Source organism: Acidovorax sp., from assembly GCF_027492855.1.
Taxonomy (GTDB): Bacteria; Pseudomonadota; Gammaproteobacteria; order Burkholderiales; family Burkholderiaceae_C; genus Acidovorax.
Map to the genome: position 1 here is coordinate 1 of NZ_JAPUDY010000072.1, position 57,671 is coordinate 57,671.

General features: G+C 62.3%; 49 protein-coding genes and 3 pseudogenes (1 of these 52 running past the window's edge). 22 read left to right on the forward strand and 30 right to left on the reverse strand.

Going from position 1 to position 57,671, the window contains the following annotated elements:
- Both Q0105_RS13535 and pth read left to right on the forward strand, forming a co-directional pair.
- Positions 1 to 384, forward strand: a pseudogene (locus Q0105_RS13535) (50S ribosomal protein L25); the annotation flags it as partial.
- A 174-nt stretch (positions 385 to 558) separates the two neighbouring features.
- Positions 559 to 1,167, forward strand: coding sequence for an aminoacyl-tRNA hydrolase (pth, locus tag Q0105_RS13540; RefSeq protein ID WP_298212648.1), 609 nt, complete (start codon positions 559 to 561; stop codon positions 1,165 to 1,167).
- A gap of 100 nt (positions 1,168 to 1,267) precedes the next feature.
- On the opposite strand, the gene Q0105_RS13545 is transcribed toward pth, so the two are convergent.
- Positions 1,268 to 1,525: a YfhL family 4Fe-4S dicluster ferredoxin gene (locus tag Q0105_RS13545; RefSeq protein WP_298212650.1), complete on the reverse strand. Its 258-nt coding sequence runs from the start codon at positions 1,523 to 1,525 to the stop codon at positions 1,268 to 1,270.
- Positions 1,526 to 1,731: 206 nt separating this feature from the next.
- Between Q0105_RS13545 and Q0105_RS13550 the strand changes: the two genes are divergently transcribed.
- The 12 genes and pseudogenes from Q0105_RS13550 (at position 1,732) to Q0105_RS13605 (ending at position 15,839) form a co-directional block, all read left to right on the forward strand.
- Entirely contained in the window at positions 1,732 to 2,694 is a 963-nt protein-coding gene (locus Q0105_RS13550; RefSeq protein ID WP_298212652.1) for an ABC transporter permease, read from the forward strand.
- Positions 2,695 to 2,700: 6 nt separating this feature from the next.
- Entirely contained in the window at positions 2,701 to 3,579 is an 879-nt protein-coding gene (locus Q0105_RS13555; protein WP_298212654.1) for an ABC transporter permease, read from the forward strand.
- Positions 3,580 to 3,613: 34 nt separating this feature from the next.
- Positions 3,614 to 4,645 carry an ABC transporter ATP-binding protein gene (locus Q0105_RS13560; RefSeq protein WP_298212656.1) on the forward strand — a complete coding sequence of 344 codons (1,032 nt, stop codon included), beginning with the start codon at positions 3,614 to 3,616 and terminating at the stop codon, positions 4,643 to 4,645.
- Positions 4,642 to 5,523, forward strand: coding sequence for an ATP-binding cassette domain-containing protein (locus Q0105_RS13565; protein WP_298212658.1), 882 nt, complete (start codon positions 4,642 to 4,644; stop codon positions 5,521 to 5,523). The genes Q0105_RS13560 and Q0105_RS13565 overlap by 4 nt, the downstream gene beginning before the upstream one ends.
- 83 nt (positions 5,524 to 5,606) lie before the next feature.
- Positions 5,607 to 7,097 carry an ABC transporter substrate-binding protein gene (locus Q0105_RS13570; protein ID WP_298212660.1) on the forward strand — a complete coding sequence of 497 codons (1,491 nt, stop codon included), beginning with the start codon at positions 5,607 to 5,609 and terminating at the stop codon, positions 7,095 to 7,097.
- Positions 7,098 to 7,358: 261 nt separating this feature from the next.
- Entirely contained in the window at positions 7,359 to 8,762 is a 1,404-nt protein-coding gene (locus Q0105_RS13575) for an amidase (RefSeq protein WP_298212662.1), read from the forward strand.
- Between the two features lie 119 nt (positions 8,763 to 8,881).
- Positions 8,882 to 9,490 carry a hypothetical protein gene (locus Q0105_RS13580; protein ID WP_298212664.1) on the forward strand — a complete coding sequence of 203 codons (609 nt, stop codon included), beginning with the start codon at positions 8,882 to 8,884 and terminating at the stop codon, positions 9,488 to 9,490.
- Positions 9,491 to 9,511: 21 nt separating this feature from the next.
- Positions 9,512 to 10,858, forward strand: coding sequence for a tetratricopeptide repeat protein (locus Q0105_RS13585; protein WP_298212666.1), 1,347 nt, complete (start codon positions 9,512 to 9,514; stop codon positions 10,856 to 10,858).
- A 139-nt stretch (positions 10,859 to 10,997) separates the two neighbouring features.
- Positions 10,998 to 11,246, forward strand: a pseudogene (locus Q0105_RS13590) (GFA family protein); the annotation flags it as partial.
- Between the two features lie 90 nt (positions 11,247 to 11,336).
- Positions 11,337 to 12,008: a heme-binding beta-barrel domain-containing protein gene (locus Q0105_RS13595; protein ID WP_298212829.1), complete on the forward strand. Its 672-nt coding sequence runs from the start codon at positions 11,337 to 11,339 to the stop codon at positions 12,006 to 12,008.
- Positions 12,009 to 12,335: 327 nt separating this feature from the next.
- Positions 12,336 to 14,054, forward strand: coding sequence for a molecular chaperone HscC (locus tag Q0105_RS13600; protein ID WP_298212668.1), 1,719 nt, complete (start codon positions 12,336 to 12,338; stop codon positions 14,052 to 14,054).
- Positions 14,055 to 14,063: 9 nt separating this feature from the next.
- A complete protein-coding gene (locus Q0105_RS13605; protein WP_298212670.1) occupies positions 14,064 to 15,839 on the forward strand; it encodes a TonB family protein in 1,776 nt (591 codons plus the stop codon).
- A 40-nt stretch (positions 15,840 to 15,879) separates the two neighbouring features.
- Here the strand turns inward: Q0105_RS13605 and Q0105_RS13610 are convergent, their stop codons facing one another.
- The 9 genes from Q0105_RS13610 to Q0105_RS13650 all read right to left on the reverse strand — a co-directional run bounded on the left by Q0105_RS13610 (position 15,880) and on the right by Q0105_RS13650 (position 24,062).
- Complete coding sequence (locus Q0105_RS13610) at positions 15,880 to 16,551, reverse strand: histidine phosphatase family protein (RefSeq protein WP_298212671.1); 672 nt, start codon at positions 16,549 to 16,551, stop codon at positions 15,880 to 15,882.
- Positions 16,552 to 16,793: 242 nt separating this feature from the next.
- Complete coding sequence (locus Q0105_RS13615) at positions 16,794 to 17,060, reverse strand: hypothetical protein (protein WP_298212672.1); 267 nt, start codon at positions 17,058 to 17,060, stop codon at positions 16,794 to 16,796.
- A 28-nt stretch (positions 17,061 to 17,088) separates the two neighbouring features.
- Complete coding sequence (locus Q0105_RS13620) at positions 17,089 to 18,552, reverse strand: DUF945 family protein (RefSeq protein ID WP_298212673.1); 1,464 nt, start codon at positions 18,550 to 18,552, stop codon at positions 17,089 to 17,091.
- A gap of 227 nt (positions 18,553 to 18,779) precedes the next feature.
- Positions 18,780 to 19,616, reverse strand: coding sequence for a DUF429 domain-containing protein (locus Q0105_RS13625; protein ID WP_298212674.1), 837 nt, complete (start codon positions 19,614 to 19,616; stop codon positions 18,780 to 18,782).
- Positions 19,613 to 20,494, reverse strand: coding sequence for a DMT family transporter (locus tag Q0105_RS13630; RefSeq protein ID WP_298212676.1), 882 nt, complete (start codon positions 20,492 to 20,494; stop codon positions 19,613 to 19,615). The genes Q0105_RS13625 and Q0105_RS13630 overlap by 4 nt, the downstream gene beginning before the upstream one ends.
- Positions 20,495 to 20,785: 291 nt before the next feature.
- Complete coding sequence (locus Q0105_RS13635) at positions 20,786 to 21,208, reverse strand: BLUF domain-containing protein (protein WP_298212678.1); 423 nt, start codon at positions 21,206 to 21,208, stop codon at positions 20,786 to 20,788.
- Positions 21,209 to 21,211: 3 nt separating this feature from the next.
- Positions 21,212 to 21,946 carry a GTP cyclohydrolase I gene (gene folE / locus Q0105_RS13640; protein ID WP_298212680.1) on the reverse strand — a complete coding sequence of 245 codons (735 nt, stop codon included), beginning with the start codon at positions 21,944 to 21,946 and terminating at the stop codon, positions 21,212 to 21,214.
- 132 nt (positions 21,947 to 22,078) lie between these two features.
- A complete protein-coding gene (gene clsB / locus Q0105_RS13645) occupies positions 22,079 to 23,320 on the reverse strand; it encodes a cardiolipin synthase ClsB (protein ID WP_298212681.1) in 1,242 nt (413 codons plus the stop codon).
- A gap of 4 nt (positions 23,321 to 23,324) precedes the next feature.
- A complete protein-coding gene (locus Q0105_RS13650) occupies positions 23,325 to 24,062 on the reverse strand; it encodes an endonuclease/exonuclease/phosphatase family protein (RefSeq protein WP_298212682.1) in 738 nt (245 codons plus the stop codon).
- 354 nt (positions 24,063 to 24,416) lie between these two features.
- On the opposite strand from Q0105_RS13650, the gene Q0105_RS13655 reads away from it, so the two are divergent.
- Positions 24,417 to 26,114 carry a tetratricopeptide repeat protein gene (locus tag Q0105_RS13655; protein ID WP_298212683.1) on the forward strand — a complete coding sequence of 566 codons (1,698 nt, stop codon included), beginning with the start codon at positions 24,417 to 24,419 and terminating at the stop codon, positions 26,112 to 26,114.
- A 49-nt stretch (positions 26,115 to 26,163) separates the two neighbouring features.
- Here Q0105_RS13655 and Q0105_RS13660 read toward each other — a convergent pair whose 3' ends face one another.
- From Q0105_RS13660 to Q0105_RS13680, 5 genes are all read right to left on the reverse strand, one after another.
- Positions 26,164 to 27,351, reverse strand: coding sequence for a porin (locus tag Q0105_RS13660; protein WP_298212684.1), 1,188 nt, complete (start codon positions 27,349 to 27,351; stop codon positions 26,164 to 26,166).
- Positions 27,352 to 27,784: 433 nt separating this feature from the next.
- On the reverse strand, positions 27,785 to 28,855 hold the full coding sequence (locus tag Q0105_RS13665; RefSeq protein ID WP_298212685.1) for a GTP-binding protein: 1,071 nt from the start codon (positions 28,853 to 28,855) through the stop codon (positions 27,785 to 27,787).
- A 62-nt stretch (positions 28,856 to 28,917) separates the two neighbouring features.
- Entirely contained in the window at positions 28,918 to 30,024 is a 1,107-nt protein-coding gene (locus Q0105_RS13670) for a zinc-binding dehydrogenase (protein ID WP_298212686.1), read from the reverse strand.
- 11 nt (positions 30,025 to 30,035) lie between these two features.
- A complete protein-coding gene (locus Q0105_RS13675; RefSeq protein ID WP_298212687.1) occupies positions 30,036 to 31,313 on the reverse strand; it encodes a Rieske 2Fe-2S domain-containing protein in 1,278 nt (425 codons plus the stop codon).
- A 109-nt stretch (positions 31,314 to 31,422) separates the two neighbouring features.
- The gene (locus Q0105_RS13680; RefSeq protein ID WP_298212688.1) at positions 31,423 to 32,400 is read right to left on the reverse strand and encodes a tripartite tricarboxylate transporter substrate binding protein; all 978 of its coding nucleotides are present in this window, start codon (positions 32,398 to 32,400) and stop codon (positions 31,423 to 31,425) included.
- Positions 32,401 to 32,695: 295 nt separating this feature from the next.
- Between Q0105_RS13680 and Q0105_RS13685 the strand changes: the two genes are divergently transcribed.
- From Q0105_RS13685 to Q0105_RS13700, 4 genes are all read left to right on the forward strand, one after another.
- Complete coding sequence (locus tag Q0105_RS13685) at positions 32,696 to 33,628, forward strand: LysR family transcriptional regulator (protein ID WP_298212689.1); 933 nt, start codon at positions 32,696 to 32,698, stop codon at positions 33,626 to 33,628.
- 358 nt (positions 33,629 to 33,986) lie between these two features.
- The gene (locus Q0105_RS13690; RefSeq protein WP_298212690.1) at positions 33,987 to 35,063 is read left to right on the forward strand and encodes an amidohydrolase family protein; all 1,077 of its coding nucleotides are present in this window, start codon (positions 33,987 to 33,989) and stop codon (positions 35,061 to 35,063) included.
- A 245-nt stretch (positions 35,064 to 35,308) separates the two neighbouring features.
- Complete coding sequence (locus Q0105_RS13695; RefSeq protein ID WP_298212691.1) at positions 35,309 to 36,277, forward strand: PDR/VanB family oxidoreductase; 969 nt, start codon at positions 35,309 to 35,311, stop codon at positions 36,275 to 36,277.
- A gap of 28 nt (positions 36,278 to 36,305) precedes the next feature.
- Complete coding sequence (locus tag Q0105_RS13700) at positions 36,306 to 37,223, forward strand: amidohydrolase family protein (RefSeq protein WP_298212692.1); 918 nt, start codon at positions 36,306 to 36,308, stop codon at positions 37,221 to 37,223.
- A gap of 400 nt (positions 37,224 to 37,623) precedes the next feature.
- On the opposite strand, the pseudogene Q0105_RS13705 reads toward Q0105_RS13700, so the two are convergent.
- The 15 genes and pseudogenes from Q0105_RS13705 to serA all read right to left on the reverse strand — a co-directional run.
- Positions 37,624 to 37,719, reverse strand: a pseudogene (locus Q0105_RS13705) (IS5/IS1182 family transposase); the annotation flags it as partial.
- Positions 37,720 to 37,757: 38 nt separating this feature from the next.
- Positions 37,758 to 38,231, reverse strand: a complete 474-nt coding sequence (gene nudB, locus Q0105_RS13710; protein ID WP_298212693.1) for a dihydroneopterin triphosphate diphosphatase — start codon at positions 38,229 to 38,231, stop codon at positions 37,758 to 37,760.
- Positions 38,232 to 38,242: 11 nt separating this feature from the next.
- A complete protein-coding gene (locus Q0105_RS13715; protein ID WP_298212694.1) occupies positions 38,243 to 39,079 on the reverse strand; it encodes a CsgG/HfaB family protein in 837 nt (278 codons plus the stop codon).
- Positions 39,080 to 39,201: 122 nt separating this feature from the next.
- The gene (aspS, locus tag Q0105_RS13720; RefSeq protein WP_298212695.1) at positions 39,202 to 41,019 is read right to left on the reverse strand and encodes an aspartate--tRNA ligase; all 1,818 of its coding nucleotides are present in this window, start codon (positions 41,017 to 41,019) and stop codon (positions 39,202 to 39,204) included.
- A 48-nt stretch (positions 41,020 to 41,067) separates the two neighbouring features.
- Positions 41,068 to 41,691: a DUF502 domain-containing protein gene (locus Q0105_RS13725; protein WP_298212696.1), complete on the reverse strand. Its 624-nt coding sequence runs from the start codon at positions 41,689 to 41,691 to the stop codon at positions 41,068 to 41,070.
- Between the two features lie 8 nt (positions 41,692 to 41,699).
- A complete protein-coding gene (locus tag Q0105_RS13730) occupies positions 41,700 to 42,041 on the reverse strand; it encodes an FmdB family zinc ribbon protein (protein ID WP_298212697.1) in 342 nt (113 codons plus the stop codon).
- Positions 42,042 to 42,121: 80 nt separating this feature from the next.
- Positions 42,122 to 43,573, reverse strand: coding sequence for a sodium:solute symporter family protein (locus tag Q0105_RS13735; RefSeq protein WP_298212698.1), 1,452 nt, complete (start codon positions 43,571 to 43,573; stop codon positions 42,122 to 42,124).
- 161 nt (positions 43,574 to 43,734) lie between these two features.
- Positions 43,735 to 45,300, reverse strand: a complete 1,566-nt coding sequence (gene ubiB, locus Q0105_RS13740; protein ID WP_298212699.1) for a ubiquinone biosynthesis regulatory protein kinase UbiB — start codon at positions 45,298 to 45,300, stop codon at positions 43,735 to 43,737.
- Complete coding sequence (locus Q0105_RS13745) at positions 45,297 to 45,908, reverse strand: hypothetical protein (protein ID WP_298212700.1); 612 nt, start codon at positions 45,906 to 45,908, stop codon at positions 45,297 to 45,299. The genes ubiB and Q0105_RS13745 overlap by 4 nt, the downstream gene beginning before the upstream one ends.
- A 63-nt stretch (positions 45,909 to 45,971) precedes the next feature.
- Entirely contained in the window at positions 45,972 to 46,997 is a 1,026-nt protein-coding gene (locus Q0105_RS13750; RefSeq protein ID WP_298212701.1) for a TIM44-like domain-containing protein, read from the reverse strand.
- Between the two features lie 36 nt (positions 46,998 to 47,033).
- Positions 47,034 to 47,765: a bifunctional demethylmenaquinone methyltransferase/2-methoxy-6-polyprenyl-1,4-benzoquinol methylase UbiE gene (gene ubiE / locus Q0105_RS13755; RefSeq protein WP_298212702.1), complete on the reverse strand. Its 732-nt coding sequence runs from the start codon at positions 47,763 to 47,765 to the stop codon at positions 47,034 to 47,036.
- A 299-nt stretch (positions 47,766 to 48,064) separates the two neighbouring features.
- Positions 48,065 to 48,487 (reverse strand): DUF971 domain-containing protein, encoded by a 423-nt coding sequence (locus Q0105_RS13760; protein ID WP_298212703.1) that lies wholly within the window; start codon positions 48,485 to 48,487, stop codon positions 48,065 to 48,067.
- Between the two features lie 37 nt (positions 48,488 to 48,524).
- Entirely contained in the window at positions 48,525 to 48,965 is a 441-nt protein-coding gene (locus Q0105_RS13765) for an HIT family protein (protein ID WP_298212704.1), read from the reverse strand.
- Entirely contained in the window at positions 48,965 to 52,879 is a 3,915-nt protein-coding gene (locus tag Q0105_RS13770) for an FAD/FMN-binding oxidoreductase (protein WP_298212705.1), read from the reverse strand. The genes Q0105_RS13765 and Q0105_RS13770 overlap by 1 nt, the downstream gene beginning before the upstream one ends.
- Positions 52,880 to 52,999: 120 nt before the next feature.
- Positions 53,000 to 54,229 carry a phosphoglycerate dehydrogenase gene (serA, locus tag Q0105_RS13775; RefSeq protein ID WP_298212706.1) on the reverse strand — a complete coding sequence of 410 codons (1,230 nt, stop codon included), beginning with the start codon at positions 54,227 to 54,229 and terminating at the stop codon, positions 53,000 to 53,002.
- A gap of 288 nt (positions 54,230 to 54,517) precedes the next feature.
- On the opposite strand from serA, the gene ugpB reads away from it, so the two are divergent.
- The 3 genes from ugpB to ugpE all read left to right on the forward strand — a co-directional run.
- Complete coding sequence (ugpB, locus tag Q0105_RS13780) at positions 54,518 to 55,828, forward strand: sn-glycerol-3-phosphate ABC transporter substrate-binding protein UgpB (RefSeq protein WP_298212707.1); 1,311 nt, start codon at positions 54,518 to 54,520, stop codon at positions 55,826 to 55,828.
- A gap of 122 nt (positions 55,829 to 55,950) precedes the next feature.
- Complete coding sequence (ugpA, locus tag Q0105_RS13785) at positions 55,951 to 56,832, forward strand: sn-glycerol-3-phosphate ABC transporter permease UgpA (protein ID WP_298212708.1); 882 nt, start codon at positions 55,951 to 55,953, stop codon at positions 56,830 to 56,832.
- A gap of 149 nt (positions 56,833 to 56,981) precedes the next feature.
- Positions 56,982 to 57,671 carry the 5' portion of a sn-glycerol-3-phosphate ABC transporter permease UgpE gene (ugpE, locus tag Q0105_RS13790; protein WP_298212709.1) on the forward strand. 162 nt of this gene lie beyond the right edge of the window, so the window shows 690 of its 852 coding nt (coding positions 1-690); it begins with the start codon at positions 56,982 to 56,984; its stop codon lies off the right edge, out of view.

Genomic DNA, 57,671 nt, shown 5'->3' on the forward strand with positions numbered 1-57,671 from the left:
GTGCTGCACATCGACTTCCAGCGCGTGGACGACAAGACCAAGCTGCACCTGAAGGTGCCACTGCACTTCAGCGGCGCTGAAGAGTCCAACGCCGTCAAGGTGGACAAGTGCATGGTCAACCCCATCGTGAACGAACTGGACGTGACCTGCATGCCTTCGGATCTGCCCGAATTCATCGCAGTGGACCTGTCCAAGCTGGAAAAGGGTGCATCCCTGCACCTGAAGGACGTCAAGCTGCCCAAGGGCGTGACTGCCAAGATCCGTGGCGGCCAGAACAACAACCCCGTCCTGGTGTCCGTGGTGCCGCCCGTCGTGGTCGTCGAGACCCCTGCCGACGCAGCTCCTGCCGCCGACGCCAAGGGCAAGGGCAAGGGCAAGAAGTAATCCCTGATTACTGTACTGCTGCTGTACCCAGCCTGGTCAGCCCGCCCTGCGGTGCTGACCACCCGACGGCCCACCTTGTGTGGGCCGTTTTGCTTTTACCGCAGGAACAGCAGACCATGGGCATGAAGCGCTCCGTCACCTTGCTCCCCTCTTCCTCCCACGGATAATCCGCAGATGATCAAGCTGTTTGTAGGCCTTGGAAACCCAGGGCCGGACTACGAGGCCACCCGGCACAACGCCGGCTTCTGGTGGATTGATGCCCTGGCGCGCGAACTCAAGGTGACCCTGGTGCCCGAGCGCAGCTACCACGGGCTGGTTGCCCGCGCCACCGTGCATGGCCAAAGCGTGTGGCTGCTGCAGCCGCAAACCTTCATGAACCTCTCGGGCAAGTCGGTCGCCGCACTGGCGCGGTTCTTCAAAATCCTGCCCGAAGAGATTCTGGTGGTGCACGATGAGCTCGACATCATCCCCGGCCAGGTCAAGCTCAAGCGCGGCGGCAGCCATGCCGGGCACAACGGCCTGCGCGACATCCATGGCCAACTGGGTTCACCCGACTACTGGCGCCTGCGCATCGGCATCGGTCATCCGGGTGTGAAAAGCGAAGTCGCCAACTGGGTGCTCAAAAAACCCTCGCCCGACCAGCGCACCCTGATCGAGGACTGCATCGCCCATTCGCTCAAGGCCTACCCGGCCCTGCTGGCGGGCGAGATGGACAAGGCCACCTTGCTCATCCACACCACCAAGCCGCCGCGCCCCAAGCCGCCCCGCCCGGTAGAGGATTGACGCGCGCAGGCCGTGTGGCTCTCTATTTTGCTATTATTTTTATAGCTGTTAGCGCTTGATACATAAGCGCTAGCGGCAAAAAACACTCAAATACTTGAGTTCACACCGACGTTGCCGCCTGCAGCCGTTGGAACTTCTGCCACAGGGTTTCGCGGTTTTCCACATGCTGCGGATTCACCGGGATACATGCCACAGGGCAGACCTGCACACACTGGGGCTCATCGAAATGCCCTACGCACTCGGTGCACTTGTGGGGGTCGATCTCGTAGATCTCCTGCCCGAGATAGATCGCCTGGTTGGGGCATTCGGGCTCGCACACATCGCAGTTGATGCACTCGTCGGTAATCATCAACGCCATGTAGCCTCCCTGGGCGCGGGGCCTGAAACAAGTGCAAGGGGGTACGCGGCGCAGTTCATGCTCCGTATTATCCAACCCCCGTGGCCTGTGCCCGGCATGCCACACTGCATCGCACCACCGCCGACGCGGATGTTTTCCCGCTATGCTGTGTATGCACATCAATTTAGATGCGCCTGCTAGCCACTCTTACCCCACGCCAGCTACCCATGGGCCTGTTTTTTCTCAAGCGGTTTGTCACCCTTTTGGCCACGCTGATCGGCGCGTCCATCGTCGTGTTTCTGGTGCTGGAGATTTTGCCGGGCAATGCCGCCCAGATCCTGATGGGGCCCGATGCCGCACCCGACGCCGTGGCCGCGCTGGCCACCAAGCTGGGGCTGGACCAACCCGCCAGCCTGCGCTACTGGCAGTGGGTCAGCGGACTGGTGGTGGGCAACATGGGCGACAGCTATGCCTACAGCTCGCCCGTGCTCGACCTGGTGCTGGAGCGCCTGGCCCTCACCGTGCCCCTGGCCCTCATGGCCATGGTGATCACCACGGTGCTGGCGCTGGCGGCGGGCGTGTATGCCGCATCGCGCCACAACAAATTGGGCGATGTGGGCGTGATGGGTCTGGCGCAGATCGGCATTGCGATTCCCAATTTCTGGTTCGCCATCCTGCTGATCCTGCTGTTTTCGGTGAAGCTGCAGTGGTTCTCTGCGGGCGGCTTCCCCGGCTGGACGGAAGACGCCGGGGGCAGTCCGCTCGAAGCCATCAAGGCCCTGCTGCTGCCCGCGATCGCGCTGGCCGTGGTGCAGGCCGCTATCCTGGCGCGCATCACGCGCTCGGCCGTGCTGGAGGTGCTGCGTGAAGACTTTGTGCGCACGGCGCGTGCCAAAGGCCTGTCGCAGCGCGCAGCGCTTTGGGGCCATGTGCTGCGCAACGCGATGATCCCGGTGATCACCGTGATGGGGCTGCAGTTTGCGTCGCTGCTGGCGGGCACCATCGTGGTCGAAAACGTCTTCTACCTGCCGGGCCTGGGGCGTCTGATCTTCCAGTCGATTTCCAACCGCGACCTGATCGTGGTGCGCAACTGCGTGATGTTGCTCGCTGCAATGGTCATCGTAGTGAACTTCGTGGTGGACGTGCTGTACGCAGTGATCGACCCGCGCGTGAAGGCCTCCGACATTTGATCCCCCATGAGCACCGCAATCTCCCCACCCTCCTCTTCTGCCCTCTCCGCCCCCGGCTGGTGGCACCGTGCTCTGCGCCACCGCAGCTTTGTCATCGGTGCCGTACTCTCGCTGCTGCTGGTACTGGCCGCACTGCTCTCGTTCGTCTGGACGCCCGGGTCGCCCTACGAGATGGACCTGGCCAACAAGCTGGCGCGCCCATCTGGCACGCACTGGCTGGGCACCGACGCTTTCGGTAGGGACGTGGCCTCGCTGGTCATGGTGGGCGCGCGCAACTCCATCCTGGTCGGTGTCATCGCCGTAGGCATTGGCCTGTCTATCGGCACGGCGCTGGGGCTGCTGGCGGCTGCCAAGCGCGGCTGGGTGGAGGAAATGATCATGCGGTTGGCGGATTTCACCTTCGCCTTTCCTGCGCTGCTACTGGCCATCATGATGACCGCAGTGTTTGGCGCGGGCATCGTCAACTCCATCATCGCCATCGGCATCTTCTACATACCCACGTTTGCGCGGGTGACCCGGGCCTCGGCCAACGCCGTGTGGTCGCGTGAATACATCATGGCCGCACGGGCCTGCGGCAAAGAAACCTGGCGTATCACGCTGGAGCATGTGCTGCCCAACATCCTGTCGGTGCTGATTGTGCAGACCACCATCCAGTTCGCTCTGGCCATCCTGGCCGAGGCCGCCCTGTCCTACCTGGGCCTGGGCACGCAGCCGCCCCAGCCCTCCTGGGGCCGCATGCTCAGCGAGGCGCAGACGCTGATGTTCCAGGCCCCGCTGCTGGCTGTGTGGCCGGGCGTGGCGATTGCGCTGGCCGTGCTCGGACTGAACCTGCTGGGCGATGGTCTGCGCGACCTGCTCGACCCCCGCCTTTCTCGCAAGCGTTGACAGACCCCGCCTCGAAGACCACCAGAACCCCACGATGTCTCTGTTAGAAGTCTCCAACCTCCGCATCCGCCTGCAGACCCACCGGGGCCCGGCCGATGCCGTGCGCGGCGTCAGCTTTTCGCTGGCGCGCGGCGAAACCCTGGGCCTGATCGGCGAGTCGGGCTGCGGCAAGTCCATCACCGCCATGTCGCTCATGGGCCTGCTGCCCGACAGCGCACAGGTCACGGGCAGCATCCGCTTCGACGGCGAACAGCTGGTGGGCCGCACCGATGCGCAGATGTGCAAGATGCGCGGCAACCGCATCGGCATGGTGTTTCAGGAGCCGATGACCGCGCTGAACCCGGTGCACACCATTGGCCGCCAGGTGGCCGAGCCCCTGCGCCTGCACCGGGGCATGGGCGCCGCCGCAGCGCGTGCGGAGGCCCTGGCCCTGCTCGACCGCGTGGGCATCCCCAACGCCGCGCAGCGTTTTGACGCCTACCCGCACCAATTCTCCGGTGGCCAGCGCCAGCGCATCACCATCGCCATGGCCCTGGCCTGCGGGCCCGACCTGCTGATCGCCGACGAGCCCACCACGGCCCTTGACGTGACCATCCAGCAGCAGATCCTGGACCTCATCAGCGACCTGGTGGCCGAGCGCAACATGGCGCTGATCCTCATCTCGCACGACCTCGGGGTGATCTCGCAAAACGTGGACCGCATGATGGTGATGTATGGCGGCAGCGTGGTCGAGAGCGGCTCCACCGCCTCGGTGTTCTCGGCCATGGCGCACCCCTACACACGCGGCCTGTTCGCGGCCAGGCCTCACCTGGGTGCCGTGCACGCGCCCGGCCAGCGGCCACGCCTGTCCACCATCCCTGGCACGGTGCCTGAGCTTGTAGACCTGCCTGCAGGCTGCCCGTTTGCCGGGCGCTGCAGCTACACCGTCGATACCTGCTATCACGAGCAACCCGAAGCCACGCTGGTTGCCACCGATGCCGATGGCGACCACGTGGTGCGCTGCCTGCGCCGCGAGGCCATCGCCGAAGCCCACGGCGCGACGCACGCGACGGAGGTGGCCGCATGAGCACCCACGCCGCACTGCTGCAAGTCAAAGACCTGGTGCGCGAATACACGCTGCCGCGCGAGCACCTGTTCCGCCCCCCCGGCAAGGTGCAGGCGCTCAACGGTGTGAGCTTCTCGATTGCCGCCGGGCGCAGCCTGGGCGTGGTGGGCGAATCGGGTTCGGGCAAGTCCACGCTCGCACGCCTGGTGATGGCTTTGGATACACCCACCTCGGGCACGGTCGAACTGCAGGGCCGCAACCTGCACCAGTTGCCGCCAACCGATCTGCGCGCGGCGCGGCGCGATTTTCAGATGGTTTTCCAGGACCCGTATGGCTCGCTCGATCCGCGCCAGACGGTAGAGCGCATCGTGACCGAGCCGCTGCAGGCCCAAGGCCAGACCACCCGCGCCGAGCAGCGCAAGCAGGCGGACCAGGTGCTGTCGCAGGTGGGCCTGCGCACCAACGACCTGGGTAAATATCCGCACGAATTCTCCGGCGGCCAGCGCCAGCGCATTGCGATTGCGCGCGCCCTCATCACCCGCCCGCGCCTCATTGTGGCCGACGAGCCCGTGAGCGCGCTCGACGTGTCCGTGCAGGCCCAGGTGCTCAACCTGATGCAGGATTTGCAGCAGGAGTTCGGCATCACCTACATGCTGATCAGCCACGACCTGGCGGTGGTCAACCACCTGTGCGATGAGGTGGTGGTGCTGTACCAGGGCCGCATCGTCGAGCGCGGATCGCCCGCCGAACTGTTCCACCATGCGCAGCACCCCTACACCCAGGCACTGGTCGCCGCCGTGCCCCAGGTGCAACCGGGCCGCGCGCGGGCGCGCAGGGCGGCGACCGCTGCAGCGGCGGCTGAAAAAAACGCATCACTCAATGCGCACTTGATGGTGTAAAAAGCGCAGGTGTGCCCCGGTAACAAATTGCACCGGGGTTTTCTCTGGTTTTTTGTCTGGTTTTTTGTCTGGAGAGTCCGAACATGCTGAACCGCCGTACCGTCCTTGCCACTGGCGCCATTGCCGCCGTGCCCTTGTCCACCCCGCTCAGCGCCCTGGCCCAAGGCCGCAAAGATGCGGTGACGCTGGCCATGACGCTGGAGCCCCCAGGCCTGGACCCAACAGCGGGTGCCGCCTCGGCCATTGCCGAAATCGTGCTGTACAACATTTTCGAGACGCTCACCAAGATCAACGCCGACGGCAGCGTATCGCCCCTGCTGGCCGAAAGCTGGGAGGTTTCGCCCGACCTCAAGACCTACACCTTCAAGCTGCGCCGGGGCGTGAAGTTCCAGAACGGCGAGCCCTTCAACGCCGCCGCCGTCAAGTTCTCGTACGACCGCGCAGGCGGCGAAAAGAGCACCAACAAAGACAAACGCACTTTTGCGGGCATCACCACGCAGGTGGTGGACGACTACACCGTGGTGCTGCTCAATAAAGACATCGACCCCGACCTGCTCTTCGTGCTCGGCCAGGCCACCTCCATCATCGTCGAGCCCAAGAGCGCCGACACCAACGCCAACAAGCCCACCGGCACCGGCCCCTACCAGCTCAGCGCCTGGAACAAGGGCTCGTCCGTCGTGCTGGCGGCCTGGAGCGGTTTCCGTGACGCCAAGGCGATCAAGATCAAACGCGCCACGTTCCGCTTCATCTCCGACCCGGCCGCCCAGGTGGCCGCACTGCTTGCGGGTGACGTGGACGCCTTCCCCCGCGTCACACCCCGCAGCGTGGCGCAGTTCAAGGCCAACCCCAAGTTCCAGGTGGTGGTGAGCGGCTCGCGCGCCAAGACCATTTTGGCCATCAACAACGGCAAGAAGCCGCTCGACGACGTGCGTGTGCGCCGCGCCATCGCTGCCGCCGTGGACCGCAAGGCCGTGATCGAAGGCGCGGGCGACGGCTACGGGGCCCCCATCGGCAGCCACTATGTGCCCGGCGCGTTTGGCTACGTGGACACCACGGGCGTGAACCCTTACGACCCCGAAAAAGCCAAGAAACTGCTGGCCGAAGCCGGTATCAAGACACCGCTGGAGCTGACCATGACGCTGCCGCCCACGCCCTACGCGCGCCAGGGCGGCGAGGTGATCGCAGCCCAGCTCGCCAAGGTCGGCATCATCGCCAAGATCCAGAACGTGGAATGGGCGCAGTGGCTCAGCGGCACCTACGGCAGCAAGAACTATGACCTCACCGTCATCTCGCACGTGGAGCCGTTCGACCTGGGCAACTTCACCAAGCCCGAGTACTACTGGGGTTACAAATCGGCCAAGTTCAACGAACTGTTTGACCAGATCAAGAACGCCGCCCGCCCCGCCGACCGCTCACGCCTGCTGGGCGACGCCCAGCGCTTGCTGGCCGACGACGCGGTGCACGCCTTCCTGTACTCCAACCAATGGATCACGGTGGCCAACAAGAACCTCAAGGGCCTGTGGAAAGACATGCCCGTGTTCGTGAACGACCTCTCGGCGCTGTCCTGGGGTTGATGAGACACCCCCCTGAGGCCCTGCGGGCCTTCCCCCCGCTCTCACATCGCTGCGCGATGTGGGCAGGGGAACGCAGCCCTCGCTGCGGGGCGGCCCTTGCTCGGCTGCCCGCGCCTGGGTCGCGCCAGTTTCCAAGGCTGCGGGTAGCGCGCCGCGCAATGAATAGCTGAAACGCGCGGGAGCAGATAGCTCCTGAAACAATAGCTGCTAGCGCTTTACCAATGGGCGGTAGCAGCCTTTTTTACTTGTAAAACTCTCGACATGACCGCCTTGCACGACCTGCCTGCCCACGAACTCCTGGCCGCCTACCGCCAGCGCACGCTGTCTCCCGTGGAGGTCACGCAGGCCGTGCTGGCGCACATCGCGCGCTGGGAGCCCCACATCAAGGCCACTTACCTGCTGCGCCCGGAGGCTGCGCTCACGCAGGCCCGCGCATCCGAAGCGCGCTGGCTGCGTGGCGAGCCCCAGGGCCTGCTGGACGGCGTGCCCAGCACCATCAAGGAGAACATCGCCACCGCAGGCGACCCCACGCCGCTGGGCACCGCCGCCGTCGAACTGGTGCCCGCCGCTGCCGATGCGCCGCCCGCTGCCCGCATGCGCGAGGCCGGTGCCGTCATCGTGGCCAAGACCACCATGCCCGACTACGGCATGTTGTCCTCGGGCCTGTCCACCTTCCACCCGCTCTCGCGCAACCCCTGGGACGTGAGCAAAGGCCCCGGCGGCTCCAGCGCGGGCGGTGGCGCAGCAGCAGCAGCAGGCTATGGGCCGCTGCATATCGGCACCGACATCGGCGGATCGCTGCGCCTGCCCGCCAGCTGGTGTGGCATCTTCAGCCTGAAGCCCAGCCTGGGCCGCATCCCCATCGACCCGCCCTACACCGGCCGCGCCGCAGGCCCCATGACACGCACCGTGGCCGACGCCGCGCTGATGATGCAGGTGCTCAGCCAGCCCGACGCGCGCGACAGCATGAGCCTGCCTGCACAGGACATCGCCTGGAGCCAGTTCAACCAAGGGGCCGAGCACCTGCGTGGCCTCAAGATCGGCCTGCTGCTCGACGCAGGCTGCGGCCTGCCTGTGGAGCCCGAGGTGAAGGCCGCCATCGAGCGCGCCGCACGCCTGATGGAGGGCGCAGGCGCCACCATCGTGCCCATGTCGCCCTTTATGACGCAGGCCATGCTCGACGGCATGGACCATTTCTGGCGCATGCGCTCTTACACCGACCTGCAGGCCCTGCCCGCCGCACGGCGTGACAAGGTGCTGCCCTACATCCGCACCTGGGCCGACAGCGCCGCCGGCATGAGCGGCACCGAGGTCTTCAACGCCAGCCACCAGTTCCACCTGACCCGCGTGGCCGCCGTCAAGGCCTGCAGCGCGTTCGACTACGTGATCTCGCCCGTGGCCCCCATGCCCGCCTTCCAGGCCGAGCTGCCCTCGCCCACCAACGACCCGCTGCGCCCGCTGGAACACATCGGCTTCACCGTGCCGTTCAACATGTCCGAGCAGCCCGCCGCCTCGGTCAACTGCGGCTACACCACGGGTGGTTTGCCCATTGGCCTGCAGATAGCCGGTGCACGCTTTGACGATCTGGGCGTGCTGCAGGTGGCGCATGCGTTCGAGCAGATCCGCGAGCCCCAAAGGGCCTGGCCAGAGCCGCCTGCGAAATAGCCCTTGGCAGTTGGCGCGCAGTTGGTAACCTTAGAACCTCCTGTTCAATGTCTTTTTGGCGTCCATGGCGCTGGTCAATGCACCGGCCCACCACACAACCCTTCTCACCCAACCACCGCATGGACATCCTCATTCTGGCGATCCTGATCGCCACCGGCACCTACTTGCTCAACGCCAAGGAGCAGCGCAAACGCATTGCGCTGCTGGGCAAGCACCTGGCCAACTACCAGATCGAAAAGCTGATGGAGGCCCTGACCGACGGCTACCTGCGCGCCCTGGGTGAAAGCACCGACGAGCGCCGCAGCCAGATCTGGAGCCTGCTGAGCACCACCGAATCGCAGCTCACCGAACAATTCAGCCGGTTTGCCGCCGACTTTGCCAAGGTGGACGAAGCCCACACGCGCGTCAGCCGCTTGTCGCTGCCGATTCCGTTCGCTGAAAAGCTGCTGCCCGGCTTTACCTTCGACGTGCGCCGTGCGCTCGCCATCCATGCACGCGGCATTGCCCACGTGGTGCAGAACACCAGCCACCTCTCCCCCAAAGACCGCGCCTTCATGATGACGGCCGAGCTGTTCCTCATGCAGCACACCTGCCACTGGTTCTGCAAATCCAAGGCCGTGGCCACCGCCCGCATGCTGGCGCGCCACCAGACGCCACACGAACAACTGATCGCCTCGGTCTCGGCCGAAACGCGCAACGCCTACCTGGCACTGATCCAGGGCAGCTGAGCCCCGCCCCCACAAAGCCCCATGCCATCCTCCACGCACACCCGCACAACCGATAGCCTGGGCAACCCCGCCACACTGCACAACGCTGGCAGCCTCGCCGCGCTGAACGACTTTGTCGAAGGCTTCATATCCTGCGAAGCGCGCGCGGTGAATGTGCTGAACGCGGCACAAGACCCTAGCCCCATCGTGCAGGCCTGCTGCGCGGCACTGCACATGTTTGCCGAGTCGGCCGATGCGCCGAGCAACGCCCGGCCCTTCATCGAGCAGGCCCTGGCCCATGCGCCAGAGGCCAGCGAGCGCGAGCAGCGCTTCGTGGCCGCCGTTGCCGCCTGGGTCGGTGGCGACCTGCCACGCGCCATTGCGCTGCACGAAGAACAGGCCCGCCAACACCCGCGCGACCTCGCATCGCTCAAGCTCGGCCAGTACCACCTGTTCAACCGGGGCGACTCACCCAGCATGCTGCGCCTGGCATTGCAGGCCGTACCAGCCGCTGCAGACGTGCCCTACCTGCACGGCATGCTCGCCTTTGGCTGGGAGCAGTGCCATTTGCTCGACCACGCCGAGGCATCGGCGCGGCATGCGATGGACCTGTGCCACAAAGAGCCCTGGGCACACCACGCCCTTGCCCACGTGATGTTGACCCAGGGCCGCATCAACGAAGGCGCCCAATTTATGGCCAGCGTGAGCGGCACCTGGAAGGGCCTGAACTCCTTCATGGTCACGCACAACTGGTGGCACCAGGCGCTGTTTTTGCTGGAGCAAGACCGGCACGCCGAAGTGCTGGCGCTGTACGACCAACAGGTGTGGGGCGTGGTCAAGGAATACACACAAGACCAAATCAACGCCGTCTCGCTGCTCGCGCGGCTGGAGCTGGCGGGTGTGGATGTGGGTACCCGCTGGGCCGACGTGGCCGACCACCTCGCCCTGCGCCTGGCCGACCATGTGCTGCCTTTTTTGGACCTGCAATACCTGTACGGCCTGGCCCGCGCGGGCCGCACTGGCGCAGCGCTCACCCTGCTGCACAACATCGAAACCCATGCCGCCACCCGCACCGAAACCCGCGAGCGCACCGTGTGGCAACGGGTGTGCGTGCCCGCCGCCCACGGCCTGCTGGCCCATGCCCAGGGCGACTGGGCCACATCAGCCCAGCAACTGGGCCTGGCACTGCCACGCCTGATCGAGATTGGCGGCAGCCACGCGCAGCGCGACCTGTTCCATCAGGTCTGGCTGGACGCGCTGCAGCGCAACGGGCAATGGGCGACCGTGCAAAACCTGCTGCAGCCGATGGCCAATGCGCAACGGGAATCGGCGCGGCTGGCGCGGCAGGCGGGCGTGGTGAATGCGGCGCTGGGGTTGCCGGTGGGGTGATCGCTGCTGTACAAGATCACCCACCTATTCCAAAAAGAGACACGAACCCATGAGCGACACCCACAACCACGCCCCCATAGAAGGCGGCTGCTTCTGCGGCGCCCTCCGTTACCGGCTGGCCGAAAAACCCACCGCAAGCATGGTCTGCCACTGCAACACATGCCGCAGGCTGTTTGCTGCGCCCGTAGTGGCCTGGCTGACAGTAACCTCAGAACACTTTGCCTTCACCCAGGGCAGCCCTTCGGAGTTTTCCACCTCGCCGCCGGTGAAACGCTGGTTCTGCCAGACCTGCGGAACACATGTGGCCTACACCCGCGAGGATTGGCCCGGACAAGTAGAGGTTGCCACCTGCAGCCTGGACGATGCTGCCGCCTTCGCGCCCACGCACCACTCCTGGCTGGACCACGACCTTGACTGGGTCACCTTCGGAGACGGCCTCCCCACGTTTCAAGGCTCGCGCCATGGAGCCGCTGGCGCAGTGCCAGCACCACGGCCCGCCGCAGCCCACTACCCCAAGGACATCTACACCGAGCCCGAACCAGACCCGCATACGCTGGCCAACCTGGGGCCGCTCACCGGCATGGCAGGCATCTGGAGCGGCGCGCGTGGCCTGGACGTGAACCCCAAGGCCGACGGGCCCGAGAAGCAGGCGTACATCGAGCACATGGAGCTGCAACCGATCGACGCGCAGACGAATGGGCCGCAGCTCTTCTACGGGCTGCGCTACCACACGCGCATCGTCAAGCCCAATGACGTGGAGACCTTCCATGACCAGGTAGGCTATTGGCTGTGGGAGCCCGCAACAGGCACCGTGATCCTGACCCTGTCGATACCGCGCGGGCAGGCGGCAATGGCGGTAGGCAAGGCAGCGCCGGACGCCAGGTCATTCATCCTGCAGGCGGTGCGCGGCGCCACAACCAATGGCATCGTGTCCAACCCGTTTTTGGAACACGCGTTCCGGACGGACAACTACAGCATCAAGGTGACGATCAACAACGACGGAACCTGGTCCTACGAGCAGGAGACCACCCTGGTCATCCCAGGCCAGGCCGAGCCGTTTCGCCACACGGACCGCAACACGCTGCGCAAACTCGGCGAGCCCACGCCCAACCCCACGGCGCAGGCGGCAGCGGGGAGCACGGGGGGCTGAAAGCCTGAGCTCCCCGTGACAGCCAGGCGCAGGCACCGACCGCCACATTGCTAACCCGCTACCCTACAGCCCGCTGTTTGAACAGGAAACAGGCTCATTTAGCAATGCAAGTCACCAGGGGACTGCAACCGAGCCCAACGCAGAAGAAGGCATGCGCAGGCACATTGTCATGAAGCGCAGCAAACGCCAAGCATTGAACAAAGACAACGCTGTGACTGCCTTGATCGAGCAGAACGACAATACCAAGACGAGCAACAATATGCTCACTGGGCGCAGAGTCAGAAAATCCTCTGCAACGGATTACTACATAAGAGTGGGGGGTGATAGATGATTATTGGGATCGATTTGGGAACGACAAACAGCTTGGTGTCTATATGGCGAGATGGCGAGGCTGTTCTCATTCCGAATGCGATGGGAGATACGCTGACGCCTTCATGTGTCAGCATCGACGATGACGGCAGAGTACTGATCGGGCGGGCAGCACAGGAGCGCCTCCAAACCCATCCAGAACACACCGCAGCAAACTTCAAGCGATATATGGGTAGCGACAAGTCGCTGGCCCTCGGCGATCGGGAATTCCGGCCGGAGGAGTTGTCTTCGCTCGTGCTACGAGCACTCAAGGCCGACGCTGAGGTCTTTCTCGGGCAGCCCGTCGAAGAGGCGGTCATCACAGTACCCGCGTACTTTTCGGACGCCCAGCGCAAGGCTACGCGCGCGGCGGGTCGTTTAGCAGGCTTGCGTGTTGAGCGGCTCCTCAACGAACCCACAGCAGCAGCGCTCGCATACGGGTTACATCAGCGAGATGCTGAGACTCGGTTTCTAGTCTTTGATTTAGGCGGTGGCACTTTCGACGTCTCCATCCTCGAAATGTTCGAAGGGGTTATGGAAGTACGGGCATCCGCCGGAGACAATTTTCTGGGAGGCGAGGACTTCCTCCAGGCGCTGGTCGATTTGTTCATAGAGAACAAGAAGTTGCCCTCTTCGCTTCGCAAAGACAGACGTTTTATGCAGAGACTGGTTGGAGCCGCAGAACGGGCCAAGCGGGAACTCAGCGACTTGCCGCGAACCACACTTCACCTGAAACACGAGGGTCAGGAGATCACACTACCTCTGGACGAAGCCATGCTTGAGCACGCGTGTTCCGGGCTACTCAAGCGACTAAGGATACCGGTTGAAAGAGCGCTGCGAGACGCCAACCTCCGAAGCGCCATGCTCGACAACATCGTGCTTGCAGGTGGCGCCACTCGCATGCCCATGGTTAGGCGCTTGGTGACCACAATGTTCGGTCGCTTTCCTGCGATTGACTTCAATCCGGACGAAGTCGTTGCCTTAGGTGCTGCAGTTCAGGCGGGCCTCAAGGCCAAGGACGTTGCTCTCAGGGAAGTTGTCATGACAGACGTTTCCCCCTATTCATTGGGCGTTTCCGTAAGCAAGCACATGCCCGATGGCAGTTCCACATCCGGGCACTTTGACCCAATCATTGAGCGCAATACGACCGTACCTGTCAGCCGGGTGAAGAATTACATTCCCGTTGCAGCCAGCCAAGTCTTTATCGACCTTCGCATCTTCCAAGGCGAATCACGTATGGTCCGGGACAACATTTATCTTGGCGACTTGCGTGTGGAGCTGCCAGGATTGAGTCCCGAAGAATCCACTGTGGATGTGCGATTCACATATGACGTCAACGGCCTGCTACAGGTTGAAGCCAAAGTTTTGAAGACGCACAAGACATTTAGCGTGGTGATTGAAGGAAACCCCGGTCTTCTCACTGAAGAGGAGATAGTTGAACGACTCGCCGCAATGAGCACGTTGAAGATCCATCCACGGGACAATTTGGAGAACCGCACGACTCTGGCGCGCGCTGAGCGTATCTATGCCCAACTGCGCGGCAACGCCCGGGAGTGGTTGAGTGAACAGATTCTGCAGTTTGAATCCAGTCTGGCGACTCAAGACGATCGCGTCGTAGCAAAGGCACGTGTGCGATTGAACGAGCAACTCACCCAGCTAGAGCGCAGAGCGGTCGTGTTTGATGATGACGAGCACTAAAAGCCGCCTATGCAGGACACAATTCATCCATTTTTGAGCCGATTGGGCCTCGGCCCAGACGTCGATGACCGCGCGATACGCCGGGCCTACGCGCGCTTGCTCAAACAGACCGACCAAGAAGCGGATCCCGATGGTTTCCAGTCATTGAGGCAGGCCTACGAGACTGCTATGTCCTGGTACGCCCAAAACCGTCAACAGGCGGATAGGACAGGGATCGCCTCGAATGCTGATGAAGATGAAAGCCAGCACGCCACCACGCCCCCAGAGAAAGATCAAACATCGGCTGCAGAAAGGGCTGAATCTTTGCCCGATTCAGCGGGTCCCACGACGCAGAACGATAGCCGGTCATCAGCTATAGAGAGTTCGGAACAAGTGGCACGCACGCTTCTGGCTGAAATGCGTGAAAAGCTTGAGTCAGGCTGGCCTACCGATCGAGATGCCGCGCGCGTTTGGCTGAATCGCACTCTGGACAGCGATCGCTTGGTCGACATGGACGCACGCTTCCTCTTTGAATGGGGGGTCGCAGGTGCATTGGCTGAAGGGTGGCGGCCCGGTAAGGAGTTTTTGTTCAGTCCAGCAATAGATTGTTTTGGATGGCGGGAGGATCGAGGTCGCTTAGTAGCATTTGGTCGGTCTGGCGAGATCGTGGCTGCGGCCCTTGCCGAGCTTGAATTCTTTGACAGCCTGCCTAAAAACGTCCGCGCTGATCAACAGAGTCTCATCCGAAGACTGCGCGAGGATAAGCGCCCTACAACATCGGCACTCCTAATACAAGTGCCCATGGCGGAGCGCATTTCACAACTCTATCCGCACTGGCTGCACATCATCACCAATACGCAGAATTTGGGACAATGGCGCGAATGGGCAGCACAGATCCCGAAATGGAGACAACGACTCGCTCGCAAGCCTCGTAGTCAACCCGCGCACACTCAGTTCGAGATAAACCGCTGGGGTTGGGGGTTACTGCTCGTGCTGGCTATAACCTCACTCGGAAAGATTGCAGAACAGTTCAGCTCACCACGCTCTACGCCACCTGTAGCGAGCTACGGTTCATTCCTTGGCATAAAGCCGCCCGGATCATCCAGTGTCTCACTTGAGGCGCAAAGCTCTGAAATTGACAGAATGCTCAAGGGATTGCCGCCAAACAACACAGCCGATGCGACTCCCACATCGCCCAGACCAAGCCCTTGGAGCGAGGGCATGCTGCCCCTTGAGCGCCCCGCAATTGGCGCGTCCTACCTGATCTCTCCAAAGGTAACTTATCCACCTCTTGCCCGCCGTAGCGGGCAAGAAGGCAGTGTCGTCCTCACCGCCGTCGTCGACCCTAACGGCAAGGTTCGTCATGCCAGGGTTGAGAGAAGTTCAGGCCATGCGATTCTGGACGAAGCTGCGATTGCTGCTGCCTTGGATGCGACATTTGTTCCAGCAAAGAATAGTGAGGGTAAGGCTATTGCCAGCACCTACAAAATTCCGTTCAACTTCAAACTCTCGGATGACCCCCCTCCAAAGCAAAGCGGAAACCGAAGCTATGGAGACACGGTACGCGATGCAGTACTACCGCACATCGTTTTCAGCGAGCCCGTATCTAGCAACCCAGTGGCAGAGGTAACCCTCAAACTAGGGGCAGATGGGAGCATCCAAAGCCATCAACTCACCAAGCCCAGTGGGAACAAGGCATGGGACGCGGCTGTACTACGCGCGCTTCAGCGTGTGCAGAGGCTGCCTGGGGATCAGAACGGCAAAGTACCTCAGGAAATGATCATTGCCTTTAGGCCTAAGGCATAAACCACCCTATTGATAAGCCAAGGAGCTGCAACGGAAGCCCTCACCGCACCAGCAACTTCTTCTGGTCATACACCGGCTGCTCCGGCAAGTCTGCTAGGTGCCGCACGTCGGCCCAGTCCAGCACCTGCACTGCGTCGCCATCTACCCGCACGCGGTTCAGGCCCGCGTTGGGGATGTCGCTCTGGCGGGGGCCGTCCAGGCCCGTGCCGCGTGCGGTGCGCCAAATCATGTCGAGCACGCCACCGTGGGTGACGACCATGACTTTTTGGCCCTGGTATTGCTGCGCGATGCGGCGCACGGCGTCCATCACGCGGGTGTGGAACTGGCGCGTGGTCTCGCCGCCGGGCATGCCGTAGTCGGCCTCGAAGCGCAGCCAGCGCTCCCATGCGTCGGCGTGGTCTGCCTTGACGTCGTCCACGCGCAGGCCGTCCACGATGCCAAAGCTCTGCTCGCGCAGGCCGCTGTCGGTGAGGGTGTCGATGTGGAGCGCAGGCAGCAGCACCTGCAGGCTGGGCGTGGCGGTCTGGCGGGTGCGGATGAGGTCGCTGCAAACGAGGTGGTCCACCACCATTTGCTCGGCGGCCAGGCGCTCAGCCAGGCGGCGGGCTTGCTCGTGGCCGGTGGCGTTGAGCGGCACGTCCACGTGGCCCTGAAAGCGCAGTTCGCGATTCCAGTCGGTCTCTCCGTGGCGGATGAGGATGAGTTCGGTCATGGATGCATTATGGAATGCACACACATTAATGCAAGCTATTTTGGCCTCTAGCGCTTATGGATAAAGCGCTAGCAGCTATTATTTTTATAACAAAACAACGGCGGATACCGGTATCTCTCACAAGCATGAATCCGTTCAAACCTGTCGGAACGCCGCGCGAGGCTTCGGCAAGCTCAGCCCGAACGGATTGGGGGACGGGAGATGGGGCCGGCGGGTTTCTGAGGTATTTGCACAATCTGGCGTCACCGCATGGGCACGATGAGCACTTTGCGACGCGGCTGGCAGCCGGGGCCTTCGTAGGCTTCGCTGTCGCGCTCCCAGCCGGGGCCAGGCGAGGTTTGCGCGCACACCCGTGCGCCGTCCACCTTGCTGCGCCAGTAGTACCAGGGCGCGGGGGCGGCAAATGCAGCGAAGGCCAGGCTCCAGGCCGCCAACACCCCCGCCGCAACCGCCCTGCGCGATGCAGGGCCAGCGGTAAACGGAGAAAGCGGTGATGGTGGTCGAAGCATGGTGTGCAGCCAGCGTAACGCGCAATTCTCAATGGCGCCCAAAAGGCAGGGCGATTTCCTTGCCGTTGAGCACCGTCTTGCCGCCTTCCACGCGCAGGGCGCTGGTCAGGTGGGCGGCCTCTTGCTTGACGAAGCCTTGCGCTTGCGCCATGCCCACCATGGCGTCGATGTCCTCGGGCTTGGGGGCCTTCTGGCCCGCGGCCTGGGCCAGGCGGGGCAGCCAGGCCTTGGGCAGGCGCAGGTTGGCGTGCAGGGCGCTGCTCTTGAGCAGCGCCGGGCCCCAGCCACCCGCGGCGATCTCGTCGGCGTTGGGCGCGTTCTTGATTTCAAGGCCGTATTCCAGTTCGCCCTGCTCGCCATCCATCTTGGCCGACAGTTTCACGGCATAGGCGGGCAAGGCCGCCACGAACTTGGGTGCGGCCTGCGCCAGCGCTTCGCCCCAAGGCGCTTCGGTGGCAACAAGCGCCGTCTCCTGGTCGGCGCGGTAGGCAGCCACCAGGGCCGTTTGCAACAGCTTCACGGCATCGACGTCGATACGGCTCACGGTTTCGTTCACCTCCAAAGACTCCAGCGCCACGGTGCCAATGCTGCCCGTGCCCCGCAGTGCGCCGACCACGCCCAACTGGGTGCCGCTGCGCGAGATGGTGGTGCCATAGCTCAGGTCTTGCAATGCCACCAACGGCTGGGGTGCGGCCCCGGCTGCTGCGGTGCGCGTAGCCGTCACCTTGCCGAGCGTGCCCTTGGCGTGGCCGGGCGCCAACAGCCACAGGCCGTCTTGCAATTCCATGTCGAAATCGCCCTTCATGCCCTGGAACGCCATCGCAAAACGCGTGGCCGGGGCCTCGGCAGCGGCAGCGGCAGGCACGTCGTCGTCCTCCGCCTCGTTGTGCAACAGGTCCACGGCGAAATCGGGCCAGGCGAAATGACCGCTGAGGCGGCTGCGGTCTGAATTCAGGTTCATCTGGTAGGCCAGGGGCTGCCAGCGCACCAGACTGCCGCCGTCGCCTATCTCACCGGCGGGCCAGGCCAGCGCGATGTCGTGGCTGCCGGTGAACCGGCGCACGGTGGTCACGGTGGGGGCGCTGACCTTGGCAAAGGCCTGGCGCATGCTGTCGCTCACGCCTTCAACGGCGCCCAGGCGTGTCTCGATCACCGCCGCAGCCAGGCGCCAGCCCGCCAGCGGGCCGTGGCGCACGGTGTTTTCCAGCGTGATGCGGATAGGTTGCGCGGTGGCCGCGCTGGCGTCGCCGTCCTCCTCTTCGCCCTCTTCGGACACGGGCGGGGTCCACTGCAGCACCAGTTGGGCCTGCGATGACCAGAAACCCTTGGTGTATTGCTGCGACACCAGGGCCTCGGCGCCCGCAAGCTTGCTGATGTCTGCAACGGCCTCCTGGTAGGCGCTGTGCGCACGCTCGCCCAGGTACCAGGTCGCGGCGCCATACCCGGCCACCAGCAGCACCGCTGCGGTGCCAAAAACTGCTTTCTTGTTCATTGATTGCCTATTGTTGGTTGCGTTCGCCCTCCCTCCCATGGAAGAGCGCTGGCGAGAATAGCAGCGCACCACTGACGCACCTGTTTCCTTCTGTTTCACCTTGACCGGGGTCATGGGCTGAGCCCCTGGCAGCACGGTTTTCTTGCTTCAAAGTTTGAAGCTTTTTTGGCATCCAGCGCTTGATGAATAAGCGCTATTAGCTATATTTTTTATAGCACCCGCCCAACTCAGGCCGAAACGATCCAGCCCTCCAGCGGATCGAGGCCGGGCGGAAGGCCATAGAGCGTGTCGCCCTCAGCATGGCGCTGCTCGGCCCATGCGGCTTGCAGCAGGCAGAGCACGGCGTCCAGGCTGTCGCCGCTGGCGTCCTGCACCAGGGCATCACGCTGCGCGTGGCTGAGCGCCAGGCGCAGGGAAAGGCGGGTCTGGCCCAGCTCCAGCGCGTTGACCAGGTCTTTGCGGGCGATGAGGCGGTCGGGCGTCTGTTTGGCACGGTCGTCGCTTTTGTAGCTGCGGCGCGCCAACACCTCGCGCGCGAGCAGGCCGGGGTAGGCCTCCAGCGCCACGCGCGCCGGGTCGCCCACATGCAGGCCCGGCAGGTGCACGCCCGCGTCGAGCAGCAGCGGCAGGCCCGCGTGCAGCATGTAGGCGACGGGCGGATTCACCCATTTCATCGACGGGCTGGAGCCCGCGGGCCTGTCCGTCGCCCGGTGGGCGAACTTGCCGCTCACGGGCCGTGCATCGCAGAACGCGGCGAACTGCGTGCGGATCTGCGCGCGGCTGAGCGTGCGGTAGTGCTGCATACATGCCAGCCAATCGGTGGGCCAGCCCAGGGCCAACACCAGCTCGCGCGGCAGGCCAAATGGCAGATCGAAGCCGCCCACCCAGGCGCCCGGCTGGGCCAGCCACTGGCCGAAGGCAGCGAGCGTGCCGAAGGGCTGCAGTGCGTTGAGCTGCACCCGTGCGCCCTTGCGCTGGCCCAGGGCCAGCACGATGGGCTTGCGCCGCGTGGGGCTGCTGGAAAAGTCGCAGCCCAGCAGCAAAGGCGGTGCGGTGGCCGTCATCCCAAAGCCAATGCGGTGACACCCGCCGCAATACACAGTGCACCAAAGATGCGCGCCACGCGGTCGCCCTCGCCCAGCAGGTGACCGCCGATGAGCGCAGCGAACAACATAGACACCTCGCGCGCCGGGGCTACGTGCGACATGGGCGCCTGCTGCATGGCATACAGCACCAGCACATAGGCCACAGGGCTCACCACTGCCACCAGCAGCGCAAAGCGCCACTGCGCGATCCACAGCGTGCGCGCGGTGGGCAGGTCGCGCAGCACCACGGGCGCGAGCAGGCCCACGCGCACGAAGTTGCCCATGTAGTCCACGAGGATGGGCGACATCAGCAAGAACTTGACCGCGTAGCCATCCACCACCGTGTAGCTGGCGATGAAGACACCGGTGAGCAGGCCGTACAGCATGCCTTTGTGCACGCGTTCGCGCGCCGCCGGGTCATGCGCTGCGCGCAGCAGGCCGGGGCCGCCCGCAATAAGGAACACGCCACCCACCACGCCCACAATGCCCAGCGCCCCAAGTGCCGAGATGCGCTCACCCAGCAGCGTGATGGCCACCAGCGACGACAACAACGGCCCCGACCCGCGCGCCAGCGGATAGACCACCGTGAGGTCGGCCACGCGGTAGCCGCGCAGCAAGATCACGTAGTACGCCACGTGCAACACCCCGCTGGCCACCACAAAGCCCCATTCCACCGCGCCCCACAGCGGCACCGCATCACGCCCCAGCCACCAGCCCAGCGGAGCCCAGAAGACCATCATGAGCACCGAGGAGAAAAATGCGAAGCGCGAATCCCCCCCGGCCTTCTTGGCCGCGATGTTCCAGCAGGCATGGATGAGCCCGGCGAGGATGATGAGGGCGAAGGCGGTGAGGGTCACGGGAGGGACAAGAACGGCATGAATGCAAAAAGCCGCAGCGCCGGTTGAACGGCTGCGGCCAAAAAAATGAGACTGTCTACCCCATCAACCCAAAGTGGGCGTGATTGGCGTAGCGAGCGGCTGCTGAAGGTGCTCCCCTCGACAGCATCCCCAAGACCGTTCGGGCTGCGCTTGCCTGTCCTGAGCGCGTCGAAGGGCCGAAGCCCGGGCACGCGTTGGAAACAGCCCTTCGACAGGCTCAGGGCAAGCGGACTGGGAGGCCGCGCACGCAGCCGCCCAACTCACTCCGTCTCAAGCACGGCCGATGATCGACGCGGTAGCCATCAGTTCTTCGAGCAGCGCAAACGACACCTTGCCCGACACCGCATACGGGTCGAGCTCGGGCTTTTCGGAGTATTTGAGCAAGATGGAGTGGTTGATCTTGGAGAGGTTCACCTGCCCCATGGTCCAGCCGCCAAAGCGGCGCTCTGCGATCTCTTCGTAGTGCAGCAGCTCCACGTCCTTGTGGCGCACGTCGCGCTGGATGTGGCCGTACAGGTCGCTCACGGCGGAGCGCCCGCCCTCGATGGCCTGCAGAAACACGCCACCGCCGTAGCACAACACCCCGGTGATACCGCAGCCGGGGTTGTGCTGGCGCGACTGCGTCAGGATGGCTTCGATGGCTGCGGGAGAGGTGTCCACCGCGCGGCTGGCATAGAGCAGGCGTACCAACATGGGTTAGTTCTTTCCAGGGATGAGTGAGAGGAATTCGCGGCGCAGCGCCGAATCCTTGAGGAACACGCCGCGCATCACGGAGTTGATCATCTTGCTGTCCATCTCGCGCACGCCGCGCCAGGACATGCAGAAATGGCTGGCCTCCATCACGATGGCCAGGCCGTCGGGCTGGGTTTTTTCCATGATCAGGTCGGCCAGTTGCACCACGGCTTCTTCCTGGATCTGGGGGCGGCCCATGACCCAATCCACCAGGCGCGCGTATTTGGACAGGCCGATCACGTTGGTGTGCTCGTTGGGCATTACGCCCACCCAGATCTTGCCGATAACGGGGCAAAAGTGGTGGCTGCAGGCGCTGCGCACGGTGATGGGGCCGACGATCATCAGCTCGTTCAGGTGCTCAGCGTTGGGAAACTCGGTGATGGGCGGCTGCGTCACATAGCGGCCCTTGAACACCTCGTTGAGGTACATCTTGGCCACGCGGCGCGCCGTGTTGTGGGTGTTGTGGTCGCCTTCGGTGTCGATCACCATGCTGTCGAGCACGCCTTGCATCTTGACCTCGACCTCGTCGAGCAGCTTTTCCAGCTCGCCGGGCTCGATGAACCCGGCAATGTTGTCGTTGGCGTGAAAGCGCTTGCGGGCAGCGGCAAGGCGCTCGCGGATCTTGACGGAGACGGGCGTGCCTTCATCGTCATCCGGCGGGGTGGGCGTCATATCGGCGGCAGGAGTTTGGCTGGACATGGCCAGAATCGTAACAGCGAACCGTGATCTGCCGATTTCAAGGGTTTTAGGCACCTTGCGCTTATTGGATAAGCGCTAGCAGCTATATTTTTTATAGCACTCACTACACAACACCACGGCGGTGCCCGCCAGTCAGTATCGGTTGCCCGTTACCCACAGTGCCAGCCGCATCAGGCCGAAGGCGAAGCGGTCCAGCACGCGCTGGCGCAGCGGGCGGTTGGCGTAGCGGGCCGGGTCCATGCGCCGGCCCGCGTGCTGCATGGCGTGCACCAGGCGCTGGCGCAGGTCGTTGGCAAAAGCACCGTCTTCCACGATGACGTTGGCCTCGCGCGCGAGCAGCAGGCTCAAGGGGTCGAGGTTGGACGAGCCCACCGTGGCCCAGGGCCGCTCGCCCTGCGCGTCAATCACGGCCACCTTGGCATGCAGAAAGCTGGGCTCGTATTCGTAGATCTCGACCCCGGCCTCCAACAGCTTGCCGTACACGGGTCGGGCTGCGTGGTACTGCATGAAGTATTCGTAGCGCCCCTGCAGCAGCAGGCGCACGCGCACGCCCCGGCGTGCCGCCAGCAGCAGCGCACGGCGCAGCTTGCCGCCAGGCAGGAAGTAGGCGTTGGCGATGATGACCTCGTGCCGCGCGGTGCCGATGGCGCGACGGTAGGCCTTTTCGATGCGGCTGCGGTTGCGCACGTTGTCGCGCAGCACCAGCGCGGCCCGCACGGGTGGCCCGGCGTTGCCATCACCCCCCTGCGCCGCGTGGCTGGCAGCGCTGGCCGCACGCAGGGCCTGCAGCGCCTCGGGCAAGCGGCGCTGGCGCACATCACGCACGGCCCGCATGCGCCACCACAGCTGGTCCATGGCGTCGCTGGCCGCAGCCACCAGGCTGCCGGTGGTGCGCACGGCAAAGTCGAACCGGGGGGCATCCAGCGTACCGAAATTGGGGTCGTAAAAATCATCCAGCACGTTGATGCCGCCACAAAACAGCATGCAGCCGTCCACCACACACAGCTTGCGGTGCAGCCGCCGCCACCGGTGGGGCAGCAGCAAGCCCAGGGGCCCGAGGGGCGAGTACACGCTGTACAACACCCCGGCGGCCTGCAGGCGCTCGGCCCAGTCCACGGGCAGTGCACCCGTGCCCACGCCATCCACCACCAACTGGGTGCGCACGCCCCGCTGCGCCGCCCGCATCAGCGCCTCGGCCACGGCCGCGCCCGAGCCGGTGAAGTCGAAGATGTAGGTCTCGAACTGAATGTCCGACAGCGCCGCATCCATGGCCTCGATCAGGGCGGGGAACAGCTCCTCGGCGCCTTGCAGCAGGCGCATGCGGTGGTCGTCGGCAAATTCCGCGCTACGGGCCTGAAGGGTCTTTTGCTTCACGGGGTCACAGTCTGAATTCAGCAATCAAGGGCAGGTGGTCAGACATGCGCCACCAGATGCGGCCACGCGGCACATGCAGCGACAGCGGCGTGAGTCCCCGCGCATACACATGGTCCAGTTGGGTCAGCGGCAGCCGCGCCGGGTAGGTGAAGGCGCGCGGCGCCTCGAACTCATACAGCAAAAACCCCGCCAGCATGCGCTTGAGCTGCTGCCCCCAGTCGTTGAAGTCGCCCGCCACCACCAGCGGCGAGCCAAAGGGCACCTCGCGCTCGATAAAGGCCCGCAGGCGCTCGATCTGCCGCACGCGGCTGCCGGGGATGAGCCCCAGGTGCACCACGATCACGTGGACATTGCGGCCATGGGCCTCCACCTCGACATGCAGCAGGCCCCGCTGCTCGAAACGGTGGTCCGAGATGTCCTCATGCTGGTGCCCGATCACGGGCCAGCGCGACAGCAGCGCATTGCCATGCTCGCCATGGCGGGTGACGGCATTGGTGCGGTACACCGCCTCGTAACCCTCGGGCGCCAAAAACTCGGCCTGGGGCAGCTCGGGCCAGCGCTGAAAATAGGCCGCCTCGCGCCGGTGCAGCTTGCGCACCTCCTGCAGGCAAACAATGTCGGCATCGAGTTGCTCCACCGCCAAGCCCAGGTTGTGAATCTCCAGCCTGCGCGCGGGGCCGATGCCTTGCACACCCTTGTGGATGTTGTAGGTGGCGACCCGCAGAATATCGTCGTGTTCCATGGTCCTAGAAGTGGTAGTTGAACGCACTCGCCAGTGCTGTGATCGACGCGCCAGGCAAGGCGTGACGACGCGGCGGGCGCATGCCCGCAAGGAGGAGCAACGCCGCATGGCGCGCCGAGCGCGGTGCTGGCGAGTGTGTAGCGTGTCCACTCCCCAGGCGAACGTCAACGAAGCAGCGAAAGTCAGTATCCATGTAGCGCTCTTAAAGATGGAAAGCGGTCAACTGCCGCTTCTAGGACTGGAGATTGTGTCGCAAGCGGTACAAGGAGCGGGTTTGTCCGGCGATCAATTGGCGCGGCCAGCCGTACACTGGGTCGTCGCATTCCCAGCCCCCCAGCCAGGTTCACACACCCCATGGCCACAGAGAGCGGACAACCCGCCGCCACCCAGATCCAGGCACTGATCGTGGACAGCAATGCCACGTCGCGCAGCATTCTGGTGGGACAACTGCGCGAATACGGCGTGGCCCGCATCGTGCAGTGCTCGCGTGTGCAGGACGCCCGCAGTCGGCTGGAGCACACGGTGTTCGACTACGTGTTGTGCGACCAGTTTTTTGGCGATGCCAATTCCTCGGGCCAAACCCTGCTGGACGACCTGCGGCGCGCGCAGTTGCTGCCCTTTTCCACGGTGTTCTTCATGGTCACGGCCGAGGCCTCGTATGCCGCCGTGGCCGAAGCCGCCGAATCGGCGCTGGACGGCTACCTGCTCAAGCCGTTCACGCCCAGCGCATTGTTCGAACGCCTGAGCCTGGCGCGCCTGCGCAAGGTGCACCTCAAGCCCATCTTCGATGCCATCGAAGCCGAAGATTTCGAGCAGGCCGCCGCCCTGTGCGTGGAGCGCTTCGAGGCGCGCCAGCCCTACTGGCTGTACGCCGCGCGCATCGGCTCTGAATTGTTGCTGCGGCTGGGGCGGCATGATGAGGCGCGCACCTTGTTTGAGGCCGTGATCGCCGCACGCGCCCTGCCCTGGGCCAAGCTCGGGGTGGCGCGTGCGCAAATCGAATCAGGCCAGGCGGCACGCGCCATCACCACCTTGCAAGGGCTGATCGGCGAAGACGCCTCGTTTGCCGACGCCTACGACGTGCTGGGCCGAGCGCAGGTGGAGCTGGGCAACTTCGCACAGGCCATCGAGACCTACCGCACCGCCAGCACCCTCACACCCGACTCGGTCGTGCGGCTGCAGAAGCTGGGGATGATGTCGTACTACATGGGCGACCGCGAGACCGCTACCAAGGTGCTGGCACGGGCCGTGATCCTGGGCATCGACTCCAAGCTGTTTGACTACCAGTCGCTGGTGCTGCTGACCTTTGCCTACTACGCCGACAACGACCGCAAGGGCATCGAGCGCTGCATGGCCGACTTCGTCCGCATCCTGGAGCGCCACCCCGAGAGCGCGCGCATCCGCCGCTTTGCCGAGGTGGCGCGGGCGCTGCAGCTCATCCAGCAGCGGCAGTTCTCGCAGGCGGTGGAATCGGTGCGCGGCATGGCCCGCGAGATCACGGCCAGCAGCTTCGACTTTGAAGCCGCCTGCAACCTGGGCAGCCTGCTGGCGGTGCTGGCCGCCACGTCGATCGAATTGCCCGAGGGCGAAGGCTGGGTGCGCGCCCTGGGCATGCGCTACGCCAACACGCGCGGACTGACCGAACTGATGGCCAATGCCTGCAGCTTGCACGAACCCTATGGCGTGCTGGTGCGCGACTGCTTGCTGCATATCAACAAGACCGCCGAGGTCTCCATGGCGCAAAGCCTGGCAGGCGATCCGGCTGGCGCCGTGCAGAACCTGCTGCAACAGGCGGAAGAATCCCTCAACGCCAAGCTGCTGGACCTGTCGCAGCAGGTGCTGCTGCGGCACAGCGCACGCATCGCATCGCCCGAGCCGCTGCAGCAAGCCATCGACGCACTGCGCCAACGTATGGGCAACGCCCCGGCGCGCGCCATGCTGGGGCAAGAGAGCGAGCGGCGGCCGGGCGGTGTGGTGCTACGGGCACGCGGCCCCGCGCGCACCCCGGCATCACCGCTACTCCAAGACGATCTTTCCACCCCGCCATCCTAATCTCGCACCTGTTCGACAAGTAGCAATATGATCGTCCGGGGTATGACAGCTAAAAGCTATGACTTACGCCGAGTGATACTTGAGTGATGTCGGCACCGGGAGGTGCTGCGCCGGTCGACAGGTTGCTGAATACTGCGGACTTGCCATTTTTGAGCCTCGATGAAATCAGATAAACGTACGTGCGTTTCGACAGCGCATACGAAGCGCCAAGATTGAGCTGCGCCGCTTCCAACCCATCTGTGCTGCAAAAAGCACCTCCTACCAACGAACAGGTGCCCTGTTTGGCGCTGACGTAAGCCGCGGCAAATGTGATCAAGCCGACCTTGTGCTGAAGGGCAATCAGCCAGGCACGATTTTTATACGACTCAAACTTGTTAACTGCACCTCCGCTCTCTCGATAGTTGTTCCAGGCATAGTCAAATTCGATGGTTGTATTTTCTAGGCGGTATTTGGCTGTCACCCTGGTGGAATAATCACGTGAATTCGCAGCAGCGTTCGCGAAGTTGGAACGTGATCCAGGTGAATTGAGTGACCCACCGAAGCGGTCGAGGTGTATTTCATGCCCCAAAGCCAAATAAAGGTCGTTGAACGTATACGTTGCCGCATAGGATTGCAAATACGCGTTTCGTGTGGCTGCTTTCACTTCGTCGGGTGCGTACTGCGCCATGAGCTGAAGGCCGCCCAGCGTCGGCGATTCGTAGACAATGCTATTTGGGCTGCGTAAATGGAAGCTCGATGACAGGCTGTTCCCCGACCCCATGCGAGTCATTAACCCCACATTGGTGACATGGTTGCGCGCACTGACACCAAGGAAGCTGAGCGTATCACCCGCGCGCTTGTATGGCGTATCGATGTTACCCAATCGCAAGGTCCCTATCGACCCCGAAAGGCCAATGTGAGTGTTCCGATTCGCAAACTCACTACTTCCAGAATCAACTGCTACATTCCCCTCAATCTGCCAGAAAGCCTTCAATCCTCCTCCAAGCGATTCATTACCACGAAAGCCCATCCAAGAATCCGACGAGGCAAGCTCGTTTTTGCTGAAATTCACGCCTGTGGGCGAGGCGCCAAGGGTGCTCACCGCGGTTCCGGTTGGTGTCGCTCCCGATGTGTTGGCATGAGTGAATTGCGTATAAAGTTTTCCGTAAATCACAGTACCGTCTTGCGCAGTTGCCGCGCCAGAAAGCATAAGAACACCCATAGCAAGAATAATAAAAAACCCCGTTCTTTTCGTCATCTTTTGTCTCCTAATTAATTATGAATTTCCTAAATCATCAACAACACCACAGTTGCAGTTTTTTGAATGAATCCCCTACAAGGGATATAAAATTACGATCGGATTGATTAGGGCAACATCGAAAACACTCAGACCGCTTCCTGCTACAAAGCATTCGTCAAAAAATATTCGAGATGCATGACGCGATCAGAGCAATTTACATTTGCAACCGCTCAAATTAGACTCATGCAAAGCCTTGGGCCATAGAGATACCGAGGGACTCGCCAATCCGCCTTTCAGTCAAATGAGCCCACACGGGCACGCTTATCCCAATCAAATTCAAAAAGCTTCCGCGCAAATCACGGCCTTGAAAGCCATTCCCTAAATGCTTCGACATCTTTGACCGTCAGCGTTTTCGACTCCATACCATCCCTCGCCGAAATGACGCACTCTTTCAAACAGAAGAATTTCTGACGGATTCCATGAGCTGATTCAAAGTCGGCAACCTACAGTGCAGGAGTTCTTCCTTTGACAGCCCTATGGTGATAAGAACCAGAAAACCCGCTCCCTCCAACTGCACGCCTACGGGGAGTCGTTCAAAGGGAAACAGGTGGTCGCCGACCGCCTGAACAACCGTCAGCAAAGCATCACCGCTCACTTCGACCAGACCCTTGACCCTCAGGATGCGCGCGCCGCACCACGACAGAAGGGATCGGAGCATTTCCTGTAACTCGTCGTGATTTCGGAATTTCTCAAGCCGTAGGACCAATGAAGTTATCTGCGTGTGGACGCCTGCTGGCGTCAATGGCCCAGGAGTCTGTTCGCCGGCCTGTTCTCCATTCATCAATCCCGATGGATAGACAAGCTTTCGCGTCAGCCCTCTACCCCTGTCCAAATGCGTGTTGTCGAAGGTCCCGAGAAGCGCCTCCATGGCCGTCGGTCCTGCATCGCTTCGCTGGCACACTGCAGCGCAATTCACCCGTTTGAGCTGCAGCTCCAGTCTTGCCAGGCCCTCTTCCTTGGCGATGTCCGTCTTGGTTATCAAAATTGCGTCGGCTGCAGCAGCCTGGGCCAAGCACTCAGGATGCTGCTGCAACTGCTGTTCACCAACGAGTCCGTCAACCGTACAGAGAAGCGAACTGAGGACATATCGCTCGGCAATCAAGGACTGCCCCGAGAACATATCCACAATGCGCCCCGGATCGGCGATGCCAGTGGTTTCGATCACCACTCTTTCGAATCGCGGTATTTTTCTGTGCAACCTCTTCCAGAACAGGTCTTCCAGGGTCCCGGCAAGATCCCCCTGCGCGCTGCAGCAAACGCAGCCGTTCTCCAAAATCAGTGTCGTGTCCACCGCCCCCCATACCAAATGATGGTCAAGCCCCACAGCGCCCAGTTCATTAATCAGTACAGCTGTATCTCTCAACTGCGGCAACTGCAGCAACGAACGCAGAAGGGTGGTCTTGCCGCTACCGAGGAAGCCAGTCAAAAGAATGACGCGGATGCGGGCAATAGGAAGAGGCATGGCAACTTTGCGAATAGGTGGAGCCGGCAGATAACCATCAATCGAACTCTTGGGCTGTCAATCTATAGACCCGGGTCCACACAACAATGAATGGCACTCAGGTCGCCTTCCCGTCCCACGGTGAGGAGCGCATTTCGCACTTCGTTCAAACCGAAAGTGTGGGTGCACATTTTTTCGAATGAATATCGCCCCGACCCGATAAGTTGCACGGCCAATTCAACAGCTTGATGGCTGTGTCCACGCACGCCCTTGACCGTTATGTTCTTGCGAAACAGCAGGTCGCTGTCGAACTCAGGAATTGGCTTGCCTTTTCGGCCACACAGCAACACAGTGCCGGCTTTTCGAACCGTCTGCAGCGCAGAGGTGATGGTCGAGCTCCCACCGGAAGCGCAGTCGATCACAAGATCGGCCATGAGGCCACCCGTGTAATTGGCCACCGACTCCAACAAATCCTCGTGCTCCACGTCAACGACATGATGCGCACCCAGCTCCCTGGCCAATATCAGCCGAGGCCCATCTGACGAGAGACCGGAAACGATGATGCACGACGCGCCCGACTCTCGCGCAGCCACAACGCAAGCAAGGCCCTGCTGTCCAGGCCCTTGGATTAAGACCGAGGTGCCGATGGTGGCGTGTCCTTGCAAAAAGGCCCATTCAATGCCGTTGCCCAAAGGCAGCGCCAGTGTCGCCTGGGCTGCAGGAATCGAGTTCGGCACCGCATGAAACACCGTATTGGGGTGCAGGTATTGGTACTCGCTGTATCCGCCCCAGAGCGACGGCGCGACGCTGACCGGAGTCGATCCATAGCGGATGCCATTGCCCACAAGCGTGTCAGTCGCGTCGCACAGGCGATAGTCGCCGGTCCTGCAGAAACGGCAATATCCGCAGGGAAGATACTCCTCCAACGCAACCCGGTCCCCCTCTTTGACCCCCCAACGCAGGGCGGCGGCCTTGCCCAGCGCCGAGACCATACCTACGCTCTCATGCCCAAGAATCATCGGCCCCTTGCTCTTGGGGTAGGTCAAAAAATAAGGCCAATCGCTTCCGCAGACGCCCGTCTTTTCTACTTTCAGCAGTCCGCTGTCAGGTGCGATTTCCGGTGTATCGAACTCCCGGACTTCGACCTGCTTGTGGTCAAGCGCTACCGCAGCTCGGATTTTTTTCGGCACAGCTACCCCTTTCAAACGGACGTAGGCTGAGTGCCAGCGGTTGCGGCCAGAGCAGTTTGGAGTTCGGCGAAGGCGAGGTTAGATGCCCCCACAAACGATGCCGATCGAACGTGATGAAGCAGGGGATCGAGACCAGGAGCAGGCGCTCCCTTTTGCACATCAGTTGCCGCCTCCATCAGGCGCCGCCGAGCCTGAACGATTGCAATATCGGTTGAAACCAGTCGCTCCATGGATCGGTCTACTATCGGACCCATGCTTTCTTGCAGTGATGCGTCCTGCATGGCAATTCCCTTGATCCCGCTGTAGTAACGACCCGACTTCTGTCCGGCACGGTCCATCAGATAGTCGTTATCCTTGTTGGCAACGGGCCGGAAAGTTCCCGGTATGAGGGCTGCAAACGCCCCATTCTCGTTCGCCATCGCGTTCATTTCATCCTCAGTCAACGGACGCGTGGGATGGTGGGCCCAGTTCCATGTAATGCAGTGTTCGTCATCAATGGGCACCCATGCATGCCCTCGTAGTGCGTTGTCCCCATAAGGTGGAATCATCGTGTACCACGGCAATATCCATTGAGTCACGCGCCAATAGGCTCGGTCATCTTCCGTTGGGCGCTTGGCGGCGATCACGAGGCCGCCCTCCGATTTGTGAAGCTCAAAAACTGGCTTCTTATTGACAATGTGTTTTGCGCCTTCGGTACCCACGTGCAGAGGGTCATTCGCAAGTTCGCCACTATGCAGCCAAGAGACGTGGCTCGAGTCGATGCCACCTTCCATCGCTTGCAGATAGTTGTTTTCCTGGATCCGCTTCGACACATATCTATGCGAATCGGGTACTAGCGCCCACTCAAACTCGGGCAGCGGCGGCTGCTTATCTGACGGCCCCATATATGTCCAGATGACGCCGCCCAACTCCACACACGGATAGGAGTTCAGCTTAACCTTGTTGCAAAATTTACTCCCATCGGGTTCTGATGGGATATCCAGACACTGCCCGCTGGTGTCGTACTTCCAGCCGTGGTACGGGCAGCGGATCCCTCCCTCTTCATTGCGCCCGAACCAAAGGGACACACGGCGGTGGGCACAAAATTCGTCTATCAGGCCAAGCTTGCCGTTCGAGTCACGAAATGCGATCAAATGTTCCGACAGCAACTTAACGCGAATTGGAGAGCAGTCAGGCACGGGTAACTCCTGTGCCATGAGTACAGGAATCCAATAGCGCCTGAAAAGGTCCCCCATAGGAGTAGCTGGGCCTGTACGAGTCAGAAGCTCATTTTGTTCACGTGTTGTCATGCGTCAATCCTGTCAAATAGTTGCTGAGGTGCAAAAATCAAAACGGTTGTCTTTCATTGTTTGCAAATAGGCAGCCATACCCAAACTCCTCCTGGTTTACTTTGCTCCTTCAGTCGGCCGTGATATGGCCTTTCTTGACCACCCGACCCCAAGTCTTGAGTTCTCGGCGAACCAACTCATCCAGCTTCTCAGGCGTTCCGCCTATTGGTTCAACCCCAGCATTGGTCATCGAATCCTTCACTTCCGATAGCGCCAACAGGCTGTTGATTTCCGTATTCATCTTGGCAATCACGCTCTGGGACGTTCCGGCAGGTGCAGTGAGACCAAACCAAGCTTCGCTTACCACATTGGGCACACCTGCCTGCGCCAATGTAGGCACCTGAGGAAACTGCGCCACACGCTCAGTCCCAGTGACTGCCAGCACGCGGATTTTTCCGGCCCGCGCCAGGGACAGGACTGACTGCAGAACGACAATGCTGGCGTCAACATGCCCTGCCGCCAGATCGTTGAGGGCTCCACCTGTACCTTTGTAAGGGATATGAATCAGGCTAAGGCCGGTTTGCTGCTTGAACAACTCCATGGTGAGGTGATGCACACTGCCGATGCCAGGTGATGCATAGTTCAGCTTGCCTGGAGGTTGCTTCTTGGCGTAGTCGATGAACTCGCGCACGGTCTTGACTGGCATCCTGCTGGTGACCGCGAGGACCAGAGGACTGCTTCCCAGCAACACGACTGGGGAAAAGCTTTTGATCGGGTCGTAGGCAAGCTGAGGATGCAGCGTTGGCAGAGTACTAAAGGCGGTGGCAGAGAGCAGGAAGGTATACCCATCCGGACTAGCTCTTGCTCCAGCCTCGATGCCGATCAAACCGCCGGCTCCTACCTTGTTTTCTACAACTACGGGCACGTTCCAGCGCTGCGACAGTTTGGGCCCGAACAAACGTGCCAGCTGATCCCCCGTAGTACCAGGAGTCGATGGGATGATGAACTGAATAGCGCGAGAAGGATAGTCCTGTGCTGTACAGAGCACCGGTAGCAGTCCGACAGCGCATACCAATCCAATGGAAGCTAGCGAGGTTCGAAGGGTCATATTCCGGGTTCCGTATTCAAGCAACTGCTCTCAATTCCAAGTTCACACCAAAGTCCTTACTAGCAGCTCGACTGTGCAAATCAGATTGCGGCTAGCCCGGATGCTATGGATCATGTTTAAATCAGGCAAATGAATAAATTCAATTTATTTATTCAAAAAAAGGATAATTCTCGCGAGACGTGACACTTAATTTCGGGCGCACTTCCTCCGTGCGGTGTGTTTTAGCTTCACACTAGGCGGACGCTTTGGGGAGCCAGGTTGCGTCTTTTTTCAGACGGAGAACACAGTGGCCTCAATGAACTTTTCCCTGAAGCAGTTGCGCGCTTTTATTGCCGTAGGAGAGAGCAAAAGCTTCACCGAGGCCGCACTAAGCTTGCATGCCAGTCAATCAACGATCAGCTTGATGATCAAAAACCTGGAAGATGAACTGGGCCTGAAGCTGCTCGATCGCACAACGCGGCAAGTTCAACTGTCCGACTCAGGCCGTGACTTCTTTCCCTTGGCACAGAAAGTCTTGGATGACATCCAGTCGATCAAGAAAAATGCAACCGATCTCACCCTGCTAAAACGCGCAGTGCTGCGCATTTGTGCAACGGAGGCGGTGACTTGTTCCTTGCTCGCACCAGCCATTGCTGAGTACAGCAAGCATCGGCCGGGCATTGAAGTACGCGTGGTCGACACCCTCTCTCATTCGATGTTCAAGACACTCAGGAATGGAGAGGTGGACTATCTAATTGGGCCAATGTCTTTGGTTGAGCCCACAACCGACCTTGAGATCGAGCCACTCTTGGAAAGCCCCATGATGGTGTGGTGCAACTCCTCACATCCATTGGTCAAACGAATCAAGATCACCGGACAGGACATCCTAGGGTACGGCGTGATTGTTCCTTCATTCGATTTTTCGACGCGTTTTCTCCCCCGACTGAGGGAGTTTCTTGGTGAGGAAATGGTTGAGCAAGTGCTTGCCACGGCCCCAGCACCGCGACAAGTGACCAACCTGTTCACGGGCTTCAGTCTTGCGCAAGCCGGTTTGGGCATTGCCATCGCGGCAGACTACATTCGTCCGCTGGCACTCCAGTTCGGTCTAAAGAGCTGCTTACTTGTCAAACCTGAAATGAGCCGAGTTGTAGCTCTGTTCACACGCAGAAATCACGCCTTGTCTCCTCCTGCATTGGACTTCGCCGACTTCCTGCGCGGTTTCCTGAAAGCACGAGGGCTGAAGTATTAGAACGTGCTCACGATCTCCCAGAGGCTGCGCAGCAGTCTTTGCAGGACGGAGTGAAATCGGGCTAGTGGACGCCCCGGCTGCTTGCATGGGTACAAGCCCATGCGGCGCATCCGAAACATCCACTCGTCCCGGCCGCGCTCCAAGGCAGTCCTTACGGGATCGTAAACACGTTCTTAGGACCGCGACATTTTCGTTCTGAGGTCTGCATCGCCAATTATTAAATAATTCAATAAATTGAGATAAATTATTCGTTTGTATTGAACTGAGGGGCACCTTGTAATCGGAGTTCTCACAGACTTGTGCGGCATTGCTCGGTCGTCGACTGCCGCCCGTTGGCCAACGCTTCTGAAAAACCTCCATGAGTACAACAGCTCCCTCTCCTATCCCCGTCCCCAGGAAAGCCGACTACCTGCGTATCGCGACCGAGGAAGCGTGGGCACCGCCGGAAATGCTTTCCGTCTGGGAGAAGATTCTCGAGGGCAATGACCCCGACCCGGGGTTCAAAAGCCTGATCGGCTTTTACATGAGTAGTCCAAGCGAACGAGCTAGACACATCATTGAGTGTCTTCAGGACCTCGGTCAGAAGCGCCTGCAACATATGGATGAAGCCGGCATTGACCGCCAGATCATTGCGTTAACTTCGCCAGGCGTTCAGGTGATGGACGCCGAATCAGCAGCCGACTTTGCCATCACTGCCAACGACCAGTTGTCGCAGGCGGTGCGAAAACACCCGTCGCGTTTCAGTGGCATGGTGGCGATCGCTCCACACAAACCCAAGGCCGCAGCCAAAGAAATCGAACGCGGAGTTCATCGCCTTGGTCTGAGCGGGGTGATCATCAACTCGCATACGCAAGGCGAGTATCTGTCCGATTCAAAATTCTGGGCCATCTTCGAGGCGGCGGAGGCTTGCGACACGCCGATCTATCTACATCCGAATACCCCACCGCGCAACATGATCCAGCCGTTCCTTGAAGTCGGACTTGACGGTGCCATCTTCGGGTTTGGTGCTGAGACCGCACTGCATGCACTGCGCATCATCACAGCAGGTGTCTTTGACCAATTCCCCAAGCTGCAAATCGTGCTCGGACATATGGGTGAGGCGCTGCCGTTTTGGGCCTATCGGCTGGACTACATGCACCGCGCCACCGTCAACTCCAAAAGGTATGAAACGATAAGAGCATTGAAGCGCAAGCCTAGCGAATACCTGCGTGAGAACTTTTATATCACCAGCAGCGGCTTCGGCTGGGAGCCGGCTATCAGATTCACCCAGCAAACGCTTGGTGTGGATCGGGTCATGTACGCGATGGACTATCCATATCAGCATGAAATCAATGAAGTGGCCGTCCTTGATGGAATGCCTCTTCCTCTTGAAGACAAGAAGAAATTTTTTCAGACCAATGCCGAAACTGCATTTCGACTAAAGCAAGTGGCCTAGGCTTGTGGAACATGCGCCAGCGAAGGTCTTCATAGAGAAACGCAATGCCGAGGACATCATGGACTTCGAGCAGGTGCGGGAAAAGAAAGTGCGCCACTGTCAGGCCCGTGCGGATTTGCGCACCGGTATGCCGACTCCCAGTGGCTTGACACGCCGGCATTCGCGGCTGTGCATCACGCGAAGGCCCGCCCCGCACGAAGCAGCGACGCTGCACGACAGCTATCTGACCAATGGAGAGTTGAACCATGCAGGCCAAGTCCTTGTTGAACATGCTCGTGCGCCGCAAGACCGCTGAGGCGCTCGACATCTGCAGTTTCGATCTGGTCAGCACTGATGACGTTTCGCTGCCGGCGTTTGCGGCGGGGGCGCACATTGACGTGCATCTGCCCAACGGTCTCACACGCCAGTATTCGCTCTGCAACGATCCAACTGAGAGCAACCGCTACTTGATCTGCGTACTGAGCGACCCGGAATCGCGCGGAGGCTCCCGTTTCATGCACGAGTCAGTCAGCGAAGGCGACAAACTGTTCGTGAGTGCGCCAAAGAATCATTTCGCACTTGCCCATGGGGTCAAGCGCAGCCTACTATTGGCGGGCGGGATCGGCATCACGCCGATCCTGTGCATGGCCGAGCGCTTGACCATCGCTGACGAAGATTTCGAGTTGCACTACAGCGCCCGCTCGCGCGCGCGCATGGCTTTTCACGACTACATCCAGCGATCCAAATTCGCAGACAAGACGGCATTCCACTTCAGCGATGGTGACGCTGTGCAGCGTCTGCATATCGATACACTGCTTTCGGTACAGCAGGCGGGCACTCACCTCTACGTCTGCGGGCCCAAGCGGTTTATGGACGCCGTGCTGGGCCGCGCGCGGGCAATCGGGTGGCCCGAGCAACATCTGCACTACGAGTTTTTCGTCGGGTTGGCACCGTCACACGATGCCGACGGTCCATTCGAAGTGAAGCTGGCAAGCTCTGGCAAAGTGGTGCACGTTGCGAAGCACAGAACAGTCGTGGAAGCTTTGGCAGACGCCGGCGTGAAGGTCCAAACTTCCTGCGAGCAAGGCGTGTGTGGTACATGCCTCACGCGCGTCCTTGAAGGCGAACCCGACCATCGCGACATGTTCCTCAGCCCCTCGGAGCAGGCAGCAAACGACCAGTTCCTGCCTTGTTGTTCACGAGCCAGGTCGATGCAACTGGTGCTCGATCTGTAGTCATCGCATTTTTCTTGAAAGGAATGACATGCGTTTTGAGAAAACAGCTGGCTGGCTGGACTGGTGCGCAGCTCCGTCGAAGCCCCGTTTTCAGCTCCCTCAGGGCAGCATAGATGCGCATTGCCATGTATTCGGCCCGACCGCTGAATTCCCCTTCGCGCCCGAGCGCAAGTACACCCCCGGTGAAGCGTCCAAGCAGCAGCTCTTCGCACTGCGCGATCACCTTGGATTTGCACGCAACGTGATCGTCCAAGCCTCTTGCCATGGCGCTGACAACAGCGCCATGCTCGATGCGTGTCGGTCTTCGGCTGGTAGAGCCCGAGGAGTAGCTACCGTCCGGCGCAGCATCTCCGATTCCGAGCTCGAAACACTTCATCAAGCAGGCGTGCGCGGTGTGCGCTTCAACTTCGTCAAGCGCTTGGTCGACTTCACCCCCAGGGACGAACTCTTGGAGATCGCAGGACGGATTGCACGCTTCGGATGGCATGTGGTGATCTATTTCGAGGCCTCGGACCTGCCTGAGCTGTGGGACTTCTTCACAGCCCTTCCGACGACTGTGGTTGTCGATCATCTGGGTCGTCCCGATGTGACCAAGCCAATCAACGGGCCTGAATTCGAACTCTTCGTCAAATTCATGCGCGACCACCCCAACGTCTGGAGCAAAGTGACGTGCCCCGAGCGTCTATCCGTCGCGGGCCCGCCTGCGCTCAATGGCGAACAGGCAGCCTATAGTGACGTAGTGCCTTGCATGCGCCACATCGTCGAGACTTTTCCCGATCGGGTTATTTGGGGCACCGACTGGCCGCACCCCAATCTAAAAGATCACATGCCCGACGACGGCCTGCTAGTGGATTTTATTCCGCGTATCGCCGTGACAACCGAATTGCAGCACAAGCTGCTGGTTGCCAATCCGATGCGGTTGTACTGGCACGATGAGGCCTACTGATCTTCTCTTATGAGTGACGATGAGTGCGAGTGAGCGATTTAACCAGTACATGGTGCGCTTGCCTCGGAAGTTGGGACATACAAATCGCCGCACGAGGCTCAAGGGTTGTTAGACGGGTTTAACGTTGCCGCTGGCGTAAAAGAGAGTTAAACCTATGGCCTCAATGGATAAGTAGGCTTGCATGCCAGCGCCAGACGTCGAGCCTTGCATCATTTCGCCTCCAAAATCGAATGGCTCACCGATGAGATTCTGTGCCGGGCGCGCCAGTGCTTCATCGAGCGATCGGCGGATCAAGCCACGCTGGTCAATTACATTCTGTTGACCCTGCCCGAGCGCTACAAGACTAGGATCAGATGCCGTGCCTTGTAGAGGTCGGATTGCCCAGCGCATCGACCGTGGCATGGGTCTTGATATTCAGCCCGTCCCGACTGCGTCCGAGGGCATGCTTGTCCGAATCCCCCCCTTTTGCACCAGCGTTGTGCTGATGGGCGTGCAGGTGGCGGCGTCAATCATCGCGTAGCCGCCCCGTCATGTTCAAGCCACGGGCGTGAACCGTGGCAGCAGCAGGCAGGCCTCGGCGTTAGATGCCGAAAAACACCGGTCAGCCGCGTGGCGCCAGGGCAGCCACTCGAAGGCGTCGTGCTCGCGCGGGCTCAGCACCACAGGCGTGCCTGCGGGCACACACAGGCCGAACACGCGCTCGCGGTTGCGCACCACGCCGGGCGCGTAGCGGTGGCGCCACTGGGGCCAGATGTCGTAAATATTCTCCAGCGCCCAGTCGGTGAGCAGGCAGCCGGGGGCCGCCGCGTCGATGCCGGTTTCTTCCATCACCTCGCGCCGGGCCGTGTGCTCGAACGGCTCGTCCAAAAAATCCTTGCTGCCTGTGACCGACTGCCAATGCTCGTGCGCGCCCGTGCGGCGGATCATCAGGACATCGAGCGCCGGGGTGTGGATGACCACCAGCACCGACTCCGGGATCTTGAAGGGCTGCTGCGGCGCCACCTCCACCCCCGCGTTCGTCAGCCGCCCGCCGTGGGGCGCTGGCCGTTGGCGGGCTTGGTGGGCACGGGCGGCGGCAGGGTCTTGGCCTGCAGCGTTCGCACCTGCACCACCAACTGGTTGTGCGCATCCAGAAAGGCAGCGGCGATGACTTTGCCTTCGTTGGTGTTGCTCCAGCCCGCACCGGCGGCCCCGCCCAGCTTGCCGAACACCAGCCCACCCACCCCCAGGTCGGTGGTGCGCGCCGAGCCCGTGGCTGCGGCAACCTGCTCGGTGGTTTCGTTGTCGGAGAGCAGCAAGGCGGTCTGCGCCTCTTTGAACTTGACCTGCTCCACCAGGCCCGCCAGCCCAGCAATGTCGCGCAGCACCGGAATCATGGCCACCACACCCGCCAGCCCGCGCCCGGCGTCCTGCTCGCTGAAGGTGAGGCTGGGGGTCAGCGTGTACTGCGCCTCATAGCCCTTGCCCTTGGCCACCGTGGAGTTCTGCTGGCGCAGCACGCCCGAGTCTTTCAGGTCCTGCTCCTGGACGGTGCCGCGCAGCCCGGCGCCACGGTCCACCACGCGAAAGCACCCACTCTGCTGCGCCAGCAACTTGACCAGCGGCACCGGCGACGGCGGCAACTGGTAGCCCGAGCCCATGGTGTAACCGTGGGGGTTTTCGGCCAGTGCCAGCGTGGCCACCGGCGCGTCGCAGCGCACCAGCTCGCGGGCGGCATTCTGCGCGCCCTGCGGGCCTGCGGACCCGGTAACGACCGAGCCGCCTTGACCCAGCTCGGTTTTCTTCTCGCCACAGCCTGCAAGGGCCAGCAACACAGCCCCGGCAGCCAGGGCCCGCAACGTCAATGAATGATGCATGGATGGACTTTCTTGGAGCATGGATTCTGCGATGGAAAAAGAAAAAAGCGGCGCGGGCGCTAAGCCCTTGCCGCTTTCAATGCGATGCCTTGGTGCATCGGATGACAACAGTCCGCGCTGGATCAGTCTGCTGCCTTGACCGCGTCGGGGTTGCGCAGGCGGATGTGCAGCTCGCGCAACTGCTTTTCGTCCACAGGCGACGGCGCTTGCGTGAGCAGGCACTGTGCGCGCTGGGTCTTGGGGAAGGCGATCACGTCGCGGATCGATTCGGCGCCGGTCATCAGCGTCACGATGCGATCCAGGCCGAAGGCCAGGCCACCGTGCGGGGGCGCGCCGTACTGCAGCGCGTCCAGCAGGAAGCCGAACTTGAGCTGGGCTTCTTCAGGCGAGATCTTGAGGGCATCGAACACCTTTTGCTGCACATCGGCGCGGTGGATACGGACGGAGCCGCCACCCATCTCCCAGCCGTTGAGCACCATGTCGTAACCCTTGGAGATGCACTTCTCGGGGGCCGTCACCATCCAGTCCTCATGGCCATCCTTGGGGCTGGTGAAGGGGTGGTGCACCGAGTTCCAGCGCTGGTTGTCCTCGTCGAACTCGAACATCGGGAAGTCCACCACCCACAGCGGTGCCCAGCGGCTTTCGAACAAACCGTTCTTCTTGCCGAACTCGCTGTGGCCGATCTTGATGCGCAGCGCGCCGATGGCGTCGTTGACGATCTTTTCCTTGTCGGCGCCGAAGAAGATCAGGTCGCCATCTTGGGCACCCGTGCGCTGGAGGATTTCGGCAAGGGCCGCGTCATGGATGTTCTTGACGATGGGGCTTTGCAGGCCATCGCGGCCCTTGGCCAGCTCGTTGATGCGGATGTAGGCCAGGCCCTTGGCGCCGTAGATCTTGACGAACTCGGTGTAGGCGTCGATCTCGCCACGGCTGATGCCGCCGCCTTCGACCGAGCCACCGGGCACGCGCAGGCCCACCACACGGCCGCCCTTCATGTTGGCAGCGCCCGAGAACACCTTGAAGTCCACGTCCTTCATCACATCGGTCAGCTCGGTGAATTCGAGCTTGACGCGCAGGTCGGGCTTGTCGGAGCCATACAGGCGCGCGGCGTCCTGGTACGTCATGACGGGGAACTCGCCCAGGTCCACGCCCAGCGTGTTCTGGAACACCGTCTTGATCATGCCCTGGAACATGTCGCGGATGTCCTGCTCTTCCATGAACGATGTTTCGATATCGATCTGGGTGAATTCAGGCTGGCGGTCGGCGCGCAGGTCTTCGTCGCGGAAGCACTTGGTGATCTGGTAGTAGCGGTCAAAACCCGCCACCATCAGCAGTTGCTTGAACAGCTGGGGCGACTGGGGCAGCGCGAAGAACTGGCCGTCGTGCACGCGGCTAGGCACGAGGTAGTCGCGCGCGCCTTCGGGCGTGCTCTTGGTGAGCATGGGGGTTTCGATGTCGATGAAACCATTGGCATCGAGGAACTTGCGCACCTCCATGGCCACCTTGTAACGCAGCATCAGGTTGTTCTGCATGTAGGGGCGGCGCAGGTCCAGCACGCGGTGCGTGAGGCGCGTGGTTTCCGACAGATTTTCCTCGTCGATCTGGAACGGAGGCGTGACCGAGGGGTTGAGCACGTTCAGCTCGTGGCACAACACTTCGATCTGGCCGCTCTTGAGCTTGTCGTTGGTGGTGCCAGCGGGGCGCGCACGCACCAGGCCCTTGACCTGCACGCAGAACTCGTTGCGCACGCCTTCGGCGGTCTTGAACATCTCGGCGCGGTCGGGGTCGCACACCACCTGCACGTAGCCTTCGCGGTCACGCAGGTCGATGAAGATCACACCGCCATGGTCGCGGCGACGGTTCACCCAGCCCGACAGGGTAACGGTTTGGCCCATCAGGGCTTCGGTCACAAGACCGCAATAGTGGGAACGCATGGCCATGGCAAAACTTCCGGCGCCGCAGGGCGCGTTGACGTTGAAAGAGAGTGGTTACTTCGGTGGGGCGGCGAGCGTGGGGTCCGCCGGAGCGACCACGCCCATCGAGACGATGTATTTGAGGGCCGCATCCACGCTCATGTCGAGCTCGACACAGTCGCTCTTGCGCACCATCACAAAATACCCGCCGGTGGGGTTGGGGGTGGTGGGCACATACACGCTGACGAACTCGTCGCGCAGGTACGCGGCCACCTCGCCGCTGGGCGCCCCGGTGACAAACGCCACGGTCCAGACGCCATCGCGGGGCCACTGCACGAGCACAGCCTTGCGAAAGGCGTTGCCGCTCTCGGAGAACAGCGTGTCCGACACCTGCTTGACGCTGGAATAGATCGAGCGCACCACGGGAATGCGGTGCACCACCGCATCGCCCCACTCCACGAGCTTGCGGCCCGCGAAGTTGCTGGCGATGGCTCCCACCACCAGCAAGATCAGCAGGGTGAGGATCACCCCGAAACCGGGGACATGCACCCCCAGCAGTTTGTCAGGGTGCCATGCGCCGGGCAGGATCTGCAGGGTCTGGTCGAGCGTGCCCACGATCCAGTTGAGCACCCAGGCCGTGATGACGCCGGGAACAATGACCAGAAGGCCCGTCAACAGCCATTTGCGCAAGGCAGCCATGCCGGTCCTTAGCTCGACGATGCAGTAGAAGAACTGCCGCCAGCGCTTGTTGTGCTTGCGCTAGCAGCTTCTTTTTTAGGAGCATCGCCCGTGCTGGCAGGCGCTGCGGACTCAGACGGGGCAGTGCCCGCCTTGCTATCGGCGGCCGGTGCGGCGCTGCTGCCGCTACCGCCCCGGAAGTCGGTCACGTACCAGCCCGAGCCCTTGAGCTGAAAGCCTGCGGCCGTAACCTGCTTGGAGAAGGCCTCGGCACCGCAGGCGGGGCACACCGTGAGGGGCGCATCGGCAATTTTTTGCAGCACATCCTTGGCATGGCCGCAGGAGCCGCATTTGTAGGCGTAGATAGGCATGTCGGAATGTGGAAGGAAAGTGCAAAACCTTCAATTATAGGCGGCATGCCCATCCTCAAGCCCCTGGGGCCGCCTACCCTTCAGCTGGCGCTGCCTTCGTAGTGGGTGACATGGCCCTTGTGATCGTCGATCCACTGCGGGGCGAGCGAGCCGCCGATCATGCCCACCAGGGCCGCCAGCACACCGGCCAACTGCTGCGGGAAGGCTTCGGACAACATGGGGCTGGCCACGAACAGCAGCCACACGCCCAGGCCCATCACCACCGCCAGCAGCGCGCCTTGGGTGGTGGCGCGCTTCCAGTACAAACCGAACACCAGCGGCACAAAAGCCCCCACCAGAGGCACCTGGTAGGCACCCGACACCATTTCGTAGATGGACGTGCCCTGCATGGTGATGGCGTAGGTCAACACGCAGGCCGTAAACACCAGCACCGAAATACGCATGGCCTTGAGGGTCTGCTGGTCGGTCATGCCGGGGCGCAGGTTGTGCAGGATGTTTTCGACAAAAGTGGTGGATGGCGCCAGCAGGGTGGCCGAGGCCGTGGACATGATGGCCGAGAGCAGCGCTCCAAAAAACGCCACCTGCAGCATCAGCGGCATGCGCTCCATCACCAAAGTGGGCAGAATTTTCTGCGGATCATCCTTGAGCAGCGCCTGCGCCGTTTCGGGCATGACCAACACCGCAGCCGTCACCACGAACATGGGAATGAAGGCAAACAGCAGGTACAGCAAGCCACCGATCACGGGGCCCTTGCGCGCGGTCTCGGCACTATTGGAGGACATGACGCGCTGGAACACGTCCTGCTGCGGAATAGAGCCCAGCATCATGGTGATGGCGGCGGCGAAGAAGAAGGTCCAGTCCTTGACGCCCCCGGTCGGGAAGAACTGGAACTTGCCTTCGCGCGCTGCAAACTCGATCACCTTGCCCGCGCCGCCCGCCAGATCGGCCGCGTACCAGGCAATGGCCAGCAGGCCCACGCCGATGACGATCATCTGCACAAAATCGGTCATGGCCACCGACCACATGCCGCCATACAGCGTATAGACCAGCACGATCAGCGTGCCGATGACCATGCCCAGGGTGACGGACACGGCACCCTGCGTGAGCAGGTTGAACACCAGGCCCAGCGCGGTGATCTGCGCGGCCACCCAGCCCAGGTAGCTGAACATGATGATGGCCGAACACGCCACCTCGATCACCCGCCCATAACGCTGGCGGTAGTAGTCGCCCAGGGTGATCAGGTTCTTTTTATAGAGCTTGTAGGCAAAGAACAGCCCCACCAGCACCAGGCACATCGACGCGCCAAAGGGGTCTTCCACCACCGCGCCCAGGCCGCCATCCACAAAGCGGGCCGAGACCCCGAGCACGGTTTCCGAGCCGAACCAGGTGGCGAACGTGGTGGCGATCACCACCGCCAGGGGCAGACTGCGCCCCGCCACCGCGTAGTCGGCCGTGTTGTGCACACGGGTCGCGGCATACAGGCCCACGGCGATTGAGATCAGCAGGTACAGGACGATGAATGACAACAGCATGGTGCCGCTCCGAAGCTCCAGAGGTGGTTGCAAAAGGCACAGGGCGCGCACCGGACACTTTGTGCGGCAGCGCTACTGCACCGAAAAGGCCGAGGGGTCCTGGCCCCTTCTTCAAATTCGTAACAAAAGTTGCAGCGGATTATGAAGGCAACTTTTGTGCGCTAGAAAATCCGTATCCGAATGAAAAGCTGCATGGCCAAGAGGCCCAGCACAAAACCGACGCCGCCATAGATGATGGACTGCAGCAAGCGGTTGGTCCGGTTTTGGGCCTCCAACAGCTCGCGCAGCGCATGCTGCTGGTCTGCGGGCCGCTGGCGCAGCGCGTCATAGACCAGGCGCGGCAGCTCCGGGAGCAGCTTGGCGTAGTGCGGCGCCTCGGCGCGCAGCTCGCGCCACAGGCGCTGCGGGCCCATCTGCTCGAGCATCCACTTTTCAAGGAAGGGCTTGGCGGTGCTCCACAGGTCGAGCTCAGGGTCGAGCTGTCGACCCAGGCCTTCGATGTTGAGCAGCGTTTTTTGCAGCAGCACCAACTGGGGCTGGATTTCGACGTGGAATCGGCGCGAGGTCTGGAACAGGCGCATCAGCACCATGCCCAGCGAGATTTCCTTGAGCGGACGGTCGAAATACGGCTCGCACACGGTGCGGATGGCCGATTCGAGGTCGTTCACGCGTGTCTCGGGCGGCACCCAGCCGCTTTCGATGTGCAACTCGGCCACGCGCTTGTAGTCGCGCCGGAAGAACGCCACGAAGTTCTGCGCCAGGTATTCCTTGTCCGATTCGGTGAGCGTGCCCACGATGCCGAAGTCGAGCGAGATGTAGCGCCCGAACGTGGCCGGGTCCAGGCTCACCTGGATGTTGCCTGGGTGCATGTCGGCGTGAAAGAACCCGTCGCGGAACACCTGGGTGAAGAAGATGGTGACGCCATCACGCGCCAGCTTGGGAATGTCCACGCCCGCTTCGCGCAGGCGCTCGACCTGGCTGATGGGCACGCCGTTCATGCGCTGCATAACCATGACCTCGGCATGGCAGAAGTCCCAAAAGATCTCGGGGATCAGCACCAGGTCCAGCCCCTGCATGTTGCGGCGCAGCTGCGCCGCGTTGGCGGCCTCGCGCACCAGGTCCAGCTCGTCGTGCAGGTAGTTGTCGAACTCTGCCACCACCTCGCGGGGCTTGAGCCGCTTGCCATCGGCCGACAGGCTTTCCACCCAGCCCGCCATCATGCGCATCAGGCTCAGGTCTTTTTCGATCACGGGCAGCATGCCGGGGCGCAGCACCTTGACGGCGACTTCACGCTCTTGCCCGGTACGGTCGCGCAGCGTGGCAAAGTGCACCTGGGCGATCGAGGCGCTGGCCACGGGCGTGCGGTCGAACGAGGTGAAAACCTCGTCCACCGGGCGGCGGAAGGCGCGCTCGATGGTGGCGATGGCGACATCCGGGTCAAAAGGCGGCACCCGGTCCTGCAGGCGTGCCAGTTCGTCGGCAATGTCAGCGGGCAGCAGGTCGCGTCGCGTGGACAACACCTGGCCGAACTTGACGAAGATGGGCCCCAGGCGCTCCAGCGCCTCCCGCAGGCGCTGGCCGCGCGGAGCATCCAGATTGCGCCCGACAGACAGAACGCGCGAGATCATCCGCAGCCAGGGCTTCTGGAAGCTGTCAAGCACCAGGCCATCGAGGCCGTAGCGGAACACCACCCACAGGATGGCCACGCCGCGCAGAAAGCGCTTCATGCGTCGGCCCGGCCGGTGCCAGCGTTGTGGGGCGAGAGGGGCACGGGTGCGGATGCCGGCGACGACGGCGCCGTGGCACCAGCGGCCATGCGCGAGCCCACGAACTGGCGCAGCGCCTGCGCCGCCCGGCCGGCCACCTGCGCCACCGTGTGCGCGGGGGCGTCGCCGATCACGCGGGCCAGGTCTTCCTCGACATCCCAGCGCACATGGTCCACCAGCCAGTTGATTTCGGCCGCCAGTTGCACGTCCCCTTCAATGCGGATAGCAGGCTTGTCGCCCCGCAGGGCGCCTTGGGCCAGGGTGAAGGGCGAGGTTTCGGTCACTTCCAGCCGCAGATCCGGCACGGCGGTCTCGGGGGCGAGGTTGAACAAGCCTGCGGGCGTGATGACCAGCGCCAGCGAATACACGCGCCACTGCACGCGCGCGACGCGGCCTTTTTGCCGCACCAGGCGGTCCATGGCCTCTTTTTCTTGCATAAGGACATGGTTGAGAAACAGCACCAAGCGTTGCTGTACCTCATGCACCAGCCATTGCGGGGGTTGCGGCCCGGCGGCCATCCGCTCGAAAAGACCGTTCAGAAAAGGAAAAGGGGACTGTGGTGTTGCCATAGTCCCCGATTATTCCCTGAACTGGAATGCCCCTTGTACAGGGGCCTCCGTCCTGGCCTTGATTTACTGCAAGGCCTGCACACCAGCCACCAGCCAGCCGCTGTTGCCTGCCTTGGGCTTGGTCATGTTCCACACTTCGCGGAAGGGGCTCGGGCCTGCCGAGGGCTCTTCGCGGATCATGCCGGAGAACTCGACGCTGGCCATGTAGCCGTCGCCCAGGTCTTCGATGCCCAGCAACTGGGCTTCGATCATGACCACATCGGTGTGGTTGGGCTGCACGCCGCGGTGCGCTTCACGCTCCGTCAGCTGGGTGCGGATCTCGTCCAGCATGCTGTCCGTCATCATGGAACGCAGCGTGGAGATGTCCGAGCGGTCCCAGGCGGCCTGCAGCGTAACGAAGTTGCGCTTGGCGGCGGTCAAGAAGCCATCCGTGTCGAAATCGGCCGGAACACCCCAGTTCTGAGAGCCCGACAGGCCCGAACCGATCACCACGCCCGTGCCACCTTGCTGCGCACCGCGCGAGGCGTCAAACGCCATGCTGCTGCGCTCCCAAGGGCGTGCCGAGGCGTCGTTGCCCACGTTGTTGGGGCTGTACTGCGGCGGCACTTGTGCAGCCGCTGGGGTGGTAGCCCCTGCACCAGCACCCTGGAAGGCGAACGGAGCGCCACCTGCTGCGGCGCCACCGCCGTTGCCAGCACCGCTGCGTGCGCGCATCACCATCTTGAAGATGGCAAACGCGGCCACGGCCAGCAGGAGGATCATCAGGATATTGGCAAAACCCGCGCCCAGGCCCAGCGAACTGGCCAGCCAGGCCAGGCCGAGGCCAGCGGCCAGGCCGCCCAGCATCGCGCCCCAGGGCTTCTTGGGTGCGGCAGCAGGCGCTGCCGTGGCGGGCTTGGCCGCCGCAGCGCTGTTGTTGACGTTCTGGGCCGGTGCACCCGGCGTTGCGGGCGGGGTTGCCGAATCGCGCTGGGTCACGTTGCTCGACTGCTTGCCCATCGATTTGCCACCGCCCATACGCTTGGCATCGGCGTCAGCGTGCGCCAACGCCAGCATCGCGACCAACACCACAGACCACAGTTTCATCATGACTTCTCCGTCTCCGTTAATGACCGAGCAACACGCTCAGCACTTGATTCCAACATGCAGGGCCACAATGCCTCCCGTCATGTTGTGATAGTCCACATGCCCAAAGCCATTTTTTTGCATGAGGCTTTTGAGTTCTTCCTGCCCTGGGTGCATGCGGATGGACTCCGCCAGGTAGCGGTAGCTCGCATCGTCGCCCGCCACCAGCTTGCCCAACTGGGGCAGCACCTTGAACGAATACCAGTCGTACACCTTGGTCAGCGGCTGGGCCACTTTCGAGAATTCCAGCACCAGCAGCTTGCCGCCAGGCTTGAGCACCCGGCACATCTCGGCGATCGCCTGGTCCTTGTGCGTCATGTTGCGCAGGCCAAACGCCACGCTCACCACGTCGAAATGCGCGTCCGGAAACGGCAGCTTTTCGGCGTCGCACACCAGGGTGGGCAGCACCACACCCGCGTCGATGAGGCGGTCGCGCCCCACGCGCAGCATGGCTTCGTTGATGTCTGTGTGCACCACGCGGCCGGTGGCGCCCACCTTTTTGGAGAACGCCAGCGCCAGATCGCCCGTGCCGCCCGCGATGTCCAGCACCTGGCTGCCTTCGCTGAGGTTGGCCACCATCACGGTGTAGGCCTTCCAGGCACGGTGCAGGCCCGCCGACATGAGGTCGTTCATCACGTCGTATTTGGAGGCCACGGAGTCGAACACACCGCGCACGCGGCGCGCCTTGTCCTGCTCATCCACCGACTGAAAACCGAAATGCGTGGTGCTCATAAGAATCATGCTAGGCGCCTGGGCGCCAGAGGTACAGCGACAACCCCGCACTGGTATGGGGCTTGTGTCGCAATTTGGACAACGCTATTCAAAGAAAAATGGCCGCTAGCGCTTATCCATATTGCGCAAGCAGCTCCTCTTTAAATAGCACATCAATCAACAGGGGCTTGTGCAGCCGCCCCTCATACGGATTCGCGTTCGATCACATTAGTCCGTTCGGACTGAGCCTGTCGAAGCCTCGCGCGGCGCTTCGACAAGCTCAGCGTGAACGGTTTTGTATTTTTGAATGCAGATTGGTATCAATGGCCGCCGCAGCCGTGCCCGCCCGCAGGCGCCTTGGGCGCCATGGGGGCATCACGGTCCGCGCCCGCAGCGGCCAGGCGCTCGACGTATTGGGCCCACAGCGCTTCCTGCTTCTGGCCCAGCTCGTAGAGGTAGTCCCAGGTGAAGATGCCGCTGTCGTGGCCGTCGGAGAACGTGGGTTTGACCGCGTAGTTGCCCACCGGCTCCAGGTTCACCAACTCCACGTCGCGCTTGCCGGTCTGCAGCACCTCTTGGCCGGGGCCGTGGCCCTGCACCTCGGCCGAGGGCGAATACACCCGCATCAGCTCGAACGGAATGCGGAAGGTGGCACCGTCAGAGAACCCCACTTCGAGCACCCGCGATGCACCATGCACCGTGAGCGCCTGCGGGGTGGGCGCGCCCGCTTTCAAACCTGCCATGGATGTCCCCTGTGAGAAAACTGTGTGTTGTGGATTGTCAGGGCAACGGCAGCGCGGCCAGCCGGGGCAGCAAGGCGGCTTCCAGCTGTGGCAGCCGCGCGCGCACGGCTTCTTCCTGCGCGGCCGGGCTCACACGCTGGGCTGCTGCCCACACGGGCGCGGGGAAGTGGCTGTCCCAGTCGAACCGGGCAATCACATGCCAGTGCAGGTGCGGCACCATGTTGCCCAGTGCCGCGATGTTGACCTTGGTGGGCGCCAGGTGCTCGCGCAGGGCCTGCTCCACCAGCGTTACGGCGTCCATGCAGTGCGCGCGCTCGGCGGCCGACAGGTCGGAGAACTCGGCCACATGCGCGTTCCACACCACGCGGTAGAACGCGGGGAAGCCCGCCTCATTCGCACGGATCACGCGCAGGCGGGCGCGGCGCCAGACGAGCGCGCCGCCGTCCTCGGCGCACAAAGGGCACGCCACGTCGGCCATCACACCAGAACCCGCTCGATGCCACCGCCGTTGGCGCGCTGCACGTAGTCGGGCATCCAGTTCTCGCCCAGAATCTCGCGCGCCATCTCGACCACGATGTAGTCGGCTTCGAGCAAACCGTTGTTCAGGTCATCCTGGTAGCGGTTCAGGCCCTGCAGGCAGCTGGGGCAGCTGGTGAGGATTTTCACGTTGTCCTTCTCGCCCACGGCGCCGCTCTCGCGCAGCTTGGCCTCGCCCTTCTTGATTTCCTCTTCCTTGCGGAACCGCACCTGGGTCGACACGTCCGGCCGCGTCACGCCCAGCGTGCCGGACTCGCCACAGCAGCGCTCGCTCTTGAGCACCTGCTCGCCCACCAGCGCTTTCACGGTCTTCATCGAATCCTGCTGCTTCATGGGGTTGTGGCAGGGCTCGTGGTACAGGTAGGCGCCCTTGCCCTGCAGCGCAATCCCCTTCTCCAGCAAATACTCGTGGATGTCGATGATGCGGCTGCCGGGGAAGATCTTGTCGAACTCGTAGCCCTGCAACTGGTCGTAGCAGGTGCCGCAGCTCACCACCACGGTCTTGATGTCGAGGTAGTTGAGCGTGTTGGCCACGCGGTGGAAGAGCACCCGGTTGTCGGTGATCATCTTCTCGGCCTTGTCGAACTGGCCGCTGCCACGCTGCGGGTAGCCGCAGCACAGGTAACCCGGCGGCAGCACGGTCTGCACGCCCGCATGCCAGAGCATGGCCTGGGTCGCCAGACCCACTTGCGAGAACAAGCGCTCGGAGCCGCAGCCGGGGAAATAGAACACCGCCTCCGTCTCGGCCGTGGTGGCGGCCGGGTCGCGGATGATGGGCACGTAGTCCTTGTTCTCGATGTCGAGCAGCGCCCGCGCCGTTTTCTTGGGCAGGCCGCCGGGCAGCTTCTTGTTGATGAAGTGGATCACCTGCTCCTTGACGGGCGCCATGCCCACCGTCGCCGGTGGCTTGGCCGTCTGCTTGCGGGCCACTTTGCGCAGCAGGTCCACAGCCATGCGCTGGGCCTTGAAGCCCACGCCCACCATGGCCGAACGCATGAACTTGATGGTGTCGGGGCTGGTGGCATTGAGCATGGTCATCGCCAGCGCGTTGCCAGGGCGGAAGCTCTTCTTGCCCATCTTGCGCAGCAGGTTGCGCATGTTCATGGTGACGTCGCCGAAGTCGATCTTCACCGGGCAGGGGCTTTCGCATTTGTGGCACACCGTGCAGTGGTCGGCCACGTCTTCAAACTCCTGCCAGTGCTTGATGGACACGCCACGGCGGGTCTGCTCTTCGTACAAAAACGCTTCGACCAACAGCGAGGTCGCCAAAATTTTGTTGCGCGGGCTGTAGAGCAGGTTGGCGCGTGGCACATGGGTGGAGCACACGGGCTTGCACTTGCCGCAGCGCAGGCAGTCCTTGACGCTGTCGGCGATCGCGCCGATGTCGCTCTGCTGCATGATCAGCGACTCATGCCCCATCAGGCCGAAGCTGGGCGTGTAGGCATTCGTCAGGTCGGCATACAGCGCATTTTTTGAAGCCAAATCGGCTTCCAGCGCTTTCCCATCAAGCGCAACAAGCTCCTGATTTCGTAGCAACTTACCCTTATTGAAACGGCCCTCCGGATCCACCTTCTGCTTGTATTGGGCGAATGGGCGCAGTTCGTCGTCGGTCAAAAACTCGAGCTTGGTGATGCCGATGCCGTGCTCGCCCGAGATCACGCCATCGAGGCTGCGCGCCAGCACCATGATGCGTGCCACCGCCTCGTGCGCCGTCTGCAGCATTTCGTAATCGTCGCTGTTGACGGGCAGGTTGGTGTGCACATTGCCGTCGCCCGCGTGCATGTGCAGCGCCACCCACACGCGGCCCTTGAGCACGCGCTTGTGGATGGCCACGGCCTCGTCCAGGATGGGCTTGAACGCCGCGCCGGTGAAGATGCCTTGCAACGGCCCGCGCAACTGGGTCTTCCAGCTCGCGCGCAGCGTGTGGTCTTGCAGCTCTGGGAACAGCGCCTCCACACCCTGCAGCCAGCCCTGCCACAGGGCGCGGACTTCTTGCACCAGGGCGATGGCCTGGGCCACGCGCTCCTGCAGCAGCTCGGGCGAGGGCACTTCGTCGTCGGCATCGTGTTTGCCCAGGGGCAGGTTGCCACGCTCGAAGAACTCGGTGAGCGCATCGCACAGCTTGATCTTGTTGCGCAAGCTCAATTCGATGTTGATGCGCTCGATGCCGTCGGTGTACTCGGCCATACGTGGCAGCGGGATCACCACGTCTTCGTTGATCTTGAACGCGTTGGTGTGGCGGCTGATGGCGGCCGTCTTCTTGCGGTCGGCCCAGAATTTTTTGCGCGCTTCGGCCGTGATGGCCACAAAACCCTCACCGCTGCGGGTGTTGGCCAGGCGCACGACCTCGCTGGTCACGCGGGCCACGTCGTCGGCGTTGTCACCGGCGATGTCGCCAATCAGCACCATTTTGGGCAGGCCGCCATTGCCTTTTTTGCTCTTGGTGGCGTAGCCCACGGCCTTCAGGTAGCGGTCGTCCAGGTGCTCCAGGCCCGCCAGCAACACGCCGCTGCGCTTTTGCTCGGCGAACATGAAGTCCTTGATCTCGACAATGCTGGGCACGGCGTGTTTGGCGTTGCCGAAGAACTCCAGGCACACGGTGCGCGTGTGCTCGGGCATGCGGTGCACCACCCAGCGCGCACTGGTGATGAGGCCGTCGCAGCCCTCTTTCTGGATGCCGGGCAGGCCCGAGAGGAACTTGTCCGTCACGTCCTTGCCCAAGCCTTCCTTGCGGAAGGTCTTGCCGGGGATGGCCAGGCGCTCGGTGCGCACTGGCGTTTTGCCGTCGGCCTCGAAATACTGCAGATCGAAGGTGGCCGTCTCCGCATCATGGATCTTGCCCATGTTGTGGTCCAGGCGGGTCACTTCGAGCCACTGGGCGTCGGGCGTCACCATGCGCCAGCTGACCAGGTTGTCGAGCGCCGTGCCCCAGAGCACAGCCTTCTTGCCGCCCGCATTCATGGCGATGTTGCCGCCAATGCACGAAGCCTCGGCGCTGGTCGGGTCCACCGCAAACACAAAACCCGCGCGCTCGGCCGCGTCGGCCACGCGCTGGGTCACCACGCCGGCTTCGGTCCACACCGTGCCGACTTCACTGTCCATGCCCGGCAGGCGGCGCATTTCCACCTCGGTCATGGCTTCGAGCTTTTCGGTGTTGATGACCACGCTCTTCCAGGTGAGCGGAATGGCACCGCCGGTGTAGCCCGTGCCGCCCCCACGCGGAATGATGGTCAGCCCCAGCTCGATACAGCCCTTGACCAGGCCCGCCATCTCGGTCTCGGTGTCCGGCGTGAGCACCACAAACGGGTATTCGACGCGCCAGTCGGTCGCGTCGGTCACGTGGCTCACGCGCGAGAGACCGTCGAACTTGATGTTGTCCTTGGCCGTGAGGCGGCCCAGCGTTTTCTGGATCTGGCGGCGCAGTTGCGCGGCCTGCTCGAACTTGGCGTCGAACTCGGCCACGGCGCGGCGTGCGGCCACAACCAGCTCACCCACCAGGCGGTCGCGCCCGGCGTCGTCGGCGGGGGTGCGGCGCTTTTCGATCTCGGCCAGGCGGTGGTTCAGGGCCTCGACCAGCAGCTTGCGGCGGGCCGGGTTGTCCAGCAGGTCATCTTGCAGGTACGGATTGCGCTGCACCACCCAGATGTCGCCCAGCACCTCATACAGCATGCGGGCCGAGCGACCCGTGCGGCGCTCCTTGCGCAGTTGGTCCAGCAGATCCCATGCGGGAGACCCCAGCAGGCGGATCACGATCTCCCGGTCGGAGAACGAGGTGTAGTTATAGGGAATCTCGCGCAGACGCACAGGCTCGGCGGCCTGCGTCTGCAAGGCAGCCAACGCAATCGGAACATTCATGGGGTCAACCTGGGGCGGGCGCTAAGCGCCCATGAGCCTTGGGGGCATGATTTTAAGCGAGCGCCCCTGCCAACGCTGGGCAGGGGGCTGGGGCGGTCTGGAGCCGCCTCTCTACAACCGTCAGAACAACACGCGGCTGCGCAGCGTGCCGCCGACCTTGGCGAGCTTGTCCAGCGCCAGGTCGGACGAGGCCGCGTCGATATCGATCACCACGTAACCGACCTTCTCGTTGGTCTGCAGGTACTGGGCCGCGATGTTGATCTGGTTGTCGGAAAAAATGCGGTTGATCTCGGACAAGACACCCGGCACGTTGCGGTGAACGTGCAGCAGGCGGTGCTTGCCGGGGTGGGCGGGCAGCGCCACCTCGGGGAAGTTGACCGACGAGGTGCTGGTGCCGTTGTCGCTGTACTTGACGAGTTTTTCGGCCACTTCGAGGCCAATGTTGGCCTGTGCCTCCATGGTGGAGCCGCCAATGTGGGGCGTGAGGATCACGTTGTCCAGCCCGCGCAGGGGCGACAAAAACTCGTCCTTGTTGGTGCGTGGCTCCACCGGAAACACGTCGATGGCCGCGCCCAGCAGCTTTTGGGCCTTGAGCGCTTCGGCCAGGGCTTCGATCGCCACCACCGTGCCGCGCGCGGCATTAATGAGGATGCCGCCGGGTTTCATGGCCGCGATCTCGGCCGCGCCGATCATGCCTTCGGTGGAGGGCAGCTCGGGCACATGCAGGCTCACGATGTCGCTTTGGGCGAGCAGATCGTGCAGCTTGTGCACCTGGCGCGCATTGCCCAGGGGCAGTTTGTTGACCACGTCAAAAAACGCCACGTGCATGCCCAGCGCCTCGGCCAGCACCGACAACTGCGTGCCGATGGAGCCGTAGCCCACGATTCCCAGAGTCTTTCCTCTAATCTCGTAGGCGTTGTCGGCCGACTTGAGCCAACCGCCCCGGTGCGCCACCGCGTTTTTCTCAGGAATGCCGCGCAAGAGCAGGATGGCCTCGGCCAGCACCAGCTCGGCCACCGAGCGGGTGTTGGAATACGGCGCGTTGAAGACGGCAATGCCGCGCTCGCGGGCCGCGTTCAGGTCGACCTGGTTGGTGCCAATACAAAAACAGCCCACGGCCACCAGCTTGTGCGCATGGGCGAACACCTCGTCGGTGAGCTGGGTGCGCGAGCGGATGCCCACAAAGTGCACGTCTGCGATCTTGCGCTTGAGTTCATCGTCCGGCAACGCACCCGACACCGTTTCGATCTGGGTGTAGCCCGCCGCACGGATCACGTCCACCGCAGAGGAATGGATGCCCTCCAGCAACAAAAATTTGATCTTGTTCTTGTCCAGCGAATTGGTGGCCATGGCAGTGAAAGGTTGGTGGTTGAAAGACATGCGGCGACCCAAAAGGCCGCCCACAAAGCGGCAGGCATCACTATGCACCAAGGATGGTGCATTGCACAAAACCTTGCAGCGCTCGGCAAATGGCTGCGCGACTGTCACAAAAGGGTCACAATCGCACCCCTTGCGGGCACCCCACGGGGTTTCCCCCGTTGTTGCAGGCCATGGGGTCTGCGACAACGACACACTCCCGTCACATTGGCCGAATACCCTTCGGCCCTTGTGCATTTCGTCATTCTTGGAGATACATACATGCAACTCAAGCATCTGGCGCTCTCTGCGGCCATCGCACTGTCGGTCAGCGTCCCTGCGCAAGCCCAACAGGTAGAGATTCAGTGGTGGCACTCGATGAACGCTGCGCTCGGCGACTGGGTGAACGACCTGGCCAAGCAGTACAACGCCAGCCAGACAAAGTACAAGGTGGTGCCCACATACAAGGGCACGTATGACGAATCCATGACAGGCGCCGTGGCTGCCTTCCGCGCGGGCAATGCCCCACACATCGTGCAGGTGTTTGAAGTGGGCACGGCCACCATGATGTCCAGCAAGGGCGCCATCGTGCCTGCGGGCAAGGTCCTGAACGATGCGGGCTTCAAGTTCGATCCCAGCGCCTACGTGCCTGCCGTGGCCGGCTTCTACACCGCGCCCAACGGCCAGATGCTGAGCTACCCACTGAACAGCTCCACCACGGTGTTCTATTACAACAAGGACGCCTTCAAGAAGGCGGGCCTGGACGCCGACAAGCCGCCCAAGACCTGGCCCGAAGTGTTTGCCGCCGCCTCCAAGCTCAAGGCCAGCGGCCACAGCTGCCCGTTCACCACCAGCTGGATCAGCTGGACGCAGCTCGAAAGCTTCTCGCTGTGGCACAACACGCTGTTCGCCTCCAAGAACAACGGCTTTGACGGCAACGATGCCAAGCTGGAAATCAACACCCCGCTGCATGTGCGCCACTTCGAGAACCTGGCCAAGGCCTCCAAGGACGGCAGCTTTGTCTACAAGGGCCGTGGCAACGTGCCAGACGCGTCCTTCCCCTCGGGTGAGTGCGCCATGATCACCGGCTCGTCGGGCCTGTACGCCCGCGTGGCCCGCGAGGCCAAGTTCGCCTACGGCATCTCCACCCTGCCCTACTACCCTGATGTGAAGGGCGCGCCCCAGAACACCGCCATCGGCGGCGCCAGCCTGTGGGTGATGTCGGGCAAGAAGGCCGAGGAATACAAGGGCGTGGCCGACTTCCTGAACTTCCTGAACGACACCAAGGTGCAGGCCGCCAGCCACCAGCGCACGGGCTATCTGCCCGTGACCATGGGCGCCTACAAGCTGACCGAGGCATCGGGCTTCTATGAAAAGCACCCCGGCACCGACGTGGCCGTGACGCAGATGATCCGCAAAACCACCGACAAGTCGCGCGGCATCCGCCTGGGCAACTTCGTGCAGGTGCGCGCCATCATCGACGAGGAAACAGAACAAATCTGGTCGGGCAAGAAGACCGTGAAGGAAGCCCTGGACACTGCTGTCTCGCGCGGCAACGAGCAACTGGCTCGCTTCGCACGCGCCAACAAGTAAGCACAACTGCCGAAAGCCTGCCGATGCCGCCCCGCAGCCTAGCCGGGTGGCATTGAAAGCCCGCCGCCCCGTCAACCATCTGGTTCACGGGGCGGCGGGGTTTTCTTTTTAAGAGTTTCGACATGGAAAAACGCGTACTTTTTCGCTCCGCATGGCTGCCTTGGGTGCTTCTGGCGCCCCAACTGGCCATCATCAGCGTCTTCTTTTTCTGGCCCGCGGGCCAGGCCCTGGTGCAATCGTTCCAGATACAAGACACCTTCGGCTTCTCCACGGAATGGGTGGGGCTGGACAACTTCAAGGCCCTTTTCTCAGACCCTGGCTACCTGGCGTCATTCAAGACCACGGCCTTTTTCTCCATCCTGGTGGCGGTGAGCGGCATCAGCCTGTCGCTGTTCCTGGCGATCTTTGCCGACCGCATCATCAAGGGCGCGCTGGTGTACAAGACCGCGCTGCTGCTGCCCTACGCCGTGGCCCCCGCAGTGGCGGGCGTGTTGTGGATGTTCATGTTCTCGCCATCGCTGGGCGTGGTGTCCTACCTGCTGCGCCAGTCGGGCTTTGACTGGAACCACATGCTCAACTCCAACCACGCGATGGCGCTGATCGTGATCGCGGCGGTGTGGAAGCAGATCTCCTACAACTTCCTGTTCTTCCTTGCGGGGCTGCAGTCCATCCCCAAGTCGCTGATCGAGGCCGCCGCCATCGACGGCGCGGGCCCCTGGCGCCGGTTCTGGAGCATCCAGTTCCCGCTGCTCTCGCCCACCACGTTCTTCCTCTTGGTGATCAACGTCGTGTATGCGTTTTTCGACACCTTCGCCATCGTGGACTCGACCACGCAGGGCGGGCCGGGGCGCGACACCTCCATCCTGGTCTACAAGGTGTACCACGACGGCTTCAAGGCCATGGACATGGGCGGCTCGGCCGCGCAGTCGGTGGTGCTGATGGTCATCGTGGTGGTGCTCACCGTGGTCCAGTTCCGCTACGTCGAGAAGAAAGTGCAGTATTGATATGAAGCACCCCCTGAGTCGCCTGCGGCGCCTTCCCCCTCAAGGGGGACGACGCCCTCGCTGCGGGGCGGCCCTTTCTCGGCGTCCCTGGCTTGGGCAGCGCCGGTTTCATGCGCCGTCGATAGTGCTCAGCACAATGAAAGATTGAAATGGTTGAACGTAGTCCTTATCTCACCGCGTTCTCGCACCTCATCATGGTGCTGGGCGTGATCATCGTCGGCTTTCCGCTGTACCTGGCCTTCGTGGCGTCCACCCACACCGCGCAGGACATCGTGCAGGTGCCCATGCCCATGGTGCCCGGCAACAACTTCTGGCAGACCTACCACGACGCCCTGTTTGGCGGTGGCGCGGGCGCGGGTTCTACCGCCCCCGTGGCCCGCATGATGTGGGTGAGCTTTGTCACCGCCATCGTCATCACCGTGGGCAAGATCGCGATCTCGCTGCTGTCGGCGTTTGCCATCGTGTACTTCCGCTTTCCCTTCAAGGGCATCTGCTTTTGGCTGATCTTCATCACGCTGATGCTGCCGGTGGAAGTGCGCATCGGCCCCACCTACCAGGTGGTGTCCGACCTGGGCATGCTCAACAGCTATGCGGGCCTCACGGTGCCGCTGATCGCGTCGGCCACGGCCACCTTCTTGTTCCGGCAGTTCTTCCTCACCGTGCCGGACGAGCTGGTGGAAGCCGCCCGCGTGGACGGCGCCGGCCCCATGCGCTTTTTCAAGGACATCCTGGTGCCGCTGTCGCGCACGTCCATCGCCGCGCTGTTCGTGATCCAGTTCATCTACGGCTGGAACCAGTACCTGTGGCCGCTGCTCGTGACCACCTCGGAAGACATGTAC

Excerpts from the sequence above, each read along its gene's own strand:
- ugpB (WP_298212707.1), top strand. The coding sequence starts at position 54,518 with ATGCAACTCAAGCATCTGGCGCTCTCTGCGGCCATCGCACTGTCGGTC.
- Q0105_RS13665 (WP_298212685.1), bottom strand. The coding sequence starts at position 28,855 with ATGCCTCTTCCTATTGCCCGCATCCGCGTCATTCTTTTGACTGGCTTC.
- ugpA (WP_298212708.1), top strand. The coding sequence starts at position 55,951 with ATGGAAAAACGCGTACTTTTTCGCTCCGCATGGCTGCCTTGGGTGCTT.
- serA (WP_298212706.1), bottom strand. The coding sequence starts at position 54,229 with ATGGCCACCAATTCGCTGGACAAGAACAAGATCAAATTTTTGTTGCTG.
- Q0105_RS13680 (WP_298212688.1), bottom strand. The coding sequence starts at position 32,400 with ATGACCCTTCGAACCTCGCTAGCTTCCATTGGATTGGTATGCGCTGTC.
- Q0105_RS13565 (WP_298212658.1), top strand. The coding sequence starts at position 4,642 with ATGAGCACCCACGCCGCACTGCTGCAAGTCAAAGACCTGGTGCGCGAA.
- Q0105_RS13605 (WP_298212670.1), top strand. The coding sequence starts at position 14,064 with ATGCAGGACACAATTCATCCATTTTTGAGCCGATTGGGCCTCGGCCCA.
- folE (WP_298212680.1), bottom strand. The coding sequence starts at position 21,946 with ATGTCCAGCCAAACTCCTGCCGCCGATATGACGCCCACCCCGCCGGAT.
- Q0105_RS13585 (WP_298212666.1), top strand. The coding sequence starts at position 9,512 with ATGCCATCCTCCACGCACACCCGCACAACCGATAGCCTGGGCAACCCC.
- Q0105_RS13725 (WP_298212696.1), bottom strand. The coding sequence starts at position 41,691 with ATGGCTGCCTTGCGCAAATGGCTGTTGACGGGCCTTCTGGTCATTGTT.
- Q0105_RS13545 (WP_298212650.1), bottom strand. The coding sequence starts at position 1,525 with ATGGCGTTGATGATTACCGACGAGTGCATCAACTGCGATGTGTGCGAG.
- Q0105_RS13750 (WP_298212701.1), bottom strand. The coding sequence starts at position 46,997 with ATGATGAAACTGTGGTCTGTGGTGTTGGTCGCGATGCTGGCGTTGGCG.
- Q0105_RS13650 (WP_298212682.1), bottom strand. The coding sequence starts at position 24,062 with ATGGAACACGACGATATTCTGCGGGTCGCCACCTACAACATCCACAAG.
- Q0105_RS13580 (WP_298212664.1), top strand. The coding sequence starts at position 8,882 with ATGGACATCCTCATTCTGGCGATCCTGATCGCCACCGGCACCTACTTG.
- Q0105_RS13620 (WP_298212673.1), bottom strand. The coding sequence starts at position 18,552 with ATGAACAAGAAAGCAGTTTTTGGCACCGCAGCGGTGCTGCTGGTGGCC.
- Q0105_RS13570 (WP_298212660.1), top strand. The coding sequence starts at position 5,607 with ATGCTGAACCGCCGTACCGTCCTTGCCACTGGCGCCATTGCCGCCGTG.
- pth (WP_298212648.1), top strand. The coding sequence starts at position 559 with ATGATCAAGCTGTTTGTAGGCCTTGGAAACCCAGGGCCGGACTACGAG.
- Q0105_RS13655 (WP_298212683.1), top strand. The coding sequence starts at position 24,417 with ATGGCCACAGAGAGCGGACAACCCGCCGCCACCCAGATCCAGGCACTG.
- Q0105_RS13560 (WP_298212656.1), top strand. The coding sequence starts at position 3,614 with ATGTCTCTGTTAGAAGTCTCCAACCTCCGCATCCGCCTGCAGACCCAC.
- Q0105_RS13635 (WP_298212678.1), bottom strand. The coding sequence starts at position 21,208 with ATGTTGGTACGCCTGCTCTATGCCAGCCGCGCGGTGGACACCTCTCCC.
- Q0105_RS13695 (WP_298212691.1), top strand. The coding sequence starts at position 35,309 with ATGCAGGCCAAGTCCTTGTTGAACATGCTCGTGCGCCGCAAGACCGCT.
- Q0105_RS13625 (WP_298212674.1), bottom strand. The coding sequence starts at position 19,616 with ATGACGGCCACCGCACCGCCTTTGCTGCTGGGCTGCGACTTTTCCAGC.
- Q0105_RS13550 (WP_298212652.1), top strand. The coding sequence starts at position 1,732 with ATGGGCCTGTTTTTTCTCAAGCGGTTTGTCACCCTTTTGGCCACGCTG.
- Q0105_RS13715 (WP_298212694.1), bottom strand. The coding sequence starts at position 39,079 with ATGCATCATTCATTGACGTTGCGGGCCCTGGCTGCCGGGGCTGTGTTG.
- Q0105_RS13660 (WP_298212684.1), bottom strand. The coding sequence starts at position 27,351 with ATGACGAAAAGAACGGGGTTTTTTATTATTCTTGCTATGGGTGTTCTT.
- Q0105_RS13700 (WP_298212692.1), top strand. The coding sequence starts at position 36,306 with ATGCGTTTTGAGAAAACAGCTGGCTGGCTGGACTGGTGCGCAGCTCCG.
- Q0105_RS13610 (WP_298212671.1), bottom strand. The coding sequence starts at position 16,551 with ATGACCGAACTCATCCTCATCCGCCACGGAGAGACCGACTGGAATCGC.
- Q0105_RS13730 (WP_298212697.1), bottom strand. The coding sequence starts at position 42,041 with ATGCCTATCTACGCCTACAAATGCGGCTCCTGCGGCCATGCCAAGGAT.
- Q0105_RS13555 (WP_298212654.1), top strand. The coding sequence starts at position 2,701 with ATGAGCACCGCAATCTCCCCACCCTCCTCTTCTGCCCTCTCCGCCCCC.
- Q0105_RS13765 (WP_298212704.1), bottom strand. The coding sequence starts at position 48,965 with ATGGCCGACGTGGCGTGCCCTTTGTGCGCCGAGGACGGCGGCGCGCTC.
- aspS (WP_298212695.1), bottom strand. The coding sequence starts at position 41,019 with ATGGCCATGCGTTCCCACTATTGCGGTCTTGTGACCGAAGCCCTGATG.
- Q0105_RS13575 (WP_298212662.1), top strand. The coding sequence starts at position 7,359 with ATGACCGCCTTGCACGACCTGCCTGCCCACGAACTCCTGGCCGCCTAC.
- Q0105_RS13600 (WP_298212668.1), top strand. The coding sequence starts at position 12,336 with ATGATTATTGGGATCGATTTGGGAACGACAAACAGCTTGGTGTCTATA.
- Q0105_RS13735 (WP_298212698.1), bottom strand. The coding sequence starts at position 43,573 with ATGCTGTTGTCATTCATCGTCCTGTACCTGCTGATCTCAATCGCCGTG.
- Q0105_RS13685 (WP_298212689.1), top strand. The coding sequence starts at position 32,696 with ATGAACTTTTCCCTGAAGCAGTTGCGCGCTTTTATTGCCGTAGGAGAG.
- Q0105_RS13745 (WP_298212700.1), bottom strand. The coding sequence starts at position 45,908 with ATGGCAACACCACAGTCCCCTTTTCCTTTTCTGAACGGTCTTTTCGAG.
- ubiB (WP_298212699.1), bottom strand. The coding sequence starts at position 45,300 with ATGAAGCGCTTTCTGCGCGGCGTGGCCATCCTGTGGGTGGTGTTCCGC.
- Q0105_RS13615 (WP_298212672.1), bottom strand. The coding sequence starts at position 17,060 with ATGCTTCGACCACCATCACCGCTTTCTCCGTTTACCGCTGGCCCTGCA.
- Q0105_RS13675 (WP_298212687.1), bottom strand. The coding sequence starts at position 31,313 with ATGACAACACGTGAACAAAATGAGCTTCTGACTCGTACAGGCCCAGCT.
- Q0105_RS13690 (WP_298212690.1), top strand. The coding sequence starts at position 33,987 with ATGAGTACAACAGCTCCCTCTCCTATCCCCGTCCCCAGGAAAGCCGAC.
- Q0105_RS13770 (WP_298212705.1), bottom strand. The coding sequence starts at position 52,879 with ATGAATGTTCCGATTGCGTTGGCTGCCTTGCAGACGCAGGCCGCCGAG.
- Q0105_RS13760 (WP_298212703.1), bottom strand. The coding sequence starts at position 48,487 with ATGGCAGGTTTGAAAGCGGGCGCGCCCACCCCGCAGGCGCTCACGGTG.
- ubiE (WP_298212702.1), bottom strand. The coding sequence starts at position 47,765 with ATGAGCACCACGCATTTCGGTTTTCAGTCGGTGGATGAGCAGGACAAG.